Here is a 57064-nt window from a genome sequence, read left to right on the forward strand (position 1 = left end):
AAGTCTCGCTGATCGGGTAACCAACGCTGACGCCGGCACCCAGGCTGTCTACCGCATAGCTCGCCACGTCGACATCGAGGTCGTCGTAGTCGGTGGTGCGATAGAACGCGTTGTAACCCAGGCTCACGCCATCGGCAGTCCAGTAGGGGTCGACATAGCCGAAGTTGTAACGGCTTTGGTATTCGCTGCGGGTCAGGCCGATGCTGACCTTGTTACCGGTACCCAGGAAGTTGTTCTGGGTGATCGAACCACCGAGGATCAGGCCCGCACTCTGGGCGAAACCGACGCTGGCGGTAATCGAACCGGAAGCCTGTTCTTCTACTGCGTAGTTGACGTCTACCTGGTCGTCGACACCTGGCACGGCCGGGGTTTCGACGTTGACTTCCTTGAAGAAGCCCAGGCGCTCCAGACGGGTCTTGGACTGGTCGATCAGATAGGTCGAAGCCCAGCCACCTTCCATCTGACGCATTTCACGGCGCAGCACTTCGTCCTCGGACTTAGTGTTGCCGCGGAAGTTGATGCGGTTCACGTAGGCACGCTTGCCGGGATCGACCACGAAAGTGATATCGACCGTGTGATCTTCGTCGTGCGGCTGCGGAACACCGTTGACGTTGGCGAAGGTATAACCCTCGTTGCCCAGGCGGCGGGTGATCAGCTCGGAAGTGGTGGTCATCAATTTACGCGAGAACACCTGGCCCTTCTCGACCAGCAGCAGCGACTTGACCTGGTCTTCAGGCACTTTCAGGTCACCGCTGAGCTTCACGTCACGAACGCTGTACTTCTCGCCTTCGTTGACGTTCACAGTGATGTAGACGTGTTTCTTGTCCGGAGTGATCGAAACCTGGGTCGAAGCGATATCCATGTTGATATAGCCACGGTCCAGGTAGTAGGAACGCAGGCGTTCCAGGTCACCGGACAGCTTCTCACGGGCATACTTGTCATCGTTCTTGAAGAACGACAGCCAGTTGGTGGTTTTCAGCTCGAACAGATCAACCAGGTCTTCGTCCGGGAATACAGTGTTGCCCACGACGTTGATGTGCTGGATGGCCGCTACGGTGCCTTCGTTGATATTGACCTTCAACGCCACACGGTTGCGCGGCTGCGGGACCACTTCGGTATCGACGGTGGCCGAGTAGCGGCCCTGAGCGACATATTGGCGCTGCAGTTCGTTACGAACACCTTCAAGGGTCGCACGCTGGAAGATTTCGCCTTCCGCGAGACCGGATTGCTTGAGGCCTTTCATCAGGTCTTCAGTGGAAATCGCCTTGTTGCCTTCGATTTCGATACTGGCGACGGATGGACGCTCGACTACCGTGATGACCAGGACATTGCCATCGCGGCCCAGCTGGATATCTTGAAAGAAGCCGGTTTTGAACAGCGCACGAGTGGATTCCACGAGGCGACGATCGTCCGCCTGCTCACCGACGTTCAGCGGCAAGGCCCCAAAGACGCTACCCGCGGAGACCCGCTGGAGGCCATTGACGCGGATATCGGAGATAGTGAAGGACTCGGCGTGAACTTCGGCGATCATCAATACGGAGAGAACCGCAGTTAGCAGCAGACGTTTCATGAAGTCCTTTCTTATTCCAACTGGCAATAAAGAAACTGCCGCAAAATGCGGCAGATTCGCAATTCAGCGAAGCGTTACAGACGACCCAGATCGTTGACCAGGGCAAGCAACATCACCCCGACCACCAAGCTGATACCGATCTGTATCCCCCAACCTTGCACCCGATCCGACAAGGGACGACCACGCGCCCACTCGATCAGATAAAACAACAGATGCCCCCCATCCAGTACAGGAATGGGCAGCAAGTTCAGAACCCCTAGGCTAATACTCAGATAAGCAAGGAAATTCAAGAAATCAGCAACGCCCGACTGGGCAGAAGCGCCCGCCACTTTAGCAATGGTTATCGGTCCACTCAAGTTTTTTACCGAGAGCTCGCCGAACAACATTTTCTTCAGTGAGTCGAGGGTCAGCACGCTCATGGTCCAAGTACGCCGGGCACCTTCCCCAATGGCAGCCAGCGGACCATAACTGACCTCGCGAAGCATTTCCGGCGGCCAATCGACCGCCTTCACCCCAGCCCCCAGATAACCACTGGCGACCTTCTCTTTACCGCGTGCGGCCAGGGTCACCGGGACGTCGATTTGAGCACCATCACGCTCGACGTGCAGCACAATTTTGGTATCAGGACGTACACGCACCCAGTCGACGACCTGCTGCCAATCGGTCAGCGCCTGACCATCCAGCGCCAGCAAGCGATCGCCGGTTTTCAGGCCAGCCGCCTGGGCCGGGCCTTTCGGATCGAGTTCAGCCAGAACGGGGGCGAGCGCCGGACGCCAGGGGCGAATCCCCAGGGAACGAATAGGATCAGGTTCATCGGTACCCTTGAGCCAGTTGTCGAGCACCAGCTCGCGCGGCGAATCGGCGGTCGAACCCTGCTCACGCACCAGCAACTGCAAGGTACCGCTTTCGCCCAGACGTCGGATCAGTTGCAGGTTGACCGCCGACCAGCCCACGGTGGGCTCGCCATCGATGGCAACAATTTCCTGGCCAGGGCTCAGGCCAGCCTTGGCGGCAATGCTTCCAGACTCGACACTGCCGATGACCGGACGCACCTGCTCGGTACCGAGCATCGCCAGCCCCCAGAAGAACACCAGTGCCAGCAGGAAGTTGGCGACAGGACCGGCAGCAACGATGGCGATACGCTGGCGTACCGACTTGCGATTGAACGACTGGTCGAGCTGGTCGACGGGTACTTCGCCTTCGCGCTCGTCAAGCATCTTCACGTAGCCACCCAGCGGAATGGCGGCAATCACGAATTCGGTACCTTGCCGGTCATACCAACGCAGCAACGGCATGCCGAAGCCCACGGAGAAACGCAGAACCTTGACGCCGCAACGACGCGCCACCCAGAAGTGACCGAATTCATGGAAGGTGACCAGCACACCCAAGGCGATCAGGGTGCCGACAATCATATAGAGCGCGCTCATCTACTTTCTCCGCAATCCTATCCAGTACCGATACGCTCGGGCTTGTCGCAACTTACCGGCTGTTGCGACCCAGCCACTGCTCAGCCAGGGCACGGGCTTTGGCGTCCGCCGCGAACACGGCGCTCAGCTCATCGACTGCGACAACCGGTTCAAGGCTTAAAACTTCTTCGATGATACTCGCGATCTCGGGGTAGCGGATGCGCCGTTCGAGAAACGCGGCAACAGCTACCTCGTTGGCGGCATTCAACATGGCCGGAGCACTGTTGCCGGCCTCGGCGGACTGGCGCGCCAGACGCAAGCACGGGAACCGCTCTTCATCAGGCGCCTGGAAATCCAGGCGCGCCACGGCGAACAGATCCAGCGGCGGCACGCCCGAGTCGATTCGCTCCGGCCAGGCCAGGGCATTGGCGATCGGCGTGCGCATATCCGGGTTGCCCAACTGGGCCAGTACCGAACCGTCCACATAGTCGACCAGCGAGTGAATCACGCTTTGCGGATGAATCACCACCTCGACCTGGGCAGGCTTGGCATCGAACAGCCAGCACGCCTCGATCAGCTCAAGGCCTTTATTCATCATGCTGGCCGAATCGACGGAAATCTTGCGCCCCATCGACCAGTTGGGGTGAGCACATGCCTGCTCAGGCGTTACCTGCTCCAGGTCGGCCAGCGGCGTTTGCCGGAACGGGCCACCGGATGCGGTCAGCAAAATGCGCCGCACCCCCACATGGCTCAACCCACGGGAAAAGTCCGCGGGCATGCACTGGAAGATGGCGTTGTGCTCACTGTCGATGGGCAACAATACCGAACCGCTCTTGCCCACCGCCTGCATGAACAATGCGCCGGACATGACCAGCGCTTCTTTATTGGCCAGGAGAATTTTCTTGCCAGCCTCGACGGCAGCCAGGGTCGGACGCAAGCCCGCGGCACCGACGATAGCCGCCATGACCGCGTCGACTTCAGGGTCGGACGCCACTTCACACAAGCCCTCCTCGCCCACCAGTACACGGGTGCGCGAACCGGCATTGCGCAAGTCTTCCTGCAGGCTGCGCGCGGCAGCGATATGCGGGACGACGGCAAAACGGGGAGCATGACGGATACACAGCGCCAGCAGCTCGACCAGACGACTGAAACCGCTCAAGGCGAAGACCTGATAACGCTCGGGATGGCGGGCAATGACATCCAGGGTGCTGAGGCCGATAGAGCCGGTGGCCCCGAGAACCGTAATCTGCTGTGGGCGACTCACAATGCAGCCATCCACAACAACACGGCGAATACCGGAATGGCCGCGGTCAGGCTATCGATACGATCAAGCACGCCACCATGGCCCGGCAGCAGGTTACTGCTGTCCTTGATCCCGGCCTGGCGCTTGAACATGCTTTCGGTCAGGTCGCCGACCACCGAGATGAACACCACGACAGCCGCTCCCAGCAAACCAAGGATGATCTGCCCGAAGGACCAGCCTGCAACCAGACCGACCACTGCAGCGATCACCAGGCTCAGCAGCAGACCGCCGTACACCCCTTCCCAGCTCTTGCCCGGGCTGACCTGCGGCGCCAGCTTGCGCTTGCCGAAGGCCTTGCCGGAGAAATAGGCACCGATATCAGCCCCCCAGACCAGCACCATCACCGCCATGATCAACCAGTTACCCAAAGGCTGCTGTTTGATGAAGACCAGGCCTTGCCAGGCCGGCAGCAGAATCAGCAGACCGATCACCAGCTTGGCCGCGGCACCGGCCCAATGCTCTCTGGTACGCGGATAGGTGAGCACCAGGAAAGTCGCCAGCCCCCACCAGAGTACCGCGGCACCAAGCACCCAAGGCGCGATACCCGGCAACAGCTGCATCAGGAACAACAGCGCAGCGACCACTACTGCATAGGCAATACGGGTCGGTTGAGCGTCGAAACCCGCCAGGCGCGCCCACTCCCAGGCCCCAAGGGTCACCACCAGCCCGATAAACAGGGCGAAGGCGGAACCTTCGAGCAGGAAAAAACCGCACAAGGCGATCGGTAGCAGGATCAGCGCAGTAATGATTCGTTGTTTGAGCATTAAACCCGGGCTCCAGCTTCGACCTGCTCGCTCGTTTTACCGAAGCGGCGCTGGCGAGAAGCGTAATCGGCCAGCGCAGCGCGCATGGCATCGTGTTTGAAGTCCGGCCAGAACAGGTCGGAGAAGTACAGCTCGGCATAAGCCAGCTGCCAGAGCAGGAAATTACTGATGCGGTGTTCGCCGCCCGTACGGATGCACAGGTCCGGCAACGGCAGGTCGCCAGTCGCCAGGCAGGTTTGCAACAACTCGGGGGTAATGTCGTCAGGGCGCAGGTGCCCTGCCTGGACTTCCCGCGCCAGGCGCTGAGCGGCCTGGGCAATATCCCACTGACCGCCATAGTTGGCGGCGATCTGCAGAATGAAGCGATTACTCCCCGCGGTCATCGCTTCCGCCTCGCGCATCGCCGCTTGCAGCTCGGGATGGAAGCGCGAGCGATCGCCGATGATGCGCAGGCTGATGTTGTTTTCGTTGAGACGCTTGGCCTCGCGGCGCAATGCCTTGAAGAACAGATCCATCAAGGCACTGACTTCATCGGCCGGCCGCTGCCAGTTTTCACTGGAGAAGGCGAACAGCGTCAACACCTCGACCTTGGCCTCGGCGCACACTTCAATCACCGCACGAACAGCATCGACACCCGCTTTATGCCCGGCGACACCCGGCATAAAGCGTTTTTTTGCCCAGCGATTGTTCCCATCCATGATGATCGCGACATGGCGCGGCACCGAAGACGGTACAGGCTGCTTGGTCTTGTCCATGAAAACGTCCTGACCCTTATACGGCCATCAGGTCCGCTTCTTTTTGCTTCACAGCGACTTCGATTTCCGCCACGAACTTGTCGGTCAGCTTCTGGATTTCATCGGCGGCGCGACGCTCGTCGTCTTCGCTGATTTCCTTCTCCTTGACCAGGTCCTTGAACTGGCTCAGCGCGTCACGACGCACGTTGCGCACAGCAATACGGGCGTCTTCGGCCGCTTCACGAGCCTGCTTGGTGAAGCCCTTGCGGGTTTCTTCGGTCAGCGCCGGCATGGTGATCAGCAGCAGCTCGCCCAGGTTGGTCGGGTTGAAGCCCAGGCCGGAGCTCTGGATCGCCTTGTCCACCGCCGCCAGCATGTTGCGCTCGAAGGCCACGACCTGCAGGGTGCGAGCATCCTTCACGGTGACGTTGGCCACCTGGTTGATCGGGGTGTCAGCACCGTAGTAAGGCACCATCACGCCTGCCAGGATGCTTGGGTGAGCCTGGCCGGTGCGGATGCGGCTGAATGCATGCGCCAGGGATTCCAGGGACTTCTTCATGCGCTCTTGAGCGTCTTTCTTGATTTCGTTGATCATTGTTCGCCTTCCTCGATCAGGGTTCCTTCAGCGCCGCCATGCACGATATTCAGCAGGGCGCCGGGCTTGTTCATGTTGAAGACACGCAACGGCATCTTATGGTCGCGGCACAGGCAGATCGCCGTCAGATCCATGACACCCAGCTTGCGATCCAGTACTTCATCGTAGGTCAGATGATCGAACTTCTCGGCATGCGGGTCTTTGAATGGGTCTGCGGTGTATACACCGTCAACCTTGGTTGCCTTGAGCACGACGTCGGCATCGATCTCGATCGCCCGCAGGCATGCTGCGGAGTCGGTCGTGAAGAACGGGTTGCCGGTACCGGCAGCGAAGATCACCACTTCCTTGGAGTTCAGATGACGCATCGCCTTGCGACGGTCATAGTGATCGGTCACACCGACCATGGAAATGGCCGACATGACGATCGCCGAGATATTCGCACGTTCCAGCGCGTCGCGCATGGCCAGGCCGTTCATCACAGTGGCCAGCATGCCCATGTGGTCGCCTGTCACCCGATCCATGCCGGCCGCGCTGAGCGCCGCGCCACGGAACAGGTTGCCACCGCCGATGACCAGACCGACCTGAACACCGATGCCAACCAGCTGGCCGACTTCCAGCGCCATGCGATCCAGCACCTTAGGGTCGATCCCGAACTCTTCCGAGCCCATCAGGGCCTCGCCGCTAAGCTTGAGTAGAATGCGTTTATAGCGAGCTTGATAACCACTGCCCTGCTGAGCCATTGCGAATCTCTCCTGCGGCGTATTTTAAAAATTCTCTGCAAGCTGTTTGCAGCCTGCGTTCACTCTAGCTTGACGCTGTCACAGCGCCATCAGAACACGACTTTGTAAACCGGTTCCGAAGGCAACCAACTAAATTGGTTACCCCATTTGAAAAGAGGCTGCGCGCGTGAGCGGGCAGCCTCTTTCGGGCGACAGTTGAAAAACCGTCTTACTGTTGCTTGGCAGCAGCCAGTTGTGCGGCAACTTCTTCAGCGAAGTTGTCTTCTTTCTTCTCGATGCCTTCACCTACCGCGAAGCGGGTGAACGAAACGATTTCAGCGCCGCCTTTCTTGGCCAGGGCACCTACGGTGATTTCTGGATCCTTGACGAAAGCTTGCTCAACCAGGCTGGCTTCGGCCAGGAACTTGCTGATACGGCCACCGATCATTTTTTCAACGATTTCGGCTGGCTTGCCTTTCATCTTGTCTTCGTTCAACTGCAGGAACACGGCTTTCTCGCGTTCGATGGCTTCAGCGGAAACTTGCGATGGCAGCAGGAACTCAGGGTTGCTTGCAGCCACGTGCATGGCGATGTCCTTGGCCAGCTCTACGGAACCGCCTTTCAGGACAACCGCAACACCGATCTTGTTACCGTGCAGGTAAGTACCGACCACGTCACCTTCAACGCGAGCCAGACGACGGATGTTGACGTTCTCGCCAGTTTTACCAACCAGAACCAGACGATCGGCTTCTTGAGCTTCGATCAGCGGAGCGGCGTCGGTCAGCTTGTCAGCGAACGCTTTTTCAACGCTGGCAGCAACGAATGCCTTGAAGTCGTCCTGCAGAGCCAGGAAGTCGGTCTGCGAGTTGACTTCCAGCAGAACGGCGGCTTTACCGTCGTCCTTGATGGCGATGGCGCCTTCAGCAGCGATGTTGCCTGCTTTCTTGGCAGCCTTGATGGCGCCCGAAGCACGCATGTCATCAATGGCTTTCTCGATGTCGCCGCCAGCCTTGGTCAAGGCTTTCTTGCAGTCCATCATGCCTTCGCCGGTACGCTCGCGCAGTTCTTTAACCAACGCTGCAGTAATCTCTGCCATTTTCAAATTCCTCTTGGATAGGTTTTCAACCATTCCACCCGACTCAACGGGCGATCAATTCTTGAGCTGCGCTCTCGAAAACCCTTGATAGCCGCCACACATGACAAGAACTGCAGGGGCGCCATCGGCAAATGATTTTCGAGGTGGCAAAAAGGGGGCCTAGCCCCCTTTTTGCGTACTGAGTAAACGCTAAGCGTCAGTTACTCAGGCTTCAGCTGCCGGCGCTGGAGCGTCTTCAGCGAATACTTCGGTGCCGCCAGCAACGTTGTTGCGGCCACGGATCACGGCGTCAGCCATCGAACCCATGTACAGCTGGATGGCGCGAATGGCGTCATCGTTGCCTGGGATGATGTAGTCAACGCCTTCCGGGCTGCTGTTGGTATCGACAACGCCGATGACCGGGATGCCCAGCTTGTTGGCTTCGGTGATCGCGATGCGCTCGTGGTCAACGTCGATCACGAACAGCGCGTCAGGCAGACCGCCCATGTCCTTGATACCACCCAGGCTACGATCCAGCTTTTCCAGATCGCGAGTGCGCATCAGCGCCTCTTTCTTGGTCAGCTTGGCGAAGGTGCCGTCTTCCGACTGAACTTCCAGGTCACGCAGACGCTTGATGGAAGCACGGATGGTCTTGTAGTTGGTCAGCATGCCGCCCAACCAGCGGTGATCGACGTACGGCGAACCGCAACGTGCTGCTTCTTCAGCAACGATCTTGCCAGCGGAACGCTTGGTGCCGACGAACAGAATCTTGTTTTTGCCCTGGGCCAGACGCTCTACGAAAGTCAGAGCTTCGTTGAACATTGGCAGGGTTTTTTCAAGGTTGATGATGTGAATCTTGTTACGCGCGCCGAAAATGTACTTGCCCATTTTCGGATTCCAGTAACGGGTTTGGTGACCGAAGTGCACACCGGCCTTCAGCATATCGCGCATGTTGACTTGGGACATGATAGTTCCTTAATAAGTCGGGTTAGGCCTCCACGTATCCCAATGACCAACCAACAGCTTGTGCTGAGGGCACCCAGGTCATCGTGTCGACACGTGTGTGGGTTTAGGCTTTTCGGAGCATCCCCGGAAAGCGGCGCATTTTATACCACAAGAAGGGTAAAAACGGAACCCGGATTCTCATTTCCCCCGGGGCGCTTTTTTGCTCCCCCCTTGGAATCGGGCCAGAATGCTCCACTGTTATAGAAAGAAGCGACGCACAGAGCCTCAGATTTGCCCCGGGGCTCTGTTAGAATCGCACCTTTGAGGCTTTTGAAAACGTGGCGACCCCACAGCGGGCTCAGCCTTCGGTACACCGTTTTCAAGCCATTCCGTGTTTATCCGCGCCACTGAGCGTCAAGAGAGCCTGTATGACCGTCACCCTCAAAACTCCCGAGGACATCGCAAAAATGCGTGTCGCCGGCAAACTGGCCGCCGAAGTGCTGGAAATGATTGCCGAGCATGTCAAACCCGGTGTGACCACCGAAGAACTGGACCGCATCTGCCACGACTACATCGTCAATGTGCAGCATGCGATTCCCGCGCCACTGAATTACAAGGGTTTCCCCAAATCCATCTGCACCTCGATCAACCACGTGGTGTGCCACGGCATCCCGAACGAGAAGCCGCTGAAGGATGGCGACACCCTGAACATCGACGTCACTGTCATCAAGGACGGCTACCACGGCGACACCAGCCGCATGTTCCACGTCGGCACCGTGCCGGTCTGGGCCGAGCGCCTGTCGCAGATCACCCAGGAATGCATGTACAAGGCCATCGAACTGGTCAAGCCGGGCTGCCGCCTGGGCGACATCGGCGAAGTCATCCAGAAGCACGCTGAAAAGAACGGCTTCTCGGTGGTCCGCGAGTTCTGCGGCCACGGTATCGGCAAGGTGTTCCACGAAGAGCCGCAGATCCTGCACTACGGCCGCGCCGGCACCGGCATGGAACTGAAAGCCGGCATGACCTTCACCATCGAGCCGATGATCAACCAGGGCAAGGCCGACACCAAGGTGCTGGGCGACGGCTGGACCGCGATCACCAAGGACCGCAAGCTCTCCGCGCAGTGGGAACACACCCTGCTGGTGACCGAGACCGGCTACGAGATCTTCACCCTGCGCAGCGATGACACCATCCCGCGCGTCTCGGCCTGATCCACGCAGTTGCGCCCTTACCTATAGATAGAAAGGAAAGCCAATCGATGCCGCAGGTGGATCCCGAATTGTTCGACCGCGGCCAGTTCCAGGCGGAACTGGCCCTGAAGGCAAGCCCTATCGCCGCCTTCAAGAAAGCCATTCGTCAGGCACGTGAAGTGCTCGACGAGCGCTTTCGCAGCGGACGGGATATCCGCCGGCTCATCGAGGACCGCGCCTGGTTCGTCGATAACATCCTGCAAAAGGCCTGGGACCAGTTCGACTGGAGCGAAGACGCCGACATCGCCCTAGTGGCGGTCGGTGGCTACGGTCGTGGCGAGCTGCACCCCTACTCGGACATCGACCTGCTGATCCTGCTGGACAGCGCCGACCATGAGATTTTCCGCGATTCCATCGAACGCTTCCTGACCCTGCTCTGGGACATCGGCCTGGAAGTCGGGCAAAGCGTGCGCTCGGTGGAGGAATGCGCCGAAGAGGCCCGCGCCGACCTGACGGTGGTTACCAACCTGATGGAAAGCCGCACCATCTGCGGCCCCGAACGCCTGCGCCAGCGCATGCTCGACGTCACCAGCACCGCGCACATGTGGCCGAGCAAGGACTTCTTCCTGGCCAAGCGCGCCGAACAGAAGGCCCGGCACCACAAGTACAACGACACCGAATACAACCTGGAACCCAACGTCAAAGGCTCGCCCGGCGGCCTGCGCGACATCCAGACCATCCTCTGGGTCGCCCGTCGCCAGTACGGCACGCTGAACCTGCGGGCCCTGGCCGGCGAAGGTTTCCTGGTGGAAAGCGAGAACGCGCTGCTGGCTTCGTCCCAGGAGTTCCTGTGGAAGGTCCGCTATGCCCTGCACATGCTCGCCGGGCGCGCCGAAGACCGCCTGCTGTTCGATCACCAGCGCTCGATCGCCAAGTTGCTGGGTTTCGAGGGCAACGATGCCAAGCAGGCCATCGAAAGCTTCATGCAGCAGTACTACCGGGTGGTGATGAGCATCGCCCAGCTCAGCGACCTGATCATCCAGCACTTCGAGGAAGTCATCCTCGCCCCGGAAGACGAAGCGCCGCCGCAGCCGATCAACTCGCGCTTCCAACTGCACGACGGCTACATCGAGGCGATCAACGCCAACGTGTTCCGCCGCACGCCGTTCGCCATGCTGGAAATCTTCGTGCTCATGGCCCAGCACCCGGAGATCAAGGGCGTACGCGCCGACACCATTCGCCTGTTGCGCGAAAATCGCCACCTGATCGACGACGATTTCCGCCATGACATCCGCAATACCAGCCTGTTCATCGAGCTGTTCAAGTGCGAGATCGGCATTCACCGCAACCTGCGACGGATGAATCGCTACGGCATTCTCGGGCGTTACCTGCCGGAGTTCGGCCATATCGTCGGGCAGATGCAGCACGACCTGTTCCACATCTATACGGTCGACGCCCACACCCTGAACCTGATCAAGCACCTGCGCAAACTGCAGTACACCCAGGTTTCGGAGAAATTCCCGCTGGCCAGCAAGCTCATGGCCAAGCTGCCCAAGCCCGAGCTGATCTACCTGGCCGGGCTCTACCACGACATCGGCAAGGGCCGGCACGGCGACCACTCGGAAATCGGCGCCGTGGACGCGGAAGCCTTCTGCATCCGCCACCAGCTGCCGCTGTGGGACACCCGCCTGATCGTCTGGCTGGTGCAGAACCACCTGGTGATGTCGACCACCGCCCAGCGCAAGGACCTGTCCGACCCGCAGGTCATCCATGACTTCGCCCAGGTCGTGGTCGACCAGACCCGCCTGGACTATCTGTACGTGCTGACGGTTTCCGATATCAACGCCACCAACCCGACGCTGTGGAACTCCTGGCGCGCCAGCCTGTTGCGCCAGCTCTACACCGAGACCAAGCGCGCCCTGCGCCGCGGCCTGGAAAACCCGGTGGACCGCGAGGAGCAGATCCGCCAGACGCAAAGCGCGGCGCTGGACATCCTGGTCCGCGCCGGCACCGATCCGGACGACGTCGAGCAGCTCTGGGCGCAACTGGGGGACGACTACTTCCTGCGCCACACTGCCGGCGACGTGGCCTGGCACAGCGACGCGATCCTCCAGCAGCCGGCCGACGGCGGCCCGCTGGTGCTGATCAAGGAAACCACCCAGCGCGAATTCGAGGGTGGCACGCAGATCTTCATCTACGCCCCGGACCAGCACGACTTCTTCGCCGTGACCGTGGCCGCGATGGACCAGTTGAACCTGAACATCCACGACGCCCGGATCATCACCTCGAGCAGCCAATTCACCCTCGACACCTATATCGTGCTCGACAACGACGGCGGCTCGATCGGCAACAACCCGCAACGCGTCAAACAGATCCGCGATGGCCTTACCGAGGCCCTGCGCAACCCTGACGACTACCCGACCATCATCCAGCGTCGGGTACCGCGTCAGCTCAAGCACTTCGCCTTCCCGCCGCAAGTGACTATCCACAACGACGCCCAGCGCCCGGTCACCGTGCTCGAACTGAGCGCCCCCGATCGCCCCGGCCTGCTGGCGCGCATCGGCAAGATCTTCCTGGAGTTCGACCTGTCGCTGCAAAACGCCAAGATCGCCACCCTGGGCGAGCGCGTGGAAGACGTGTTCTTCATTACCGACGCGAACAACCAGCAACTGTCCGATCCCCAGCTATGCAGCCGACTGCAGGACGCCATCGTCGAACAACTGAGCGTCAGCCACGAACCGCCTACCGCCTTGACGCGCCTGAACATCTGATCACGCGCCACGACCCGCTTTGAGTGAGACACCGCACCGATGAACAACGCTCTGAACCAGCTGCAGCCCTATCCGTTCGAGAAACTCCGCGCCCTGCTCGGCGGCGTCCAGCCGAACCCGGCCAAGCGCCCTATCGCGCTGTCCATCGGCGAGCCCAAGCACCGCTCGCCGAGCTTTGTCGCCGAAGCCCTGGCCAACAACCTGGACCAGATGGCGGTGTATCCGACGACCCTGGGCCTCCCTGCCCTGCGCGAAGCCATCGCCGGCTGGTGCGAACGGCGTTTTGGCGTACCCAATGGTTGGATCGATCCGGCGCGCAACGTGCTGCCGGTCAACGGCACCCGCGAGGCGCTGTTCGCCTTCACCCAGACCGTGGTCAACCGTGGCGACGACGCGCTGGTGGTCAGCCCGAACCCCTTCTATCAGATCTACGAAGGCGCGGCCTTCCTCGCCGGGGCCAAGCCGCACTACCTGCCGTGCCTGGATGAAAACGGCTTCAACCCGGACTTCGACGCGGTACCGGCCGAGATCTGGCAGCGCTGCCAGATCCTGTTCCTGTGCTCGCCGGGCAACCCGACCGGCGCGCTGATCCCGATCGAAACCCTGAAGAAACTCATCGCCCTGGCCGACCAGTACGATTTCGTGATCGCCGCCGACGAGTGCTACAGCGAGCTGTACTTCGACGAGCAGACCCCGCCGCCCGGCCTGCTCACTGCCTGCGCCGAACTGGGACGCCAGGACTTCAAGCGTTGCGTGGTGTTCCACAGCTTGTCCAAGCGCTCCAACCTGCCGGGCCTGCGCTCCGGTTTCGTCGCGGGCGACGCGGATATCCTCAAGGGCTTCCTGCTGTACCGCACCTACCATGGTTGCGCCATGCCGGTTCAGACCCAGCTGGCCAGCATCGCCGCCTGGAACGACGAAGTGCATGTGCGCGCCAACCGCGCGCTGTATCGCGAGAAGTTCGATGCGGTGCTGGAGATTCTGGCGCCGGTGCTCGACGTGCAGCGCCCGGACGGCAGCTTCTACCTGTGGCCGAACGTGGCGGGCGACGATACGGCGTTCTGCCGTGACCTGTTCGAGCAGGAGCATGTGACCGTGGTGCCGGGCTCCTATCTGTCGCGCGATGTCGACGGCAGCAACCCGGGAGCCGGTCGGGTACGCATGGCCCTGGTGGCGCCATTGGCCGAATGCGTGGAAGCCGCCGAGCGGATCCGGGATTTCGTTCAGCGCCGTCAATAACTCACGCCCCTGTAGGAGCGAGGCTTGCCCGCGATAGAGACGACGCCGTACATCTGATACACCGCGTTATCATTCATCGCGAGCAAGGACTGGGCGTCCCCCTGCTCCTACAGGAACAGAGGCGTTATTTCACCTGCCCCAGATTGGCCTCGCTGAGGTCCAGCTCACCCAGGACCTCTCGCAATACGTCGTCGCCAATCTGGTGCTGACGGCTCAACCGATACAACTCCAGCCGCTGTGCCCGCAGCGCCTTCAAGCGCAATTTGCGCTCCAGCAAGTCCATCTGAAACGCCAGCGCCTGGGCTTCGGTGGAATCGTTGAACACCTCCAGTTGATGGCGATATTCCGACATCAACCGCCCCTTGAGCTCGGTGGCCAGCGCCGCCTGGGCCGCATCCGGCGAGTTGGCCGCATCGGCCACTTCCTCGGCTTCCAGGGCATGGATCGCCGCCTCGGCGGTTTTGCGCCAGGCGTCACGCACTTCGGCGTGGCGCTTCTCGTCGGGGCTCTTCTGGATGCCCCGCAGCAACAGCGGCAGGGCGATACAGGCGGCAATCAGCGACAACAGGATCACCCCCGCGGCAATGAAGATCAGCAGGTCGCGCTCGGGGAAAGCCTCGCCCGCCCCCAGCAACAGCGGCACCGACATGACGCCCGCCAGGGTCACCGCCCCCCGTACCCCGCCAAGCGTCAGCAACCAGCAGGAACGCGCGGTCGGCACCAGCGTCAGCTCACCCTTGCCACGCCAGCGGCGCAACAGGCCGGACAGGCGCCAGATGCTTTGCACCCAGATAAAACGCAGCACCAGCAGCACCAGGAAGATCGCCCCGACATCCAGGCAGCGATAGAACAGGGTCGGCCACAAGGTGGTTTCATGGCTGACCACGGCCTTGATGATGTCGGGCAGTTGCAGGCCCAACAGCAGGAAGATCAGGCCGTTGAAGGCGAATTCCAGCAGCGACCAGACGCTGCGGTTGAGCAAGCGGGTGCTGGTCTGCCGGGGCAACAGATCGAGCCAGCTCTGCATCATCCCCGCCGCCACCGCCGAGAGGATGCCCGAGGCTCCCAGGCGCTCGGCCAGCACGTAGGCGGCGAACGGCAGCAACAGCATGAACACCACATGGGTCGCCGGGTCATCCCAGCCGCGGGCGATCATCCAGGCACGCAAGCGCCCCACCAGCCAGCTCAGGGCCACGCCGACCGCCAGGCCACCCACCGCCACCAGGACAAAGGTCAGGCTGGCATTGGCCAGGGAAAACACCCCGGTCACGGCCGCCGCCAGGGCGAACTTGAAGGTCACCAGGCCGGAAGCGTCGTTCATCAGCGCCTCGCCCTGGAGCATGTGCATCAAGGGCGTCGGCAGGCGGTTCTGGGAAATCGCCGAGACCGCCACGGCGTCTGTCGGCGACAGTACTGCCGCCAGGGCAAAGGCCACCGGCAAGGGAATGGTCGGCAACAACCAGTGAATGAAGTAACCAGCGCCCACCACGGTGAACAGCACCAGGCCCACGGCCAGGGTCAGGATCGGCCCGCGCAGGCGCCACAGCTCACGCTTGGGCATGCGCCAGCCATCGGAGAACAGCAGCGGCGGCAGGAACAGGAATAGAAACAATTCCGGGTCCAGGGCCACGTGCAGCCCCAGGGTGGGCCAGGCCAGCAAGGCCCCGGCGGCGATCTGCACCAGCGGCAACGGCAACGGAATCACCCGTCCGACCAGCCGCGAGAGACTCACCAGCATCAGCAGGATAAGGACGGTATAAGCGGTTTGCATAAAGCGGTTTTCCCAATCGATCAGCAGCAGACTTCAGGCAACAGGTTACCGTCGAAGTGCCATATTAGCCGCTTAAGCTCGGGCCTCGCCGCTGCACAAAAGTCGCAAGTGGCCCATGCCGCTGTCACACAAAGCTACAAAGCCGGGCCTTCGCCGACGCCGAACCGGCGCGGGCATGGCATAATCCGTGACCTTTAACTCCAGCATCTCAAAAGGGGGCAATTCCTTGACCGCTTCAAGCAAAACGTTGCACCTTTTCGGCATCAAAGCCTGCGACACCATGAAAAAGGCGCGCACCTGGCTCGATGAACACGCTGTCAGCTATGACTTCCATGACTACAAAGCGGTCGGTATCGACCGCGAACACCTGGCCCAGTGGTGCAACGAGCACGGCTGGCAGGTGGTGCTGAACCGTGCGGGCACGACCTTTCGCAAACTCGACGACGAACGCAAAGCCGATCTCGACCAGGCGAAAGCGATCGAACTGATGCTCGCACAACCCTCGATGATCAAGCGCCCGGTGCTCGATCTCGGTGACCGAACCCTGATTGGCTTCAAGCCCGATATCTACGCGGCAGAAATCAAATAACGCCTGCCCGTTCAATTTTGTAAGAGGTAACAGCATGTCCACTACCCTGTTCAGCCTGGCCTTTGGTGTCGGCACTCAAAACCGTCAAGGCGCGTGGCTGGAAGTGTTCTACGCCGCCCCCCTGGTCAAGCCATCCGCGGAAATCGTTGCCGCCATCGCCCCGGTACTGGGCTACAGCGAAGGCAACCAGGCCATCACCTTCACCACCGCCCAGGCCGCGCAACTGGCCGAGGCCCTGAAAAGCATCGACGCCACCCAGGCCGCGCTGCTGACCCGCCTGGCCGAGAGCCACAAGCCGCTGGTTGCCACCCTGCTGGCCGAAGACGCCCAGCTGACCTCCACCCCGGAGGCCTACCTGAAGCTGCACCTGCTGTCCCACCGCCTGGTCAAGCCACACGGCCTGAACCTGGCCGGGATCTTCCCGCTGCTGCCGAACGTGGCCTGGACCAACCAGGGCGCGGTCGACCTCGGCGAACTGGCCGAGCGTCAACTGGAAGCCCGCCTGCGCGGCGAACTGCTGGAAGTGTTCTCGGTGGACAAGTTCCCGAAAATGACCGACTACGTGGTACCGAGCGGCGTGCGTATCGCTGACAGTGCGCGCATTCGCCTGGGCGCCTACATCGGCGAAGGCACCACCGTGATGCACGAAGGTTTCGTCAACTTCAACGCCGGCACCGAAGGCCCGGGCATGATCGAAGGCCGGGTTTCCGCGGGCGTATTCGTCGGCAAGGGGTCCGACCTGGGCGGCGGCTGCTCGACCATGGGCACCCTGTCGGGCGGCGGCAACATCGTGATCAAGGTCGGCGAAGGCTGCCTGATCGGCGCCAACGCCGGCATCGGTATCCCGCTGGGCGACCGCAACACCGTGGAATCGGGCCTGTACGTGACTGCCGGGACCAAGGTGGCGCTGCTGGACGAGAACAACCAGCTGGTCAAGGTGCTCAAGGCCCGCGAACTGGCCGGCCAGCCGGACCTGCTGTTCCGCCGCAATTCGGAGACCGGTGCCGTGGAGTGCAAGACCCACAAGTCGGCCATCGAGCTGAACGAAGCGCTGCACGCTCACAACTAAGCAGCGATTCGGTTCCACTGAAACCGGCCGGGCGCTTATCATCGGCGCCCGGCCTGTTCAAACGAGTTCTGCCACCATGCTTGTACCCTCCCCCTGGCGCGCCGACTTCCCGGCCATCGCCGCCCTGCAACGGCAGGACCAGACCTACCTGGACAACGCCGCCACCACGCAAAAACCCCAAGCCCTGCTGGACGCCCTGGCGCACTACTACGCCAATGGCGCGGCCAACGTGCATCGCGCGCAGCACTTGCCCGGTGCTCACGCCACCCAGGCGTTCGAGAACAGCCGGCACAAAGTGGCGCAGTGGCTGAATGCCGGTGACCGTGGGCAGATCATCTTCACCCACGGCGCGACCTCCGCGCTGAATCTCCTGGCCTATGGCCTGGAACACCAGTTCAACCCGGGCGACGAGATCGTCATCAGCGCCCTGGAACATCACGCCAACCTGCTGCCCTGGCAGCAACTGGCGCACCGTCGCGGCCTCGACCTGGTGGTCCTGCCGCTGGACGACGACGGCCTGATCGATCTCGACGCCGCGGCCCGTCTGATCGGTCCGCGCACCCGGCTACTGGCCGTCAGCCAGCTGTCCAATGTGCTCGGTGCCTGGCAACCCCTGCCGCAGCTGCTGGCCCTGGCCAAGGCGCACCATGCCCTGACCGTGGTTGACGGCGCCCAGGGCGTGGTCCATGGCCGCCACGATGTGCAGGCGCTGGGCTGCGATTTCTATGTGTTCTCCAGCCACAAGCTCTACGGTCCGGACGGCGTCGGCGTGCTCTACGGACGCAACGAGGCGTTGCCAGGCCTGCGTCACTGGCAGTTTGGCGGCGAGATGGTCCAGCAGGCCGACTACCAGCACGCCAGCTTCCGCCCCGCCCCGCTGGGTTTCGAAGCCGGTACGCCGCCGATCGCCAGCGTGATCGGCCTGGGCGCGACCCTGGATTACCTCAGCGGCCTCGACCAGGACGCCGTCAACGCCCATGAAGCCGCGCTGCACGACTACCTGCTGCATGGCCTGCTGGCCCGCAAAGGCCTGCGCCTGCTGGGCAAGCCGCAGCTGGCGCTGGTCAGTTTCGTGGTCGATGGCGTGCACAACGCCGACCTGGCTCACCTGCTGACCGAACAGGGCATCGCCGTGCGTGCCGGGCATCACTGCGCCATGCCGCTGCTGAAAAGCTTCGGCCTGGCCGGGGCGATCCGCGTGTCCCTGGCGCTGTACAACGACTCCGAGGACCTGGAGCGCTTCTTCGAGGCCCTCGATCAGGCCCTGGAGCTGTTGCGATGAGCCTGCCCGCCGAAGCCCTGGCCGCCCTCGACAGTTTCCAGGGCGCCCCCGGCTGGGAACAGCGCGCACGCTTGCTGATGCAATGGGGCGAACGCCTGGCGCCGCTGGCTGAAGCCGACAAGGTCGAGACCAATCGGGTGCATGGCTGTGAAAGCCAAGTCTGGCTGGTGGGGACCTTGCAGGACGGTCACTGGCAGTTCGCCGCCAGCAGCGATGCGCGCCTGATCCGTGGCCTGGTGGCCCTGCTGCTGGCGCGGGTCAACGGTTTGTCCGCCGAGGAGCTGCAACGGGTGGATTTGCCGGACTGGTTCAATCAGCTGGGCCTGTCGCGCCAGCTGTCGCCGTCGCGCAGCAATGGGCTGAATGCGGTACTGCAGCGGATGCGCGAACTCTCAGCCTGACACCCGTCCCTGTAGGAGCGAGGCTTGCCCGCGATAGCGGTCTATCTGACACACCGCATTTCGCGGGCAATCGAGCGTCGACCGGCCGCTCCTACAGAGTCAAACGGCCGCGGGCTTGACCCGGTCCGCCGGGCGCCGCACGCCAGCCACCAGTTTGTCCACCGCCTTGGTCGCCGCGACCATGCCGAAAGTCGCGGTGACCATCATCACCGCGCCAAAACCGCCGGCGCAGTCGAGTTTCACGCCATCGCCGACAAAGCTCTTCTGCAGGCAGATGCTACCGTCCGGTTTCGGGTAGCGCAGTTGCTCGGTGGAAAACACGCAAGGCACGCTGTAGTGACGGGTCACGGTGCGGGAAAAACCGTAGTCGCGACGCAGGGTCGAGCGCACTTTCGAGGCCAGCGGGTCGTTGAAGGTGCGGTTCAGGTCACAGACCTGGATCAGCGTCGGGTCGATCTGCCCGCCCGCACCGCCGGTGGTGATGATCTGGATCTTGCGCCGCTTGCACCAGGCGATCAGCGCCGCCTTGGCGTTGACGCTGTCGATGCAGTCGATCACGCAGTCGATGTCCGGCGTGATGTACTCGGCCATGGTCTCGCGGGTGACGAAGTCCGCTACCGCATGCACGGTGCAAGCCGGATTGATCCCGCGTAGGCGCTCGGCCATGACCTCGACCTTGGCCTTGCCCACCGTGCTGTCGAGGGCGTGCAACTGCCGATTGCTGTTGCTGACGCAGACGTCGTCCAGGTCGAACAGCGAGATCTCGCCCACGCCGCAACGGGCAATGGCTTCCGCCGCCCAGGAACCGACACCGCCGACCCCGACGATCGCCACATGGGCGGCGCGCAAGCGCTCCAGCCCCTCGATGCCATACAAACGGGCGACGCCAGCAAACCGCGGATCTTCTGTACTCATGACCATTACCCCAAAAACCGGCACGCATTATAGGGCCGATGTCCGCCAAGAGCATCTTTGCCCTATGAATGGCAGTCAGGGCTGCTTTAATGAGGGAACAATCTGAAAATTTCGTCGCCGAGAACTTAAATCGAGTTGGATTGCCCAACCTGCGGCCTTCTCCTGTGCGCTGTACGCTCAGTCGAAGGCCAGTGTAGGATGCGCGCCGCTTGGCGCATGCCGACCGTTCCCCCGTTCCACACCCTTTGGAACCCGAAATAGCTATGTCATCGCGTAAATTTGGACTCAACCTGGTGGTGGTTCTGGCAATCGCCGCCCTGTTCACCGGCTTCTGGGCACTGGTCAACCGCCCGGTTTCCGCCCCCAATTGGCCTGCACAAATCTCCGGCTTTTCCTACTCGCCTTTCCAGCTGGGCCAGTTCCCGCAGAAAGACCAGTTCCCGACCGACGATGAAATGCGTCGCGACCTGGAGATCATGAGCAAGCTGACCGACAACATTCGCACCTACTCGGTCGACGGCACGCTGGAGAACATCCCCAAGCTGGCGGAAGAGTTCGGCCTGCGCGTGACCCTGGGGATCTGGATCAGCCCGGACCTGGAACGCAACGAGCGTGAAATCACCCGCGCCATCGACATCGCCAACAACTCGCGCAGTGTGGTGCGCGTGGTGGTCGGTAACGAAGCGATCTTCCGCAAGGAAATCACCGCCGACCAGTTGAGCGTCCTGCTCGATCGCGTGCGCGCTGCCGTCAAGGTGCCAGTCACCACCTCCGAGCAGTGGCACGTCTGGGAAGAACACCCGGAACTGGCCCAGCACGTCGACCTGATCGCCGCCCACGTCCTGCCCTACTGGGAATTCATCCCGATGGACAAGGCCGGGCAGTTCGTCCTCGACCGCGCCCGTGACCTGAAAAAGATGTTCCCGAAAAAACCGCTGCTGCTGTCCGAGGTGGGCTGGCCGAGCAACGGCCGCATGCGTGGCGGCGCCGACGCCAGCCCGGCGGATCAGGCGATCTACCTGCGTAACCTGGTCAACAAGCTCAACCGCCAGGGCTACAACTACTTCGTGATCGAAGCCTTCGACCAGCCGTGGAAGGCCAGCGACGAAGGTTCGGTGGGCGCCTACTGGGGCGTGTTCAACGCCGCGCGCCAGCAGAAGTTCAACTTCGAAGGCCCGGTGGTGGCGATCCCGCAGTGGCGCGTGCTGGCCATCGGCTCGGTGGTCCTGGCGCTGCTGTCCCTGACCCTGCTGATGATCGACGGCTCGGCCCTGCGCCAGCGCGGCCGGACCTTCCTGACCTTTATCGCCTTCCTCTGCGGTTCGGTGCTGGTGTGGATCGGCTACGACTACAGCCAGCAATACAGCACCTGGTTCAGCCTGACGGTGGGCTTCCTGCTCGCCCTGGGTGCGCTCGGGGTGTTCATCGTGTTGCTCACCGAGGCCCATGAACTGGCCGAGGCGGTCTGGGTGCACAAGCGCCGGCGCGAGTTCCTGCCGGTCGAAGGCGACTCCAGTTACCGGCCGAAAGTCTCGATCCATGTGCCGTGCTACAACGAGCCGCCGGAGATGGTCAAACAGACCCTCAATGCCCTGGCCAACCTCGACTATCCGGATTTCGAAGTCCTGATCATCGACAACAACACCAAGGACCCGGCGGTCTGGGAGCCGGTGCAGGCCTATTGCGAGACCCTCGGCCCGCGCTTCAAGTTCTTCCACGTCGCGCCCCTGGCCGGCTTCAAGGGCGGCGCGCTGAACTACCTGATCCCGCACACCGCCAAGGACGCCGAAGTGATCGCGGTGATCGACTCGGACTACTGCGTCGACCGTAACTGGCTCAAGCACATGGTGCCGCACTTCGCCGACCCGAAAATCGCCGTGGTGCAATCGCCACAGGACTACCGCGACCAGAACGAAAGCACCTTCAAGAAGCTCTGCTACGCGGAATACAAGGGCTTTTTCCATATCGGCATGGTTACCCGCAACGACCGTGACGCAATCATCCAGCACGGCACCATGACCATGACCCGCCGTTCGGTCCTGGAAGAACTGGGCTGGGCCGACTGGTGCATCTGCGAAGACGCCGAGCTGGGCCTGCGGGTGTTCGAGAAAGGCCTGTCGGCGGCGTACTACCACGAAAGCTACGGCAAGGGCCTGATGCCGGATACCTTCATCGACTTCAAGAAACAGCGTTTCCGCTGGGCCTATGGGGCGATCCAGATCATCAAGCGCCACACTGCCAGCCTGCTGCGCGGCAAGGACACCGAGCTGACCCGTGGCCAGCGCTATCACTTCCTCGCGGGCTGGCTGCCGTGGGTGGCGGACGGCATGAACATCTTCTTCACCCTCGGCGCCCTGTTGTGGTCGGCGGCGATGATCATCGTGCCGCAGCGCGTCGATCCGCCGTTGCTGATCTTCGCGATCCCGCCCCTGGCGCTGTTCGTGTTCAAGGTCGGCAAGATCATCTTCCTCTACCGCCGGGCGGTCGGGGTCAACCTCAAGGACGCGTTCTGCGCGGCCATTGCCGGCCTGGCGTTGTCCCACACCATCGCCAAGGCGGTGCTGTACGGTTTCTTCACCAGCAGCATTCCGTTCTTCCGCACGCCGAAGAATGCCGACAACCACGGTTTCTGGGTGGCGATCTCGGAAGCCCGTGAGGAGCTGTTCATCATGCTGCTGTTGTGGGGCGCGGCGCTGGGTATCTACCTGGTGCAGGGTGGCCTGCCGAGCAACGACATGCGCTTCTGGGTGACCATGCTGCTGGTGCAGTCGCTGCCGTATGTGGCGGCGCTGGTCATGGCCTTCCTGTCGTCGCTGCCAAAACCCGTTGCCGAAAGCGCGCCGGTGGCGGCGGCATAAATCGCGGCAAAGCACTAAACGGCGGCCTCTGGCCGCCGTTTTGCTTTAAGATATCCGCCATTTTGCGCGCCTTGCCCGCCGCCGCCTCTGTAGGAGCGAGCTTGCTCGCGATGGATATCAAGAATAACGCGCAGCCCCTGATGCACTGCGCCGCTCTTGCGTCCATCGCGAGCAAGCTCGCTCCTACGGAGAAAGAGCAGCGCCTGACCTTGCCCCTGCTTCGGAGTTTCCCCATGACGGCCCACGCCGACCTTTCGCCGACCCTGCAACTCGCCTGTGACCTGATCCGCCGCCCGTCGGTGACGCCGGTCGACGCCGACTGCCAGAAGCTGATGATGCAGCGCCTGGGCGATGCCGGCTTCAAGCTGGAGCCGATGCGCATCGAGGATGTGGATAACTTCTGGGCCACCCACGGCAAGCACGAAGGCCCGGTGCTGTGTTTCGCCGGCCACACCGACGTGGTGCCCACCGGCCCGGTCCAGGCCTGGCAGAACGACCCGTTCGACGCGTTGATCGACGAGCACGGCATGCTCTGCGGGCGCGGCGCGGCGGACATGAAAGGCAGCCTGGCGGCGATGCTGGTGGCGACCGAGCGTTTCGTCGCCGACTACCCGGACCACAAAGGCTCGGTGGCTTTCCTGATCACCAGCGACGAAGAAGGCCCGGCGCACCACGGCACCAAGGCCGTGGTCGAGCGCCTGGCGGCGCGCAAGGAGCGCCTGGACTGGTGCATCGTCGGCGAGCCGTCGAGCACCAGCCTGGTCGGTGACGTGGTCAAGAACGGCCGTCGCGGCTCCCTCGGCGCCAAGCTCACGGTGCGCGGCGTGCAGGGCCACGTGGCCTACCCGCACCTGGCCAAGAACCCGATCCACCTGGCCGCCCCGGCCCTGGCCGAACTGGCTGCGGAGCATTGGGACGACGGCAATGCCTTCTTCCCGCCGACCAGCTTCCAGATTTCCAACCTGAATTCCGGCACCGGCGCGACCAACGTGATCCCCGGCGAGCTGGTGGCAGTGTTCAACTTCCGCTTCTCCACCGAATCCACGGTTGAAGGCCTGCAACAGCGCGTGGCCACCATCCTCGACAAGCACGGCCTGGACTGGCATGTGGAGTGGGCGTTGTCGGGCCTGCCGTTCCTCACCGAGCCGGGCGCCCTGCTCGACGCGGTGTCGGCCAGCATCAAGGACGTCACCGGCCGCGAGACCAAAGCCTCCACCAGCGGCGGCACCTCCGACGGGCGCTTCATCGCCACCCTCGGCACCCAGGTGGTCGAGCTGGGCCCGGTCAACGCCACCATCCACCAGGTCAACGAGCGGGTGCTGGCCAGCGATCTCGACGTGCTGACCGAAATCTACTACCAGACCCTGATCAAGTTGCTCGCCTGATGCTTGCCTGCCCTATCTGCGCGGCGCCCCTGAGCGCCGTCGACAACGGTGTCGTGTGCCCGGCCGGGCACCGCTTCGACCGCGCCCGCCAGGGTTACCTGAACCTGCTGCCGGTGCAGCACAAGAACAGCCGCGACCCGGGCGACAACCAGGCCATGGTCGAAGCCCGCCGCGACTTTCTCAATGCCGGCCATTACGCCCCGGTGGCCAGGCGCCTGGCCGAACTGGCCGCCGAGCGCGCCCCGCAGCACTGGGTCGATATCGGTTGCGGCGAGGGTTACTACACCGCACAGATCGCCCAAGCGCTGCCCCAGGCGGACGGTTATGCCCTAGACATCTCCCGGGAAGCGGTCAAGCGCGCCTGTCGCCGTGCCCCGCAGCTGACCTGGTTGATCGCCAGCATGGCCCGGGTGCCCCTGGCCGATGCCAGCTGCCAGTTCCTCGCCAGTGTCTTCAGCCCGCTGGACTGGCAGGAAGCCAAGCGCCTGCTCAGCCCTGGCGGCGGCCTGATGAAGGTCGGGCCGACCAGCGGTCACCTGATGGAATTGCGCGAGCGCCTGTACGACGAGGTCCGCGAATACACCGACGACAAACACCTGGCGCTGGTGCCCGCGGGCATGGCGCTGCAACACAGTGAAACCCTGGACTTCAAGCTGACGTTGAGCAATCCGCAGGATCGCGCCAACCTGCTGGCCATGACGCCCCACGGCTGGCGCGCCAGTGCCGAACGCCGAGCCAGCGTGATCGAGCAGGCCGAGCCCTTCGAGGTCAGCGTGTCGATGCGCTACGATTACTTCGTTCTGCAATAACCCATCAATCCACGGCCTCGAGCAGCGACTCGAGGCCGAATAAATCCGCGAATGGATTTTTCAGACCCGCAGTGAGGACATCCATGCGCCAACCGGATATCGAGATTTACCTGAAAGACGCCGACGTCGACCACAAGGCTATCGCCGCCTGGCTCGGCGCAGCCCTGGGCCCGTGCAGCGACTGGGTGCAGAAAGGCCAGACCTACAAATGCAAGGCCGGCAGCGTGCCGGTGACCTGGCTGCCGAAAGCCGTGGGCAAGTGGAACAGCCTGTACCTGGAAAGCGACCAGACGCCGTGGGACGACGACATCGCCTGTGCCCGCGCCGCCTTCGCCGCGCTGAACGTCGAAGTGCGCTGCGCACCGGGCAGTTGGGTCGAGGAAGAAGGTGAAGAATCGGCCGACCGCTGGATTCGCATCAGTGCCGACGGGGAAGAAGAGATTACCTGGCGTACCGCCTGATTCCGATTACTGTAGGAGCGAGGCTTGCCCGCGATAGCGTTTTACCTGACACAACGCTATCGCGAGCAAGCTTCGCTCCTACAAGGCACAACGCTTACAAGCCCACTACATCCTCAGCCTGCAACCCCTTCTGCCCCTCTACCACGGCGTATTCAACCTGCTGCCCTTCGGTCAGCGAGCGGTGGCCTTCACCACGAATAGCACGGTAGTGGACAAATACATCGGCACCACCTTCACGCTGAATGAAGCCGTAGCCCTTGGCGTCGTTGAACCACTTCACGCTGCCGGTCTCGCGAGTTGCCATCAATCCATCCTCCGTCTTTTTATTATCAGTCGGCTTACTGAAACGAAGCCGTGAGAACTTTCGCCTGGACCTGGGTTTCTATTGATGGGGCCCACATGCCCAGGCGTCAGTCGGGCGAGTATATGACAGGCACAAAAACTCTCAACTCAATCTTGTTTGCCGCTTTTTTGCCGATTTTCGGTGAATCCGGCACACTAGCCGCCCCGAGCAACTGCTCGGTTTTTTCCACTAAAGCAGAAGCAGTATGACCCGCTCCCCGTTCCGCCGTCTTGTGTTTGGCACCTTGCGCCGACTGTTGTACCTCTGGGTTCGCTCGGAGACGATCAACCAGTCGTCCTTCACCCTCAACCTCGACCGCAGTCGCCCGGTGTTCTACGTCCTGCAAAACCCTTCGCTCACCGACCTCGCCGTGGTCGATACCGAGTGCACCAAGGCCGGGTTGCCGCGCCCGGTGCTGCCGGTCTCGGTGGGCAACCTGCTGGAACCCGCCGCATTCTTCTACCTGACCCCGGCCCCGGACTGGCTCGGCCGCCAGGACAAGCGCGGCGCGCCACCGACCCTGACCCGCCTGGTCAGCGCCCTGAGCCAGAATGCCGCCGAAGACGCGCAGATCATTCCGGTCAGCGTGTTCTGGGGCCAGTCGCCAGACAGCGAGTCGAGCCCGTGGAAACTGTTGTTCGCCGACAGCTGGGCGGTCACCGGGCGCCTGCGCCGGCTGCTGAGCATCATGATTTTGGGCCGCAAGACCCGGGTGCAATTCTCCGCGCCGATCCACCTGCGCGAGCTGATCGAGCACAACAAGGGCCACGAGCGCACCGTGCGCATGGCCCAGCGCATCCTGCGGGTGCATTTCCGCAACCTGAAGGCCGCGGTGATCGGCCCGGACATTTCCCACCGCCGCAACCTGGTCAAGGGCCTGCTGAACCAGCCGCTGGTCAGGCAGGCGATCCTCGACGAAGCCGAACGGGAAAAGATCTCCCCGGAAAAAGCCAAGGCCGTGGCCCTGCGCTATGGCAACGAGATCGCCTCGGACTACACCTTCACCGCGATCCGCTTCCTCGAAGTGGTGCTGAGCTGGTTCTGGAACAAGATCTACGACGGGATCAAGGTCAACCACATCGAAAGCGTGCAGAAAGTCGCCCCCGGTCACGAAGTGATCTATGTGCCCTGCCACCGCAGCCATATCGACTACCTGCTGCTGTCCTACCTGCTGTTCCGCAACGGCCTGACCCCGCCGCACATCGCCGCCGGGATCAACCTGAACATGCCGGTGATCGGCAGCCTGCTGCGCAGGGGTGGCGCGTTCTTCATGCGCCGCACCTTCAAGGGCAACCCGCTCTACACCTCAGTGTTCAACGAATACCTGCACACCCTGTTCACCAAGGGTTTCCCGGTGGAGTACTTCGTCGAAGGCGGACGCTCGCGCACCGGGCGCATGCTGCAACCGAAAACCGGGATGCTGGCCATCACCCTGCGCAGCTTCCTGCGCTCCTCGCGCATGCCGATCGTCTTCGTGCCGGTGTACATCGGCTACGAGCGCGTGCTGGAAGGCCGCACCTACCTGGGCGAACTGCGCGGCGCGAGCAAGAAGAAAGAGTCGATCTTCGACATCTTCAAGGTCATCGGCGCCCTCAAGCAGCGCTTCGGCCAGGTGGCGGTGAACTTCGGCGAGCCGATCAAGCTGGCCGAGTTCCTCGATCAGGAACAGCCGGGCTGGCGCGCCCAGGAGCTGGGCCCACAGTTCAAGCCGGCCTGGCTCAACGAAACCACCAACCGCCTGGGGGAAAAAGTCGCCCAGCACCTGAACGAAGCGGCGGCGATCAACCCGGTCAACCTGGTGGCCCTGGCGCTGCTCTCCACCAGCCGCCTGGCCCTCGACGACCGTGCCATGGCCCGGGTCCTGGACCTGTACCTGGCGCTGCTGCGCAAAGTCCCCTACTCGCCCCACACCACCCTGCCGGAAGGCGATGGCCGGGCCTTGATCGAACATGTGAAGGACATGGACCTGCTGTCCGAGCAGAGCGATGCCCTGGGCAAGATCCTCTACCTGGACGAGCAGAACGCCGTCCTGATGACCTACTACCGCAACAACGTGCTGCACATCTTCGCCCTGCCGGCGTTGCTGGCGAGCTTCTTCCAGAGTTCGTCGCGCATGAGCCGCGAACAGATCCTGCGCTACACCCGCGCGCTGTATCCCTACCTGCAGTCGGAGCTGTTCATCCGCTGGTCCCTGGACGAGCTGGACGGGGTGATCGACCAGTGGCTGGAAGCCTTCGTCGAGCAAGGCCTGCTGCGCTTCGAGAAGGACCTGTACCTGCGTCCGGCGCCGAGTTCACGGCACTTCGTGCTGCTGACCCTGCTGTCCAAGAGCATCGCCCAGACCCTGCAGCGCTTCTACATGGCCATCTCGCTGCTGCTCAACAGCGGCCAGCGCAGCATCAGCGCCGAAGAACTGGAAGACCTGTGCACGGTCATGGCCCAGCGCCTGTCGATCCTGCATGGCCTGAATGCCCCGGAGTTCTTCGACAAGAGCCTGTTCCGCCACTTCATCCAGACCTTGCTGGAGCAGGACGTGCTGCGCCGCGACGAAGCCGGCAAGCTGAGCTACCACGAATTGCTCGGCGAACTGGCCGAAGGCGCCGCCAAGCGCGTGCTGCCGGCGGAGATTCGCCTGTCGATCCGCCAGGTGGCCCTGCACCGCAGCGAAGATGCCGCCGAGCAGGTCGCCGCCCCGCAACAAAGCGACTAGATTCTTATCGGCGCCAGGCGGTTTCTGGCGCCTCCCGATACGGAGATCCATCATGAAAAAGCTCACCCTGCTCGCCCTTACCACCCTGCTCGGGGCCTGTAACAGCATGCAACCTGCCAGCAACGCCAGCCTCGACGGCGAAGTCTTCTACCTGCAACGCATCGCCCTGCCGCCAGCCGCCACCCTCAGCGTCAGCCTGCAGGACGTGTCGCTGGCCGACGCCCCCGCGGTGGTGCTGGCCGAACAGAAAGGCCCGGTCAAAGGCCAGGTGCCGCTGCCCTTCCACCTCAGCTACGACCCGGCCCAGGTCAAACCCGGGCACCGTTATTCGGTCAGCGCGCGGATCGAGCTGGCCGGCAAACTGCTGTTCGTCACCACCGAGCACAACGGGGTGAAACTCGACGGCAGCGACCCGCAACCGCTGAAAATCCGCGTCGACGCGGCTCGTTAATCCCTTTTCTTGAACAAGGAAGCTGCCATGCTCCGTTCTTCCCTTCGCTTCACCAGCCTGTGCGCCGGCCTGTTGATCTCCGCCAGTGCCCTGGCGCTGTCCCTCGGCGACCTGTCGCAGCAAGATGCCACCGGCGGCCTCAAGGACGCCCTGACCCAGGGAGCCCAGGTCGCGGTCAAACAGCTGGGCACCGCCGGCGGTTTCAGCAATAACCCGGACGTGCGCATCGAGTTGCCGGGCAACCTCGGCAAAGTGGCGAAGAAAATGAAGCAGTTCGGCATGGGCGCCCAGGTCGAAGAACTCGAGAGCAGCATGAACAAGGCCGCCGAGGCCGCTGTGCCGCAGGCCCAGGCGCTGCTGGTGGATGCGGTGAAGAAGATGAGCGTGGAGGACGCCAAGGGCATTCTCAGCGGTGGCAAGGATTCCGCCACCCAGTACCTGAGCAAGACCAGCCGCGAGCAGATCCGCGTGAAGTTCCTGCCGATCGTCAAGCAGGCCACCGACCAGGTGGGCCTGGCCAAGCAGTACAACGCCTTCGCCGGCCAGGCCGCCACCCTCGGCGTGCTGGATGCGAAGAACGCGAATATCGAAGGCTACGTGACCGAACAGGCGCTCAACGGCCTGTTCGAGATGATCGGCAAGCAGGAGGCGACCATTCGCGAGAACCCGGCGGCAGCGGCCACCAGCCTGGCGAAGAAGGTGTTTGGTACTCTGTAACCCCTACCTGTAGGAGCGGCCGGTCGACGCTCGATTGCCCGCGATGGCCTCACCGCGGTGTGTCTGGCACACCGTGGCGTCTAGATCGCGGGCAAGCCTCGCTCCTACAGGCGAATCAGGTTTTCTTGACCCTGAACCACGCCGCATACAGCGCCGGCAAGAACAGCAGGGTCAGCGCCGTCGCCACAATCAGCCCACCCATGATCGCCACCGCCATCGGCCCGAAGAACACGCTGCGTGACAGCGGGATCATCGCCAGCACCGCCGCCAGCGCGGTCAGCACGATCGGCCGGAAGCGCCTTACCGTCGCTTCGATGATTGCCTGCCACGGCTTGAGCCCGGCGGCGATGTCCTGCTCGATCTGATCCACCAGGATCACCGAGTTGCGCATGATCATCCCCGACAGCGCGATGGTCCCGAGCATGGCCACGAAGCCGAACGGCTGGCGGAACACCATCAGGAACAGGGTCACGCCGATCAGCCCCAGCGGCGCGGTGAGGAACACCATCGCCGTGCGCGAGAAGCTGCGCAGTTGCAGCATCAGCAGGGTCAGCACCACCACGATGAACAGCGGCACGCCGGCCTTCACCGAGTTCTGCCCACGGGCCGAGTCTTCCACGGTGCCGCCGACGTCCAGCAGGTAACCGTCCGGCAGTTCGGCGCGGATCGGCTCGAGGGTCGGCAGGATCTGCTGCACCAGGGTCGCCGGTTGTTCCTTGCCATAGATGTCGGCACGCACGGTGACGTTCGGCAGGCGGTTGCGGTGCCAGATGATGCCTTCCTCGAAGCCGTACTCCAGGGTCGCGACCTGCGACAGCGCCACGCTCTTGCCGTTGTCGGTGGGCACCGCCAGGCTCGACAGCAGCGACAGCTCGGTACGTTCATGCAAGGTCCCGCGCAGCAGGATCTCGATCAACTCGTTGTCTTCGCGGTACTGGCTGACGCTGGAGCCGGTGAGCGAGCTTTGCAGGAACTTCGCCAGGTTGGCCGTGCTCACGCCCAGGGCCCGCGCACGGTCCTGATCGATATTGAGGTAGACCACCTTGCTCGGTTCTTCCCAGTCCAGGTGCACGTTGGTCACATGGGGGTTCTCGCGCACCTTGGCTGCCACCTTGCGCGCCAGGGCCCGCACTTCTTCGATGTGCTCGCCGGTGACGCGGAACTGCACCGGGTAACCCACGGGCGGGCCGTTCTCCAGGCGGGTGACCCGCGAACGCAGGGTCGGGAACTGTTCGTCGAGGGTTTCGATCAGCCAGCTGCGCAGGCTTTCCCGCTCCTCGATGGTCTTGGCCAGCACCACGAACTGGGCAAAACTCGCCGCCGGCAGTTGCTGGTCCAGGGGCAGGTAGAAACGCGGCGAACCGGTGCCGACGTAAGCCACGTAGTTATCGATGCCGGCGTGCTCCTTGAGCATCGCCTCCAGGCGCTTGACCTGATCGGCGGTGTTGCTCAGGGACGCGCCCTCGGCCAGCTTCAGGTCGACCATCAGCTCCAGCCGCCCGGAAGCCGGGAAGAACTGCTGCGGCACGAAGCGGAACAGCATCACCGAGGCAATGAACAGCAGCACGGTCAGGGCGATCACGGTCTTGCGCCGGCGCACGCACCATTCCACCATCCGCCGCACCCGCTGATAGAACGGCGTGCCGTACGGATCGGGCTGGCCGTCACCGTTGCCGTGCTTGGCCGCATGCAGCTTGGCCAGGTCCGGCAGCAACTTCTCGCCCAGATAGGGCACGAACACCACCGCGGCGATCCACGAAGCCAGCAGGGCGATGGTCACCACCTGGAAGATCGAACGGGTGTATTCGCCGGTGCCGGACTGCGCCGTGGCAATCGGCAGGAAACCCGCGGCGGTGATCAGGGTACCGGTGAGCATCGGGAACGCGGTGCTGGTCCAGGCGTAGCTGGCGGCCTTGAGCCGGTCGTAGCCCTGCTCCATCTTGATCGCCATCATCTCCACCGCAATGATTGCGTCGTCCACCAGCAGGCCCAGGGCCAATACCAGCGCGCCGAGGGAGATCTTGTGCAGGCCGATCCCCAGGTAATACATGGTGGCGAAGGTCATCGCCAGCACCAGCGGAATCGCCAGGGCCACCACCATGCCGGTGCGCACACCGAGGGAAAAGAAACTCACCAGCAGCACGATCGCCAGGGCTTCCACCAGCACCTGGACGAACTCGCCGACGCCGGTCTTCACCGCGGCCGGCTGGTCGGAGACCTTGCGCAGCTCCATGCCGGCGGGGAGGTTTTTCTGGATCCGGGCGAACTCCAGTTCCAGCGCCTTGCCCAGCACCAGGATGTCGCCGCCGTCCTTCATCGCCACCGCCAGGCCGATCGCGTCCTGGCCCATGAAGCGCATGCGCGGCGCCGGCGGATCATTGAAGCCGCGGCGCACGTCCGCCACATCGCCGATCCGGAAGGTGCGGTCGGCCACCCGGATCGGGAAATTGCTGATCTGCTCGACGCTCTGGAAATTACCGGACACACGCAATTGCAGGCGCTCGCTGCTGGTCTCGAAGAAACCGGCGGTAGACACCGCGTTCTGCTCCTCCAGGGCCTGCTGCACCGCTGCCAGCGGTAGACCGAGGGTCGCCAGCTTGACGTTCGACAGTTCGATCCAGACTTTCTCGTCCTGCAGGCCCAGCAGCTCGACCTTGCCCACGTCCTTGACCCGCTGCAGCTGGATCTGGATGCGGTCGGCGTAATCCTTGAGCACCGCGTAGTCGAAACCGTCGCCGGTCAGCGCGTAGATATTGCCGAAGGTGGTGCCGAACTCGTCGTTGAAGAACGGGCCCTGGATACCCGGCGGCAAGGTATGGCGGATATCGCTGATCTTCTTGCGCACCTGATACCAGAGCTCGGGGATCTGGTTCGAGTGCATCGAGTCGCGCGCCATGAAGGTCACCTGGGACTCGCCCGGGCGGGAAAACGAGACGATGCGCTCGTACTCGCCGGTTTCCATCAGCTTCTTTTCAATACGCTCGGTGACCTGCCGGGAAACCTCCTGGGCCGTGGCGCCCGGCCAGTTGGTGCGGATCACCATGGCCTTGAAGGTGAAGGGTGGGTCTTCGCTCTGGCCCAGCTTGGTGTAGGACAACGCCCCGACAATGGCCAGCAACAGCATCAGGAACAGCACGATCTGGCGGTTGCGCAACGCCCATTCGGAAAGATTGAAACCCATCGGGGATTACTCCTTGGCCGCCAGATTGACCACGCGGTTGGAGCGATCCACCGGGCGCACCTGCTGCCCCTCATGGAGCACATGCACGCCAGCCGCCACTACCCAGTCACTGACCCCAAGGCCCTCGAGCACCGGCACGCTCTTCTCACCGAAGGCACCGAGACGCACCGGGGTCTTTTTCAGGGTGTTGTTGGCGTCGACCCGCCAGACATAGGCGGCGCCGTTTTCCGCGGTCACCGCCGACAGCGGCACCGACAACGGCACACTGGCCGCGGCCTGGATGAACACCCGGGCGCTCTGCCCCAGTTCGGCCGGAACCTTGCCGGCGGTAAAGGCGATGCGGGCGGCGAAGGTACGGGAGCGTGGGTCGGCGGCCGGCGACAGCTCGCGGATCTGCCCGGCGAAACGCTGGTCGGGCTGGCTCCACAGTTCCACCGACACTGGCTGGCCGATGTGGAAACGACCGAAACCCTGCTCCGGCAGGCTGATCAGCACTTCCCGCTCGCCGTCGGTGGCCAGGGTAAAGACGGTCTGGCCGGCGGCAACCACCTGGCCGACCTCCACCGTACGCCGGGCCACGACGCCATCCTGGGGCGCGCGCAGCACGGCGTAGCCGGCCTGGTTGCTGGCCACGTCGAACTCGGCCTTGATCTGCTTGAGCCGGGCCAGGCCCGAGCGATACAGGTTCTCGGCGTTGTCGTACTGGGAACGGCTGACCAGTTGCCGATCCATCAGGGTCTTATAGCGGTCGCGCTCGGAACGCACCAGGTTCAGGTTGGCTTCGGCCGCTGCCACCTGGGCCCGGGTGGCTTCCAGTTGCAGCCGCACGTCCTGCGGATCGAGCTCGGCCAATGGCTGGTCGGCTTTCACCCGCTGCCCCTCATCGACCAGTCGTCGGCTGACCTTGCCCCCAATCCGGAACGCCAGGTCCGGTTCGTAACGCGCGCGGACCTCGCCAGGGTAGCTGTCCATGGCCTGTGCCGCGGGCTCTGGCTGCACCACCATGGCTGGGCGAATGGTGGTTTGCGCCGTTTCTTCATGTCCGCACGCGGACAGCAGAACGGCCAGGCTGACAGGCAACGCGAGGGGTAAGGCATAGCGGAACATGGTGAGGGACCTTTCGCTAAGGGTGCTTCGAATAATTATACTGGCGGGTATGTTATTAATAGCAAACTCACCAGTCCAGTATTAAAGCGAAGAATGTCCGACAATCTTTCCACCTCAAACGGCCCCGGCCGCCCCAAGGATCTGGCAAAACGCCAGGCCATTCTCGAAGCCGCGAAAACGCTGTTCCTGAGCAATGGCTACGCCAGCACCAGCATGGACGCGGTGGCTGCCGAAGCCGGTGTTTCCAAGCTGACGGTGTACAGCCATTTCAACGACAAGGAGACACTGTTCTCCTCCGCGGTAATGGCCAAGTGCGAGGAGCAGCTGCCGACGCTGATCTTCGAGCTGCCTGCCGGCATGCCGATCGAAAGCGTGTTGCTGAACATAGCCCGGGGCTTTCACCTGCTGATCAACAGCGAAGAATCCTTGAACCTGCATCGCCTGATGCTGGCCCTGGGCAGCCAGGACCCGAAGCTCTCGCAGATCTTCTTCGAGGCCGGCCCCCTGCGTATGCTGCAAGGCATGGAGCGGCTGTTGGCCCGGATCGACCAGAGCGGTGCCCTGAGCATCGACAAACCGCGTAATGCCGCCGAGCATTTCTTCTGCCTGCTCAAGGGCACGGCGAACTTTCGCCTGCTCTACGGCTGCGGCGAGCCGCTGAGCGATGAAGACGCCGAGGAGCATGTGCGGGAAGTGGTGGGATTGTTCATGCGCGCGTATCGGCCGGAGCCGGCCTGACAGCCATTGCGAGCAAGCTCGCTCCTACAGGGATGGTACAAGCCTCTGTAGGAGCGAGCTTGCTCGCGATTGAAGGCCCAGAGGGCCTTCCCGTTATCAGGCCTTGAGCGCCTTCTTCGGATAGATATCGTAGCGGCTGGATTTGCCATCCAGCGCATGGCTCGGCTTGGGGCCGGCGATGCACGGCGCCTTGCGCGGGCGCTTGACCACCACCCGGTGGCTGGCCAGGGCCAGGGCGGCCTCCAGCAGCGCCGGGGCATCCGGATCGTCTCCGACCAGGGGGCGGAACAGGCGCATTTCCTTTTTCACCAGCGCGGTCTTTTCCCGATGCGGGAACATCGGGTCCAGGTAGATCACCTGGGGCGGCTCGCCCTCCCAGTTGCGCATCACCTCGATCGAGTTGCCTTTGAGCAAGTGCATGCGCGCCACGATCGGCGCCACCTCGAAATCCTCTCCCGCCCGGGCCAGGCCGTCTTCCAATAAGGCGCCGATCAATGGCTGGCGCTCGATCAGGCTCATCTCGCAGCCCAGGCTGGCCAGGACGAACGCATCCTTGCCCAGCCCCGCCGTGGCATCCAGGATCCGCGGACGCACGCCCTGGGCGATCCCCACCGCCTTGGCGATCATCTGCCCGCTACCGCCACCGTACAGCCGCCGATGCGCCGCGCCGCCTTCGACAAAGTCCACGCGCACCGGCCCTGGCGCGTCGGCGCCGAGCTGCTGCAGTTGCAAGCCCTGCTCGCCGACCTGCAGGGCGAACTCCGCCTCGTCGATCTGCAATGGCAGCCCCAGTCGCTCGGCCCAGTGCGCCGCCTGCGGCTGGAATGCATCGGCCAAGGCCTCGACTTTGATGCGGCAGGCCGCTGGTTGCTCACTCATCTGAAAACACGCTCAAAAAATTAATGATCGGCAAAAACTGCCGATAAAAGAACTATCCGGCATTTTGCCAGAGCTGAGCGTCGACCCGAGAGAAATGTCAGACATTCGAAGCCTATCCATTGGCGTCATATCGCCCCACGGCGATTACGGCCTCAAAAATTCCCAGGCACTGAGCGGCGTCAGCCATCTGTGGCAGGATTTTTTTGCCCAGGCGCTGGCCGAGCAACGCGGCGATGGCACGAAGGTCACTGACGACAATTCTCTGGTGGCAGTGGACGGCCCGACCGAACCCCATGGCGGCAGCGACCTGCTGACGCAAATCGTTACCCAGCGCCATTGCGACGTCCAGGACACCGAGATCCGCCCGCCGGAGCCGCTGTTCCTGCCGATCGCCGAGTTCGAAATGGACCTGCTGGACAAACCCTTTCCGCCCTTCCCGCCTGAAGAAATCGTCGCCCAGCAACGCCAGCAAGACTTCGAAAGCGGCTGGGTACGCCCCATTGTCCTCAATGCCGGCCAGCCCCTGCCCGAGCCGAGCCCGGCGCCGCAACCACGGCCGTTGCACCTGCCGATCGCCGAATTCGAAATGGACCTGCTGGACAAACCCTTTCCGCCCTTCCCGCCGGAAGAGCTTATCGAGCAGCAGAAACAGTTCGATTTCGATACCGGCTGGGCGCGTCCGCTGATCCTGCAGAACCTGCGGATCGCCGCCTAAACCTCAAGCCGGTTTCATCGACAGATCCACCAGGGCCCCACATCCAGGTGGAAGTGGTTGCGATGGGCGGCGTTGTAATCCGGACTCAGCACCACTTGGAACGCATCGCAGGCCCCGTCGCGGGCCAGGCGCAGAAAACGCGCGTCCGCCCCCTCCCCCGGCCAGTCTTTTAGCACGCTGATATGGCGACCGTCGGCCAGGCGAAAACCCGAGATATCCAGGGCATCGGCCGTCGCATGCTGGCTGCGGAAACCGTTTTCGCGGCTGTACATGTTGCGGCAGGCAAAGCTGCCCAGATGCTCGATGCGGCTTATTCTCTGCCCGTAAACGGCCTGGGCCGCGGGTTGCAAAGCATGGTACTGGTACAGGGCAAAGGCCAGCGGGCAACTGGCGAGGAAGCTGCTGCTCAGGGCGATATCCCCGCCCTGCACGCGCAGGACATTGCGCAGTGGGCAGTCGGCGTCCGGGCGGCTGTCCTGCTGCCGGGCCACCCGCAAGCCGGAGTCGCGCAATACCTGATCGCACAACTGCGGGTCAGCGCGCAGGCGCATCAGTTTGAAGCGGGTCAACAGATTGGGCGGCTCCCTGACCTGCAAGGGCGCCCAGGGATTCCAGGCCGCGGGCAGTGGCAGCCAGCCACGCCAGACACTCACCAGCCCGGCCGCGACCAGCAACGAAAACAGCAACAACAGCCTGCCCGCTCGCACACTGGCTCCCGGCCGCTCAGCCCTTGAACAAGCCGTTGATCTGCGCGAACGGCAAGGCCTGGTCGGCAAAGTGGAAGCTGCCGTGGTCACGAATTTCCTGCGCCGCCTGATAGAAGGCGCCATAGGCGGCCCGCGCCAGGGCCGAACCGACGCTGATCCGCTTCACCCCCAGCTCGCTCAGTTGCGCCACGGTCAATTTCAGGCCGCCCGACATCAGCACGTTGACCGGCTTCGGCGCCACCGCCCGGACCACCGCGATGATTTCCTCGGCCGAGCGCAGCCCGGGCGCATACAACACATCGGCGCCGGCCTCGGCATAGGCTTGCAGGCGGCGAATGGTGTCCGGCAGATCCTGGCGGCCATGCAGCAGGTTCTCCGCCCGCGCGGTAAGCACAAAGGGAAAAGGCAATTGCCGCACCGCGGCGACCGAGGCCTCGATACGCTCGACCGCCAGCTTGAAGTCGTAGATCGGAGCATCGGCCCGGCCCGTGGCGTCTTCGATGGAGCCGCCCACCGCTCCGCGGGCGGCCGCTTGGCGCAGGGTCCGGGCACAGCCTTCGGGGCTGTCGGAAAAACCGTTTTCCAGGTCCACCGCCACCGGCAGATCGCTGGCCCCGACTATGGCGCGAACGTTGCCCAGGGTGTCCTCCAGGGACAAGGCGCCTTCAGCGTCGGGGCGGCCCAGGGAGAACGCGAAACCGGCGCTGGTGGTCGCCAGGGCCTCGAAGCCGAGGCTGGCCAGCATCTTGGCGGAGCCTGCATCCCAGGGGTTGGGAATCACGAAGGCCCGATCACGCTCATGCAGGGCCTTGAAGGTTTGGGCTCGAAGGGTTTGCGCATCCATTGGCGGCCTCCTGGGCAGGGAAATGATCCCGCCTCAGAGCAAGCCGAGTTGCTCCGCGGCGGGCTCTCTGTATAGCTCAGGCAAGGCCGGCAATCCAGGCAGGCGCTGCATCAGGCGCGCGTGGAAACGCCGCGCCAGCTCGGCGGCCAGGCGGTTATCGGCGGTGTGCAGGAAGATGTAGGGGGTTCGCCCTTCCTCGATCCAGCCGGCGACCTTGTCGATCCAGGGCACCAGGAACGGGTCGTTGGCCTCGAGCTGCGGATGGCCGATAAAGCGCACCTGGGGAAACTGGGTGAAGGCGGCCGGGCGCGGCGGCACCTTGGGTTTCTTCGATTGCGCATGGAGCACCGACGGCTCGCTGGAAGTGCAACTGAACAAGGCGCGCGGGTCGAGGCAGATGCGCTCCACGCCACGATCCAGCAGCAGGCGATTGAGCATGCGCTCGGCATCGCCCTTGGCGAAGAAGTCCCGATGCCGAACTTCCACCGCCAACGGCCGCTCCAGGCCGTCGATAAAGCCCGCCAGCTCGGCCAGGCGTTGTGGCGTGAAGCTCGCAGGCAGTTGCAGCCACAACGGCGAAACCCGTTCGCCCAGCGGGCTGAGCAATTGCAGGAAGCTCTCGGCCGCGCCCAGTTGCTCGCGCAAGTCGCCGCCATGGCTGATATCGCCGGGAAACTTGGCGGTGAAGCGGAAATGTTCCGGCATGGTCTGCGCCCAGCGCTGCACCGTGGCCTCGGCGGGGCGCGCGTAGAAGGTGGTGTTGCCTTCCACGGCATTGAAGACCTGGCAATACAGGCCGAGAAAATCCGTCGGCCGCGCGCTTTCCGGGTACAGGTACTCACGCCAGGCGTTTTCGCTCCAGGAAGGACAACCGAGGTAATAAGGCAGCAACATCAGATGTGCAGGTCGAGACCCACCACTTCCATATCCCAATCGACGAAACCGGCGGTGGTCAGGTAGCTGGCCAGGGCGTTGGCGACGCTTCTTTTCATGGCGCGCTGGAAGATCATGTCCTGTGGACGGGCGGGAAGATTGCTGGTGCGCCCGGCAGAAGCCTGGGAGCGCGCCTGGGCAGGAGTCTCGGGTTGGACTTCGACGGCATCTGCGTCCTCGAGGGAGTCGTCCAGCAGCACGCTGCCTTTGCGAGGCTTGCGCTTGATGGGGTAGGACTGAGAGGAAATGCCGTCTATGCGCATAAATACATGCCCGATATCAATGATGGCAATTTAGCGGCACCTAGCCGACTACGCAAATGCCCGAGTGATAACTAGAACACAGAAAATGCAAAAGGTTTAAAAGCCGCCGGAAACTGCCGCGAAAACCTGACGATTGGCACGCTCATCGCACGGACTCATGCTGGCAGACGGCCCTGGAGCGCGGTCAGCGCGCCTTGGGCGTCGCCACCTTGTCCCGCAGGTACACCGGTTGCGCCTCATCCGCCGGGATCGCCTCGCCGCGTTCCCAGGCAAAGCGCGCCAGGGTCAGCAAATCTTCGGCATGGGGCAGCATACCCGCATCCTGGCCGCTGAGTTCGACGCCGATACGCTCGGCATAGCCCCAGCCGGTGCCCGCGCCGAACCAGGCGCCGCTGGCGTCCGCCGGCAATGCGGCGGCTTCCGGCGGCAACACCGCTTCGGCCCCGGCCAGGCGCATCTCGCCAGCCACTTCGCGGTAGCAGCCCCAGTAGACCTCATCCATCCGCGCATCGATGGCGGCGGCCACCTGGGTCGCACCGTGTTCGCGCAAGGCCCGCTGCGCCAGCACCGCCAGGTTCGACACCGGCAGCACCGGGCGCTCGAGGGCGAAGGCCAGGCCCTGCACCACGCCAATGGCGATCCGCACCCCGGTAAAGGCCCCCGGCCCACGACCGAAGGCAATGGCATCGACGGCCAGCAGGCTGATGCCGGCATCGGCCAGCAGCGTCTGGATCATCGGCAGCAGCTTCTGCGCATGCAGGCGCGGGATCACCTCGTAATGGCTCGTCACCTTGCCGTCGTGCAGCAAGGCAACCGAGCAGGCTTCAGTCGCGGTGTCCAGGGCCAGCAAGGTGCTCATCGATGTTTCCATAAGGCAGAGGGAGTTGAAAAAAGTGACGCATTATAAACAGCAACGGCCCGCAAGCGGGCCGTTGAAGATGAAGCCGGTACGACTGGTCAGCTCAGCGCTTCGAGCACCTTGCTGGTGATCGACTCGACCGAACCGACGCCCGCGATGTGGCTGTACTTCGGCTTGCCCTGATTGGCGGCCAGGCCTTGGTAGAACTCCACCAGCGGCTTGGTCTGGGAGTGGTAGACCGACAGGCGATGACGCACGGTTTCTTCGGTGTCGTCTTTACGCTGGACCAGGTCTTCACCGGTGATGTCGTCTTTACCGGCGATTTTCGGCGGATTGTAGACAGTGTGGTAAACGCGGCCCGAGGCTTCGTGTACGCGGCGACCGGCGATACGCTGGACGATCTCTTCGTCGTCGACGGCGATTTCGACCACGTTATCCAGCTCGACGCCGGCCTTGACCAGCGCTTCGGCCTGAGGAATGGTGCGCGGGAAGCCGTCGAACAGGAAACCCTTGGCGCAATCGGCCTGGCTGATGCGTTCCTTGACCAGGTTGATGATCAGGTCATCGGAGACCAGGCCACCGGCGTCCATCACACTCTTGGCTTTCAGGCCCAGCTCGGTGCCGGCCTTGACCGCTGCGCGCAGCATGTCGCCGGTGGAGATTTGCGGAATGCCGAATTTTTCGGTGATGAACTTTGCCTGAGTACCTTTACCGGCCCCGGGAGCTCCCAGCAGAATTACGCGCATCGATGTGCTCCTCAATTTTTTATTTAGAAACGCTCGGATTCGCCTCGTGGGGCCAATCTCGGAAATGGGATAGTGGCCGCCCAAACGGCCAAAGGCTGATCAAGATACACAGCCGACACAGCGCACACAAGCAGCCGAAAGTCGGAGCAACCCGCCGACTTTATGCCCTGGCGACAGGGTGTTGCTGGTCGCAACCCCATAACAAAGTGTCGCCTGGCGACGGTCGCCAGCCCTTTCGGGAGAGTGCTCGAAGTACCGCGCCAAGCCACTGAAAACCCCGGCAATTACCTTAGCCGGTATTGCGCAAACCGGCGGCAATCCCCGCCACAGACACCAGCAGCGCCTGTTCCACCGGGCTGTCCTGCGCGCCGTCCTGGCGCCGCGAACGGGCCAGCAGTTCGGCTTGCAATAGATGCAGCGGGTCCAGGTAGGTATTGCGCAGGCGAATGAACTCCAGGGTGTCAGGGCTATGTGCCAGTAACTGCGACTGGCCGGTCAGCCCCAAGACCACCGAACACGCCTGCGACAATAAGTCGCGTAAATGCGCACCCAATGGCAGCAGCGCCGGTTCGACCAATCGCTCGTCGTAGGAACGGGCGATATCCGCGTCGGCCTTGGCCAGCACCATCTCCAGCATGTCGATGCGCGTGCGGAAAAATGGCCACTGTTCGCGCATCTGCCCCAGCAACTCACCCTCCCCGCGCTCCAGGGCCTTGCTCAAGGCGGTTTCCCAGCCCAGCCAGGCCGGCAGCATCAGGCGCGTCTGGGTCCAGCCGAAAATCCACGGAATGGCCCGCAAGCTTTCGATGCCGCCGGCGCGGCGCTTGGCCGGCCGGCTGCCCAATGGCAGGCGCCCCAGTTCCTGCTCCGGCGTGGACTGGCGGAAATACTCGACGAACTGTGGGTTCTCCCGTACCACCGCGCGATAGGCCTTCACCCCGTCGTCGGCCAACTCGTCCATCAGGTCGCGCCAGGCCGGCTGCGGCAGCGGCGGTGGCAACAAGGTCGCTTCCAGCACCGCCGCCAGGTAGAGATTGAGGTTCTGCTCGGCGATGTCCGGCAGGCCGAATTTGAAACGAATCATTTCCCCTTGCTCGGTGGTGCGGAAGCGCCCCGCCACCGATCCCGGCGGCTGCGACAGGATCGCCGCGTGGGCCGGGCCGCCGCCACGCCCCACGGTGCCACCGCGACCGTGGAACAGCAACAGCTCGACCTGCTGCTCGCGGCAGATATCCACCAGTTTTTCCTGGGCCCGGTACTGCGCCCAGGCAGCAGCCGTGGTGCCAGCATCCTTGGCCGAGTCGGAATAACCAATCATCACTTCCTGCGGGCCCTGCAAGCGCGAGCGATAGCCCGGCAAAAGCAGCAACTGCTCGATCACCGGGCCGGCGTTGTCCAGGTCGGCCAGGGTTTCGAACAGCGGCACCACGCGCATCGGCCGCAGCACACCGGCTTCCTTGAGCAGCAGTTGCACGGCGAGCACATCGGAAGCGGCGCCGGCCATGGAGATGACATAGGAACCCAGCGAAGCCGCCGGGGCCGCGGCGACTTCCCGGCAGGTCGCCAGCACTTCGGCGGTATCGGCCGATGGCTTGAAGTAACCGGGCAGCAGCGGACGGCGGCTGCCCAGTTCGCGCATCAGGAAATCGATGCGCTCTTTCTCGCTCCAGTCGCCGTAGCGGCCCAGCCCCAGGTAATCGGTGATTTCGGTCATGGCCGCGGTGTGCCGCGAGGAATCCTGACGCACGTCCAGGCGCACCAGGAACAGGCCGAAGGTCACCGCGCGGCGCAGGCAGTCGAGCAACGGTCCATCAGCGATCACGCCCATGCCGCATTCGTGCAGGGACGCGTAGCAGAGCTCCAGCGGGTCCAGCAGCTCGCGGTTGTTCTGCAAGACCTGGGCTGTCGCCGGCACGCTACCGCTCAACGAGGCCTGGGCCCAGTTGCGGGTGGCCCGCAGGCGCTCGCGCAACTGCTTGAGCACCGCGCGATAGGGTTCGGCGCTGTCGCCGGCCAGGGTCCGCAACGCTGCGTTGGCCTGCTGCATGGACAGGTCGGCAGCCAGTTGATCGACATCGCGCAGGTACAGGTCGGCGGCCATCCAGCGCGCCAGCAACAGCACCTCGCGGGTCACCGCCGCGGTGACATTGGGGTTGCCGTCACGGTCGCCGCCCATCCACGAAGCGAAGCGGATCGGCGCCGCCTCCAGCGGCAAGTGCATGCCGGTGGCCGCATGCAGGGCCTGGTCGGCCTTGCGCAAATAGTTGGGGATGGCCTGCCACAGCGAATGCTCGATCACCGCGAAGCCCCACTTGGCTTCGTCCACCGGGGTCGGCCGGGTACGGCGGATTTCTTCGGTGTGCCAGGCTTCGGCGATCAGGCGCTGCAAGCGGGTCTGGATCTGCGCGCGTTCGGCCGAGGTCAGGTCGCGATGGTCCTGGGCGGCCAGTTGCGCGGCGATGGCATCGTATTTCTGGATCAGCGTGCGGCGCGCGACTTCGGTAGGGTGCGCGGTCAGCACCAGTTCGATCTCCAACCGCCCCAACTGCCGGGCCAGCGCCTCGGCGCCATGGCCTTCGGCCCGCAGGCGCGCCAGCAGTTCCGGCAGCACCCGCGACTCGAACGGCGCCGGCTGCGACTCCTCGCGACGGTGAATCAACTGGTACTGCTCGGCAATGTTGGCCAGGTTGAGAAACTGGTTGAACGCCCGCGCCACCGGCAGCAGTTCGTCCTCGCTGAGCTGGTTGAGGCTGGCGCTGAGTTCGGCATCCAGCGAACCGCGCCGGTCGGCCTTGGCGCCCTTGCGAATCTGTTCGATCTTGTCGAGGAAACCCTCGCCATACTGTTCACGAATGGTGTTGCCCAACAGCTCACCCAGCAGGTGAACATCTTCGCGCAAGCGCGCATCAATATCGGTCATCTACCTGTTCTCCAGCGGACTCGGGGCTCCTGCTAAGCCCCAAGAGTGCCGCCAGCACATGGCTATTAGCAAGGGCGGTCTTGGCGCGAACGGCTCCGGGCAAGGCCGGCGCACGACGAAGCGCCTTTAAACCTTGCGCGATGGAGCTAGTCTCAAGAGTAAGCCGCACAACGGCTTAGCGCCGGCACAGGCCGGTCACTCACCAGGCCCTGCCACAAGCAGGTGTTCATTGAGGTTGCCATGAAAATCCGTGAGCTCGCGCAACACTGGGAAGAAAACGCCAAGGGTCGCCTGACCAAGACCGGCTACACGATCTACCTGGATGTCGAAGCCGCCGCACGCCTGGCGGCGATTTCCGAGATGTACCCCAAGCGCCGGACCGAGGAACTGCTCGGCGAACTGATCGGGGCTGCCCTGGAGGAACTCGAAACCAGCTTCCCTTATGTCCAGGGCCAGCATGTGGTCGCCACCGACGAGGAAGGCGATCCGCTCTACGAAGACATCGGCCCTACCCCGCGTTTTCTCGCCCTGTCGCGGCGTTATCTGCACGATATGTCGGCCCAGGCAGACGAGCAGAAACACTGATCCATCCCCGCATTTTTTCCCCGATAAAAGCGTTATTCCTGACCCCGGATCGGGTCAGGAGTACCCCTGCGCACGGCAAAAGTTCCTTATTTAGAGCCTTGTCCGCGCAGTCAGAAAATTTCCGGGCGATTGGCCATCTTCTCTGAACTATTCAAAAAAGCCTCGGGTCACAGCCAATAACCATCACTGGAACGGCCGTTTCATTTTCAACGCCCTCAGCATGTCGTCACTCAGCGTTACGGCGTCGGAACCGGGATGGATTTTGATGTTTTTCAGGAGTTATCCAATGGAGTTGAAGACCATGAAGATCAGCACTGCCAAATCCTCGTCCACCCCTCTGCGCGGGCTGAAACTGGCCGCGCTGGCTCTCGGTAGCAGCCTGGTCCTGGCCGGTTGCGCCGGTAATCCGCCGAGCGAGCAATACGCGGTGACGCAATCTGCGGTCAACAGCGCAGTCAGCGCAGGCGGTACCGAATTTGCCGCCGTGGAAATGAAATCGGCTCAGGACAAGCTCAAGCAAGCCGAGCTCGCCATGCACGACAAGAACTACGACGAAGCCCGGCGCCTGGCCGAGCAGGCCGAATGGGACGCCCGCGTCGCCGAGCGCAAGGCCCAGGCAGCCAAGGCCGAACAGGCATTGAAGGACTCTCAGAAAGGTGTTCAGGAACTACGTCAGGAAGGCATGCGCAGCGTGCAATGAGCCGCGGGCGCCGATTCCCACGTATTCGCAATCGATAAAAGGACGAAACCATTATGCGTAAACAACTGATGATCCCTGCCCTGTTGGCCCTGAGCGTGGCGCTGGCGGCATGCTCTACCCCACCTAACGCCAACCTGGAAAACGCCCGGACCAACTACTCCGCCCTGCAGGCCAATCCGCAGGCCACCAAGGTGGCGGCCCTGGAAACCAAGGACGCCAGCGAATGGCTGGACAAGGCCGACAAGGCCTACCTGAACAAGGAGGACGAAAAGAAGGTCGACCAACTGGCCTACCTGACCAACCAGCGGATTGAAGTGGCCAAGCAGACCATCGCCCTGCGCACCGCGGAAACCCAGCTCAAGGACGCCGGCGACCAGCGCGCCAAGGCGCTTCTCGATGCCCGCGACGCGCAGATCAAGCAACTGCAATCGAGCCTCAACGCCAAGCAGACCGACCGCGGTACCCTGGTGACCTTCGGTGACGTGCTGTTCGCCACCAACAAGGCCGACCTGAAGTCCAGCGGCCTGGTCAACATCAACAAGCTGGCGCAGTTCCTGCGCGACAACCCTGACCGCAAAGTGATTGTCGAAGGCTACACCGACAGCACCGGCAGCGCGGCTTACAACCAGTCGCTGTCCGAGCGTCGCGCCACTTCGGTACAGGTCGCCCTGATCAAGATGGGTGTCGATCCGGCACGCATCGTCGCCCAGGGTTATGGCAAGCAATACCCGGTTGCCGACAACGGCAGCGTTTCCGGGCGCGCCATGAACCGTCGCGTGGAAGTCACCATTTCCAACGACAACCAGCCGGTCGCGCCACGTTCGGCCGTCAGCGTCAACTAAGCCCGGCCCTGCGCACTCAACCGCGCAGCCAATAAAAAGCCCCGCCTTGATCGGCGGGGCTTTTTTATTGCGGCAAACGGATCGCGGCTTGCGCTGGCAAACCTTTCGGTCACTGCTCCAGCTTCGGGGTTTCCTGGCCCATGCAGCGCACGGCGCGCTTCTTGTTGTTGACCAGCACGCCGGTCAGGCCTTTCTGCTCGGTGTCGAACAGCACCAGCACGCCATCGATGCACTGCGCCACCTCGGCCGCCGGCTCCAGGGACACCTTGTAGTCCTCGCCGGGCACGGTCTTGAGCATGGTGAAATCGTTGAGCAGCAACGCATCCTCCGGCTTGGCAAAATGCAGGTAGCCGTAGTACCACAGGCACGCCACGGTGCCGAGGATGCTGCAGATACCGGTGATGATCAGGGGGATGGCGTTACGTTCTTCGCTCATTGCGGACTCTCTGGAGGTTCTACGACTGGATTCAAAGGTGCAGGGTAATTCGGGATTTCGCCCAGGCGGCGCAGGCCGTTGAAGTGCTGCGGGTCCTCAAGGTAACGCAACATCACCTGGCGCCAGACCGGGTCGGCGAAGGTCTGCACATGCCCGCCACGGGTCAGCTGCAGCACCCTGGGCGGGGGCGCAGCTTGATACAGACGGATGCCGTTGGAAAGCGGTACGAGGGGATCGTCGATGCTGTGGTAGATCAGCTTGGGCACGCCATCCAGGCGCGCGATGGCCTTGATCGCACTGTCGCCATCCGGCACCAGCCAGGACAGCGGCACCTGGAACGGCCAGGTCATCCAGGACGTGCTCAGGGCAAAACGACCCACCTCGCGGTAACTGGCCGGCACCCCGTCGAAGACAATGGCCTTGAGCTGGCGCTGGCGTTCCGGGTGCTGTTCCACCAGATAGTGGATGGCCAGGGCGCCGCCCAGGCTCTGGCCCAGGACAATCAGCGGCTTGCCCTGGACCTCGGGCGCCCGGTCCAGCCACTGGAAGGCCGCGTCGACGTCCTGGTAGATCGCCGGCAGGCTCGGTTTGCCTTGCGACACCCCGTAGCCACGGTAGTCCACCAGCAGCACCTGGTAGCCCTGCTCCGGCAACCACCAGCTGCCGCCGAGGTGCCCGGACAGGTTGCCGCCATTGCCGTGCAGGTGCAGCACCGTGCCCTTGACCGGCACCCCGGCCTTGGCCGGCAGCCACCAGCCGTGCAGGCGCGTGCCGTCGGCGGCGCTCAGGGTGACGTCGCGGTAGTCGAGCCGGGCCTTGTCCGGGGTGAACGGCAAACCGCGCTCGGGATAGAACAGCAGCGAGCTGCAACCGCTCAAGGCCAGTAGCAGGCAGACAATGCTGAGGACTCGCATCCGTTTGAAGCCTCACGACAGGGGGTGGAAAGGGATACTTCTGGAGGAGCGAGGCTTGCCCGCGATAACCGATGGCGCGGTGACTCAGAAAAACCGCGGCGCCTTTATCGCGGGCAATCGAACGTCGACCGGCCGCTCCTACATGGGTATGCGTCAAAGGATGTTGGAGTAGTCCGCCTCGATCCGGTCCAGGCTCAGGTGGTTGAGGAAGTTGGAGAAACACATCCAGGCTGACAGCGCGTTCATGTCGCGGAACTGGTCCGGCAGGTACTTGGGCGGCACCACCAGGCCTTCGTCGACCAACTGGCGCAGGGTACGCATGTCCTCCAGGGTGGTCTTGCCGCAGAACATCAGCGGGATCTGCTCGAGCTTGCCCTTGCGCACGGCCAACTGAATGTAGTTGTAAACCATGATGAAGCCCTTGAGATAGGACAAGTCTTTGGTGAATGGCAGGCCCGTCGGCACCGAACCACGGAACACCCGGCTGGCGTTGCCATAACTTTCGGCCATTTCGAAACCCTGCTCGCGGAAGAACGCGAACACCTGCATGAAGTCCGCGCCCTCCTCCACCATGTGAATGGCGCGGGTGCGGTTGGTCAGCTTGCGCAGACGGCTCGGGTAGGAGGCAAAGGTGATGATCTCCATCAGGATCGCCAGGCCTTCCTGGGTCACGGTCGACGAGGGTGGGCCCTTGGACAGGAAGGTGCAGATCGGCTGGTTCAGGCCATTGAGGGTGGTGCCCACGTGCACCAAGCCTTCGTGGACTTCCAGGGCCCGCACATCGCGCTCGTTGAACATGGCGTCGGCGCGGATCTTGATGTAGTCGGCGCCGGCCGCCGCGTCGGCGACAATGCCGTCGGACTCGAAGACCCGGATGGTTTCCTCTGCCTCGCCGAACACCTTGTTCAGCCGGCTTTGCAGCAGGCTCACGGCTTCCTTGGCGCTCAGGGTCTTGGGTTCGTCCTTGAGGTCGCCACGGCCGTCGATGTTGTTCAGGTAATCCGAGAGCATCAGGCCCAGGTCGGCCAGGGTCGGGTCGCCGGCATGAAAAGCGTCGGAGGCCGCGCCGTAGAGCTCCTGGGATATCAGCCCGAAATCCTCGGTGCCACGGGCCTCGAGCATCCGCACCACCATGCGGTACTCCTTGCACATGCGCCGCATGATCTGCCCCACCGGGTTGAACTGGCCCAGTTGCCGGGTGATGTCACGCTCGATGTTCTGGAACTCCAGCTTCACCGCGCTGGAGTCGAAAGACAGCGGCCGGCCTTCGTAATAGGCGCGGTCCACCGCCGGCATTTCCTTACCGTTGGCCTTGAGGAAACCTTTGCGGATGTTGTCGTCCCACTTCACCGCATCCAGTACGCGGATCGGCGTCTGTGCCAGCACAATGCGATCGGACAAGGTGCGTATCGTCTGCTGGTAATCGTCCACCCCAAAACTCCCGTTAAAACGTCTGTACTGCGTTTACTTGCCCGCCCGCTGGAAGCGCGCCGCCTCGACGAACACGTCGGAGTTGGCGGGGTCGTCCAGATAGGCGAAAACCTGTGGTAGCGCGCTGTCGATCAGCACGCCCTCGCCGTCCTTGGTGTCGAACGGTTCGCCTCGCAGGGCATTCTGCCCGCGGGCCTGATTGATCTGCTCGAGATCGAGCTGGTAGAGCACCAGTTCGTGGTCGTCGGTCAACTCGAAACCGGCGATGGTGAAGTGCCCACCCAGCGCCTGGGGCACCGCCGCCGAGAGATACCAGCGGCTGCCATGGCGGGAAACGGTAAATTCGTAGGTGTCGTGCTGTTGCGGCCTGGCCTTGACGGAAGTGACGGCCTTGTAGCGGTTGTTGCCGATGCGGCTCAGCTGCAGGGTGAGCGGTTCGCCCCAGGCATTCTTGCTGGTCCATTTGCCCAGCAACGCCGCAGGCGCTGCCTGATCGGCCGGCAAGGGTTCCTTGAAGGACACCAGGCAGCCACTGAGCAGCAGGAACGACAAGGCGATCACAACGCGCCAGGCTTTCATTCAACACTCCCTATCGGCAGTCGACTCAAACACGCGTGGCAGCTGATGAAGCCCGCGTTCGCTCCAGCGCCCATGGAATCCGCAGGAAGGCCCTTCGGACCTTATCGCAGCCTGCGGCAGCAGCTACAGGGAACACATCACACCGAGGCCAGAACCAGATGCATGTACCGGGTAAGAATGCCCAGCATGTCTTCGTCGGCCAACGGCTCTGCCCCGTTGAGCAGGCCCTGATATTCCATCCGTCCGATTATAGACGTCAACACTTTGGCATCCTGTTGCGGCTCGCGGGAACCCAATACCTGGAAAAACTGGCAGGTGCCGTGCAGCAGGATCTGCTGGTGGGAGCGCACCAGCACCGCCAGGCGCGGGTTGAGCAGCGCCTCCTGGCGAAACGCCTGCTCGGCCATCAGATGCTCGCGGCGGTTATGCAGTTGCCGCTGCACGTAGTCGGCGGTCAGGCGGGCAATGTCATCGGCCAGTTGCGCGCGGGACTCCGGGCTGCCGTCGCCATAGGCGACCATCTCCCGCAGCAAGCCTTCGTTGTTGGCCCAGAGCTTGGCCATGAAGGCGGCGCTGCGCTCGACGTATTGGGCGAAGGTATCGGTGAGCAGGTCATCGATATCCTTGAAGTAATAGGTGGTGGCCGACAGCGGCACACCGGCTTCGGCGGCGACCGCGCGATGACGCACGGCGCGCACGCCATCGCGCACGACGATGCGCATGGCCGCGTCGAGAATATCCTGGCGACGTTGCTCACTGCCCTGTCGGCTGGCCTTGCGGCCCTGGTACTGAACACTTTCAGCGACCGCAGTGGCGATGCCAGCTGCACCTTCTTGAGCAATTGCACGGTTCACGACAGGTATTCCTCTCACATAAAAAATGAAAAAAGCAGTACGTCAGTGCCACACAGACAATAAAAAGCCGCCTGTTAGCGGCGGCTTTTTATTCAACATATTTACGCTTGCGGCCGCATGTGCGGGAACAGGATCACGTCGCGGATCGACGGGGAGTTGGTCAGCAGCATCACCAGGCGATCGATGCCGATACCTTCACCGGCGGTCGGCGGCATGCCGTACTCCAGGGCGCGAACGAAGTCGGCATCGTAGTGCATGGCTTCGTCGTCACCGGCGTCCTTGTCGGCCACCTGGGCCATGAAACGCTCGGCCTGGTCTTCCGCGTCGTTCAACTCGGAGTAGGCGTTGGCGATTTCGCGACCACCGATGAACAGCTCGAAACGATCGGTCACGTTCGGGTTCTCGTCGTTGCGACGGGCCAGCGGCGAGACTTCGAACGGGTACTGGGTAATGAAGTGCGGCTGTTCCAGCTTGTGCTCGACCAGCTCTTCGAAAATCATCACCTGCAGCTTGCCCAGGCCTTCGAAGCCGAGCACCTTGGCACCGGCCTTCTTGGCGATGGCACGGGCCTTGTCGATGTCGTTCAGATCATCGGCGGTCAGCTCAGGGTTGTACTTGAGGATCGAGTCGAACACCGACAGGCGGGCGAACGGCTCGCCGAAGTGGAACACCTTGTCGCCGTACGGCACGTCGGTGCTGCCCAGGACCAACTGCGCCAGCTCGCGGAACAGTTCTTCGGTCAGGTCCATGTTGTCTTCGTAGTCGGCGTAGGCCTGGTAGAACTCCAACATGGTGAATTCAGGGTTGTGCCGAGTCGAAACGCCTTCGTTACGGAAGTTGCGGTTGATCTCGAACACTTTCTCGAAGCCACCGACCACCAGACGCTTCAGATACAGCTCCGGCGCGATACGCAGGAACATTTCCATGTCCAGGGCGTTGTGGTGGGTCTCGAACGGCTTGGCCGCCGCGCCGCCAGGAATGGTCTGCAGCATCGGCGTTTCCACTTCCAGGAAGTCACGCTTCATCAGGAAGCTGCGGATGTGGGCGATGACCTGGGAACGCACGCGGAAGGTTTCGCGCACGTCTTCGTTGACGATCAGGTCGACGTAGCGCTGGCGATAACGCTGCTCGGTGTCGGTCAGGCCGTGATGCTTGTCCGGCAGCGGGCGCAGCGACTTGGTCAGCAGGCGCACGTTGGTCATCTCGACGTACAGGTCGCCCTTGCCGGAACGGGCCAGGGTGCCTTCGGCGGCGATGATGTCGCCCAGGTCCCAGGTCTTGACCGCATTAAGGGTGTCTTCCGGCAAGGTCTTGCGGTTGACGTAGACCTGGATACGCCCGGTCATGTCCTGGATCACCATGAACGAGCCACGGTTGAGCATGATGCGACCGGCAACCTTGACCGGAATCGCCGCCTCGGCCAGCTCTTCCTTGGTCTTGTCCGCGTACTGTTTCTGCAGGTCGTTGCAGTAGTTGTCGCGGCGGAAGTCGTTGGGGAAGGCCTGACCCTTGGCGCGCTCGGCAGCAAGCTTTTCCTTGCGCAGGGCGATCAGGGTGTTTTCTTCCTGTTGCAGGGCCTGGTCGAGTTGTAGGTCGCTCATGTCTTTAAAATTTCCATCACAGGTTCGTTGCCCCTTGCCTGTGGCAAGGGATCGCGGGCCGGCCGCGCTCCTACAGAAGCGCGCCGTGCCCGCGGCATGGGTATCGCGGCTTACAGCCCCGACTTCAGGCTGGCCACCAGGTATTCGTCGATGTCGCCGTCGAGCACCTTGTCGCAGTCACTGCGTTCGATGTTGGTACGCAGATCCTTGATCCGCGAAGCATCGAGCACGTAGGAACGGATCTGGTGGCCCCAGCCGATGTCGGACTTGCTGTCTTCCAGCGCCTGGGAAGCGGCGTTGCGCTTCTGGATCTCCTGCTCGTACAACCGGGCCCGCAGCATTTTCATGGCGGTGTCCTTGTTGGCGTGCTGGGACCGTTCGTTCTGGCAACTGACCACGGTGTTGGTCGGTACGTGGGTGATACGTACGGCCGAGTCGGTGGTGTTTACGTGCTGACCACCGGCACCGGAGGAACGGTAGGTGTCGATCCGCAGGTCCGCCGGGTTGATCTCGATTTCCACCTTGTCGTCGATCTCGGGCGATACGAACACGGCCGAGAACGAGGTGTGGCGGCGGGCGCCGGAGTCGAACGGGCTCTTGCGCACCAGGCGGTGCACGCCGATCTCGGTGCGCAGCCAGCCAAAGGCGTACTCGCCCTTGATGTGCACGGTGGCGCCCTTGATGCCGGCGACTTCGCCTTCGGACAGTTCCATGATGGTGGCGTCGAAGCCACGCTTGGAGGCCCAGCGCAGGTACATGCGCAGCAGGATGTTGGCCCAGTCCTGGGCTTCGGTGCCGCCGGAGCCGGCCTGGATGTCCAGGTAGGCGTTGTTCATGTCCATCTCGCCGCTGAACATGCGACGGAATTCCAGCTTGGCCAGGGCTTCGTCGAGACGGGTCAGTTCGGCGACCACGTCGCCCACTGTGCCTTCATCGTTCTCTTCGACGGCCATGTCCAGCAGATCGCGGCAATCGGCCAGGCCACCGGACAACTCGTCCAGGGTCTCGACGATCTGCGCCAGCGCAGCGCGTTCGCGGCCCAGTTCCTGGGCATATTCAGGCTTGTTCCAGACGTTCGGATCTTCAAGCTCGCGATTGACTTCGGTCAGACGCTCATGCTTTTGATCGTAGTCAAAGATACCCCCGAATAGTTTCGGAGCGCTCGGACAGGTCCTTGATAGTGTTAAGGATCGGGTTGATTTCCATGGCAGGCAGCACTCGTTGGCGAACTTTTGAAAGCCGGCGAGTATAACGTAATCAAGCTGGCACGGCAGCCCGCCTGGCGGCTTTAGGCCCCCGCGGTGGCGGTTTTTTTCACTCGATCCCTACCTGGTTGCGACCATTGTGCTTGGCCAGATACAGGCCTTTGTCGGCGGCCGAGATCAATTGCCGGCAACTGGTGCTCGGCTGCGGCGTCATGGTCGACAGACCGATGCTGATGGTCAGGCTGGCCCCTTCGGTTGGCGCGATATGCGGAATCTTCAGCGCGGCCACGGTCTGGCGCAGCTTCTCGGCCACCAGCCGCGCCCCGCCGGGCGAGGTGTTCGGCAGCACCAGGGCAAACTCCTCCCCGCCATAACGCGCCGGTAAATCCGACGGTCGGCTGCTGGCCTCGCGGATCGCCGTCGCCACCTTGCGCAGGGCTTCATCGCCCTCCAGGTGGCCGAAGTTGTCGTTGTAGGACTTGAAGTAGTCGACATCGATCATCAGCAGCGACAACTGGGTCTGGTCGCGCATTGCCCGGCGCCATTCCAGCTCCAGGTACTCGTCGAAATGCCGGCGGTTGGACAGGCCGGTCAGGCCATCGGAGTTCATCAGGCGCTGCAGCACCAGGTTGGTATCGAGCAACTGCTGCTGGCTGACCCGCAGTGCGCGATAGGCCGCGTCCCGCTGCAACAGGGTCATGTAGGAGCGCGAGTGGTAACGGATGCGCGCCACCAGCTCGATATTATCCGGCAGCTTGACCAGGTAATCGTTGGCCCCGGCCGCGAAGGCCGCACTCTTGATCAGCGGGTCTTCCTTGGTCGAAAGCACGATGATCGGAATATTCTGGGTCGCCGGGTGGTTGCGGTACTCGCGCACCAGCGTCAACCCGTCCAGGCCCGGCATCACCAGGTCCTGCAGGATCACCGTCGGCTTGATGCGGATCGCCTGGGCAATGGCCTGGTGCGGGTCGGCACAAAAATGGAAGTCGATGTTTTCTTCATTCGCCAACCCACGCCGCACAGCCTCACCGATCATTGCCTGGTCGTCGACCAGCAGCACCATCGCAGCATTTTCATCGGTTTTAAAATCGTCGAGCTGTAAATCATTCATGGGTTGTCACCTGAGTTGCTACCTGGCCAGGACAGCTGCGTTTGTCGGTCATTTGGCAAATATCTCCAGCAATCGTGGAGCGATCTTGTCCAGTGGGCGAATCTCTGTGGCAGCGTCGATGGCAGCCGCCGCCTTGGGCATGCCATACACCGCGCTACTATTCTGGTCCTGGGCGATGGTCAGGTAACCCTGATCGCGCATCAGCTTCAGGCCCTGGGCGCCGTCGCGGCCCATGCCGGTCAGCAGTACGCCGACCGCGTCGCCATTCCAGTAACTGGCGACACTTTCAAAAAACACATCGATCGATGGCCGATAGATCTCGTTTACCGGCTCGGCGGTGTAGGCCAGGGTGCCGTTCTTCAACAGCCGGATATGGTGGTTGGTCCCGGCCAGCAGCACCGTGCCGCTCTGCGGTGGCTCGCCTTCGCGGGCCAGGCGCACCTTCAGCCCGGAAGCGCTGCTGAGCCATTCGGCCATGCCCGCGGCGAATACCTGGTCGACGTGCTGCACCAGCACGATGGCGGCCGGAAAATGGGCGGGCAGCCCCTTGAGCAGCACTTCCAGCGCCGCCGGGCCACCGGCGGACGAGCCGATCGCCACCAGGCCCTGGCGTTGCGCCATGGTGCGCATCGGCGCCGGTGCCGAACGCACGTGGTTGCCGCGCTGCTGGCCGATCAGCCAGCCGATATTGAGGATCTTGCGCAGTAAAGGCGCCGCCGCTTCCTGCGCATTGCCAGCCCCCAGGGCCGGTGTATCGACCACGTCCAGCGCGCCATGGCCCATGGCCTCGAACACCCGATGCACGTTCTGCTGGCGATCCACCGTGACGATCACGATGGCGCAAGGGGTTTCGGCCATGATCCGGCGGGTCGCCTCCACGCCGTCCATCACCGGCATGATCAGGTCCATCAGGATCAGGTCGGGCGTCAGCTGCGCGCAGTACTCGACCGCTTCGGCGCCATTGGTCGCGACCCACACCACTTCATGCGCGGGTTCGAAGGCCAGGGCCCGGCGCAGGGCCTCCACGGCCATGGGCATGTCATTGACGATCGCGATTTTCATGCCCGCGCTCCTCCAATCAGCTCCACCACCGCATCCAGCAGGGCGTCGTCATGGAAACTGGCTTTGGCTAGATAATAGTCGGCTCCGGCATCCAGTCCACGGCGCCGGTCCTCTTCGCGATCCTTGTAGGAAACCACCATCACCGGCAACGACTGCAGGCGATTGTCACGGCGCAGGAGTGTGACCAATTCAATCCCATCCATTCGGGGCATATCGATGTCAGTGATCAGCAGGTCGAAGTCTTCCGAACGCAGGGCGTTCCAGCCATCCATGCCGTCGACGGCGACCGCTACGTCATAACCACGGTTGAGCAAAAGCTTGCGTTGCAGCTCACGCACAGTGAGCGAATCGTCGACCACCAGGATGCGCTTGCGCGCCGTCTCGGCCTGATGGCGGTTGTGACGGGCGATGCGCTCCAGCCGGCCGGTATTGAGCAGCTTGTCCACCGACCGCAGCATGTCCTCGACGTCGACGATCAGCACCACGGAGCCGTCATCGAGCAAGGCCCCGGCGGAAATGTCCTGGACCTTGCCCAGGCGGTCGTCCAGCGGCAGCACCACCAGGGTCCGTTCGCCGATGAAACGCTCGACCGCCACGCCATAGACCGCGTCGCGCTCGCGAATCACCACCACCTTGAGTGTGGAGTCGTTGCTCTGCCCCGCCGGGCGTTGCAACAGCTGGCTGGCCGCGACCAGGCCGACATGGCGGCCTTCGTGCCAGAAATGCTGGCGCCCTTCCAGCTGGACAATGTCATCGGGCTCCAGGTCGCACATGCGTTCGATATGCGCCAGCGGGAAGGCGTAGGCCTCTTCGCCGACCTCCACCACCAGGCTGCGCACCACCGACAGGGTCAGCGGCACTTCGAGGTGGAAACGACTGCCCTGCCCCGCCACCTGCTCCATCTGCACCGCGCCGCGCAGCTGGCGCACCATGTGCTGCACCGCGTCCAGGCCGACACCGCGCCCGGAGACCTCGGTGACCTTGTCCCGCAGGCTGAAGCCCGGCAGGAACAGGAAGGTCAGCAGTTCTTCCTCGCTCAGTTGGGCAGCGGTCTCGGCCGGGGACAGCTGGCGCTCGACGATGCTCTGGCGCACCCGTTCCAGGTCGACGCCATTGCCGTCGTCGCTGAGTTCCAGCACCAGCAATCCGGCCTGGTGGGAAGCGCGCAGGCGAATCAGGCCCTCGGCCGGCTTGCCCGCCAGCAGTCGCTGCTCGGGCATTTCGATGCCGTGATCGACCGCGTTGCGCAGCAGGTGGGTCAATGGCGCTTCAAGTTTTTCCAGCACGTCGCGATCGACCTGGGTCTTCTCGCCTTCGACTTCCAGGCGCACCTGCTTGCCCAGGCTGCGCCCCAGGTCGCGGACCATCCGGACCTGGCCCATCAGCACATCGGCGAACGGCCGCATGCGACAGGCCAGCGCGGTGTCGTAGAGCACCTGGGCACGCTGGCTGGCCTGCCAGCCGAACTCATCCAGCTCGGCGGTTTTCTCGGTCAGCAGCTGCTGGGACTCCGCCAGCAGGCGCCGCGCATCCTCCAGGGCTTCGAGGGCCTCCAGGCCCAACACCTGCTCCTTGAGATGCCCATTGAGGTTTTCCAGGGCGCGCAGCCCGTTGCTCTGCATGCGCTTGAGGCGCTGCAGGGCCGCCAGGTACGGCTTCAGGCGCTGGGTTTCCACCAGCGACTTGCTCGACAGATCGAGCAGGCTGTTCAAGCGTTCGGCCGTGACCCGCAGCACCCGCTCGCCACCCTCGGCGAGCTTCTTGCCCTTCTGCGCAAGCG

General features: G+C 63.0%; 51 protein-coding genes (2 of these 51 cut by a window edge). 19 read left to right on the forward strand and 32 right to left on the reverse strand.

The annotated features are described in order from the left end of the window. From bamA to rpsB, 9 genes are all read right to left on the reverse strand, one after another. Positions 1-1570, reverse strand: the 5' portion of a protein-coding gene (gene bamA / locus NRG23_RS13270; protein ID WP_009047217.1) for an outer membrane protein assembly factor BamA. It extends 818 nt beyond the left edge of the window; only the first 1570 of its 2388 coding nucleotides appear in the window; its start codon is at positions 1568-1570; its stop codon lies beyond the left edge, outside the window. 74 nt (positions 1571-1644) lie between these two features. Beyond that, positions 1645-2997, reverse strand: coding sequence for a sigma E protease regulator RseP (gene rseP, locus NRG23_RS13275; RefSeq protein WP_009047216.1), 1353 nt, complete (start codon positions 2995-2997; stop codon positions 1645-1647). Between the two features lie 52 nt (positions 2998-3049). Next, positions 3050-4240, reverse strand: a complete 1191-nt coding sequence (gene ispC / locus NRG23_RS13280) for a 1-deoxy-D-xylulose-5-phosphate reductoisomerase (RefSeq protein WP_257374719.1) — start codon at positions 4238-4240, stop codon at positions 3050-3052. After that, positions 4237-5043, reverse strand: coding sequence for a phosphatidate cytidylyltransferase (locus NRG23_RS13285; RefSeq protein WP_016705308.1), 807 nt, complete (start codon positions 5041-5043; stop codon positions 4237-4239). Before NRG23_RS13285 ends, ispC begins: the two co-directional genes overlap by 4 nt. Beyond that, positions 5043-5798 (reverse strand): polyprenyl diphosphate synthase, encoded by a 756-nt coding sequence (uppS, locus tag NRG23_RS13290; RefSeq protein ID WP_009047213.1) that lies wholly within the window; start codon positions 5796-5798, stop codon positions 5043-5045. Before uppS ends, NRG23_RS13285 begins: the two co-directional genes overlap by 1 nt. Before the next feature lie 16 nt (positions 5799-5814). Further along, the gene (frr, locus tag NRG23_RS13295; protein WP_009047212.1) at positions 5815-6372 is read right to left on the reverse strand and encodes a ribosome recycling factor; all 558 of its coding nucleotides are present in this window, start codon (positions 6370-6372) and stop codon (positions 5815-5817) included. Further along, the gene (gene pyrH / locus NRG23_RS13300) at positions 6369-7112 is read right to left on the reverse strand and encodes a UMP kinase (protein ID WP_007924076.1); all 744 of its coding nucleotides are present in this window, start codon (positions 7110-7112) and stop codon (positions 6369-6371) included. The genes frr and pyrH overlap by 4 nt, the downstream gene beginning before the upstream one ends. A gap of 208 nt (positions 7113-7320) precedes the next feature. Next, entirely contained in the window at positions 7321-8187 is an 867-nt protein-coding gene (gene tsf / locus NRG23_RS13305) for a translation elongation factor Ts (protein ID WP_009042383.1), read from the reverse strand. 204 nt (positions 8188-8391) lie between these two features. Continuing rightward, a complete protein-coding gene (gene rpsB / locus NRG23_RS13310; RefSeq protein ID WP_007924078.1) occupies positions 8392-9132 on the reverse strand; it encodes a 30S ribosomal protein S2 in 741 nt (246 codons plus the stop codon). A gap of 407 nt (positions 9133-9539) precedes the next feature. Here rpsB and map point away from each other — a divergent pair, with 407 nt between their 5' ends. The 3 genes from map to dapC are packed head-to-tail and all read left to right on the forward strand — an operon-like array spanning position 9540 to position 14311. Beyond that, on the forward strand, positions 9540-10322 hold the full coding sequence (map, locus tag NRG23_RS13315; protein ID WP_009047211.1) for a type I methionyl aminopeptidase: 783 nt from the start codon (positions 9540-9542) through the stop codon (positions 10320-10322). 47 nt (positions 10323-10369) lie between these two features. Then, positions 10370-13072, forward strand: coding sequence for a [protein-PII] uridylyltransferase (locus NRG23_RS13320; protein WP_009047210.1), 2703 nt, complete (start codon positions 10370-10372; stop codon positions 13070-13072). A 39-nt stretch (positions 13073-13111) separates the two neighbouring features. Next, positions 13112-14311: a succinyldiaminopimelate transaminase gene (gene dapC, locus NRG23_RS13325; protein ID WP_009047209.1), complete on the forward strand. Its 1200-nt coding sequence runs from the start codon at positions 13112-13114 to the stop codon at positions 14309-14311. 124 nt (positions 14312-14435) lie between these two features. Here the strand turns inward: dapC and NRG23_RS13330 are convergent, their stop codons facing one another. Beyond that, positions 14436-16082 carry a Na+/H+ antiporter gene (locus NRG23_RS13330; RefSeq protein ID WP_023969785.1) on the reverse strand — a complete coding sequence of 549 codons (1647 nt, stop codon included), beginning with the start codon at positions 16080-16082 and terminating at the stop codon, positions 14436-14438. A gap of 280 nt (positions 16083-16362) precedes the next feature. Between NRG23_RS13330 and NRG23_RS13335 the strand changes: the two genes are divergently transcribed. The 4 genes from NRG23_RS13335 (at position 16363) to NRG23_RS13350 (ending at position 19423) form a co-directional block, all read left to right on the forward strand. Further along, complete coding sequence (locus tag NRG23_RS13335; RefSeq protein WP_231999350.1) at positions 16363-16671, forward strand: arsenate reductase; 309 nt, start codon at positions 16363-16365, stop codon at positions 16669-16671. Between the two features lie 34 nt (positions 16672-16705). Beyond that, positions 16706-17740, forward strand: coding sequence for a 2,3,4,5-tetrahydropyridine-2,6-dicarboxylate N-succinyltransferase (dapD, locus tag NRG23_RS13340; protein ID WP_009047206.1), 1035 nt, complete (start codon positions 16706-16708; stop codon positions 17738-17740). 76 nt (positions 17741-17816) lie between these two features. Continuing rightward, a complete protein-coding gene (locus NRG23_RS13345) occupies positions 17817-19022 on the forward strand; it encodes an aminotransferase class V-fold PLP-dependent enzyme (RefSeq protein WP_257374730.1) in 1206 nt (401 codons plus the stop codon). Beyond that, positions 19019-19423 (forward strand): SufE family protein, encoded by a 405-nt coding sequence (locus NRG23_RS13350; protein ID WP_124339647.1) that lies wholly within the window; start codon positions 19019-19021, stop codon positions 19421-19423. The genes NRG23_RS13345 and NRG23_RS13350 overlap by 4 nt, the downstream gene beginning before the upstream one ends. A gap of 99 nt (positions 19424-19522) precedes the next feature. On the opposite strand, the gene tcdA is transcribed toward NRG23_RS13350, so the two are convergent. Continuing rightward, positions 19523-20338 (reverse strand): tRNA cyclic N6-threonylcarbamoyladenosine(37) synthase TcdA, encoded by an 816-nt coding sequence (tcdA, locus tag NRG23_RS13355; protein ID WP_009047203.1) that lies wholly within the window; start codon positions 20336-20338, stop codon positions 19523-19525. Positions 20339-20601: 263 nt separating this feature from the next. Here tcdA and NRG23_RS13360 point away from each other — a divergent pair, with 263 nt between their 5' ends. From NRG23_RS13360 to NRG23_RS13375, 4 genes are all read left to right on the forward strand, one after another. Then, entirely contained in the window at positions 20602-23196 is a 2595-nt protein-coding gene (locus NRG23_RS13360) for a glycosyltransferase (RefSeq protein ID WP_038630710.1), read from the forward strand. Between the two features lie 233 nt (positions 23197-23429). Continuing rightward, positions 23430-24581, forward strand: a complete 1152-nt coding sequence (gene dapE, locus NRG23_RS13365) for a succinyl-diaminopimelate desuccinylase (protein ID WP_053268449.1) — start codon at positions 23430-23432, stop codon at positions 24579-24581. Next, positions 24581-25390: a putative RNA methyltransferase gene (locus tag NRG23_RS13370; protein WP_038630709.1), complete on the forward strand. Its 810-nt coding sequence runs from the start codon at positions 24581-24583 to the stop codon at positions 25388-25390. Before dapE ends, NRG23_RS13370 begins: the two co-directional genes overlap by 1 nt. Before the next feature lie 83 nt (positions 25391-25473). Further along, positions 25474-25851 (forward strand): hypothetical protein, encoded by a 378-nt coding sequence (locus tag NRG23_RS13375; protein WP_007927921.1) that lies wholly within the window; start codon positions 25474-25476, stop codon positions 25849-25851. Between the two features lie 94 nt (positions 25852-25945). Here NRG23_RS13375 and NRG23_RS13380 read toward each other — a convergent pair whose 3' ends face one another. After that, positions 25946-26155 (reverse strand): cold-shock protein, encoded by a 210-nt coding sequence (locus NRG23_RS13380; RefSeq protein ID WP_007927922.1) that lies wholly within the window; start codon positions 26153-26155, stop codon positions 25946-25948. A gap of 244 nt (positions 26156-26399) precedes the next feature. Here NRG23_RS13380 and plsB point away from each other — a divergent pair, with 244 nt between their 5' ends. The 3 genes from plsB to NRG23_RS13395 are packed head-to-tail and all read left to right on the forward strand — an operon-like array spanning position 26400 to position 30072. Beyond that, positions 26400-28904 (forward strand): glycerol-3-phosphate 1-O-acyltransferase PlsB, encoded by a 2505-nt coding sequence (gene plsB / locus NRG23_RS13385; protein WP_009047198.1) that lies wholly within the window; start codon positions 26400-26402, stop codon positions 28902-28904. A 52-nt stretch (positions 28905-28956) separates the two neighbouring features. Next, entirely contained in the window at positions 28957-29355 is a 399-nt protein-coding gene (locus tag NRG23_RS13390) for a YbaY family lipoprotein (protein ID WP_041985752.1), read from the forward strand. A 27-nt stretch (positions 29356-29382) separates the two neighbouring features. Then, positions 29383-30072 carry a DUF4197 domain-containing protein gene (locus NRG23_RS13395; protein ID WP_009047196.1) on the forward strand — a complete coding sequence of 230 codons (690 nt, stop codon included), beginning with the start codon at positions 29383-29385 and terminating at the stop codon, positions 30070-30072. 115 nt (positions 30073-30187) lie between these two features. On the opposite strand, the gene NRG23_RS13400 is transcribed toward NRG23_RS13395, so the two are convergent. Beyond that, positions 30188-33253, reverse strand: a complete 3066-nt coding sequence (locus NRG23_RS13400; protein WP_009047195.1) for an efflux RND transporter permease subunit — start codon at positions 33251-33253, stop codon at positions 30188-30190. A 6-nt stretch (positions 33254-33259) separates the two neighbouring features. Then, positions 33260-34360, reverse strand: coding sequence for an efflux RND transporter periplasmic adaptor subunit (locus NRG23_RS13405; protein WP_028681754.1), 1101 nt, complete (start codon positions 34358-34360; stop codon positions 33260-33262). Positions 34361-34453: 93 nt separating this feature from the next. Here NRG23_RS13405 and NRG23_RS13410 point away from each other — a divergent pair, with 93 nt between their 5' ends. After that, positions 34454-35098 (forward strand): TetR/AcrR family transcriptional regulator, encoded by a 645-nt coding sequence (locus NRG23_RS13410; protein ID WP_028681753.1) that lies wholly within the window; start codon positions 34454-34456, stop codon positions 35096-35098. A 96-nt stretch (positions 35099-35194) separates the two neighbouring features. On the opposite strand, the gene NRG23_RS13415 is transcribed toward NRG23_RS13410, so the two are convergent. Further along, positions 35195-35977, reverse strand: a complete 783-nt coding sequence (locus NRG23_RS13415) for a class I SAM-dependent methyltransferase (RefSeq protein ID WP_028681752.1) — start codon at positions 35975-35977, stop codon at positions 35195-35197. 94 nt (positions 35978-36071) lie between these two features. Between NRG23_RS13415 and NRG23_RS13420 the strand changes: the two genes are divergently transcribed. Next, positions 36072-36692 (forward strand): energy transducer TonB, encoded by a 621-nt coding sequence (locus NRG23_RS13420; protein WP_257374743.1) that lies wholly within the window; start codon positions 36072-36074, stop codon positions 36690-36692. Positions 36693-36706: 14 nt separating this feature from the next. Here the strand turns inward: NRG23_RS13420 and NRG23_RS13425 are convergent, their stop codons facing one another. The 7 genes from NRG23_RS13425 to ppc all read right to left on the reverse strand — a co-directional run bounded on the left by NRG23_RS13425 (position 36707) and on the right by ppc (position 43964). Beyond that, positions 36707-37399, reverse strand: a complete 693-nt coding sequence (locus NRG23_RS13425; RefSeq protein ID WP_257374746.1) for an extensin family protein — start codon at positions 37397-37399, stop codon at positions 36707-36709. Between the two features lie 16 nt (positions 37400-37415). Beyond that, a complete protein-coding gene (locus NRG23_RS13430; protein ID WP_257374747.1) occupies positions 37416-38243 on the reverse strand; it encodes an oxaloacetate decarboxylase in 828 nt (275 codons plus the stop codon). Between the two features lie 33 nt (positions 38244-38276). Beyond that, a complete protein-coding gene (locus NRG23_RS13435) occupies positions 38277-39137 on the reverse strand; it encodes a DUF72 domain-containing protein (protein WP_038630694.1) in 861 nt (286 codons plus the stop codon). After that, positions 39137-39439, reverse strand: coding sequence for a hypothetical protein (locus NRG23_RS13440; RefSeq protein ID WP_009047187.1), 303 nt, complete (start codon positions 39437-39439; stop codon positions 39137-39139). The genes NRG23_RS13435 and NRG23_RS13440 overlap by 1 nt, the downstream gene beginning before the upstream one ends. Before the next feature lie 184 nt (positions 39440-39623). After that, a complete protein-coding gene (gene tsaB / locus NRG23_RS13445) occupies positions 39624-40298 on the reverse strand; it encodes a tRNA (adenosine(37)-N6)-threonylcarbamoyltransferase complex dimerization subunit type 1 TsaB (RefSeq protein ID WP_257374748.1) in 675 nt (224 codons plus the stop codon). Positions 40299-40396: 98 nt separating this feature from the next. Further along, the gene (adk, locus tag NRG23_RS13450; protein ID WP_009047185.1) at positions 40397-41044 is read right to left on the reverse strand and encodes an adenylate kinase; all 648 of its coding nucleotides are present in this window, start codon (positions 41042-41044) and stop codon (positions 40397-40399) included. 289 nt (positions 41045-41333) lie between these two features. Then, positions 41334-43964, reverse strand: a complete 2631-nt coding sequence (ppc, locus tag NRG23_RS13455) for a phosphoenolpyruvate carboxylase (protein WP_028681746.1) — start codon at positions 43962-43964, stop codon at positions 41334-41336. Between the two features lie 240 nt (positions 43965-44204). On the opposite strand from ppc, the gene NRG23_RS13460 reads away from it, so the two are divergent. The 3 genes from NRG23_RS13460 to NRG23_RS13470 all read left to right on the forward strand — a co-directional run bounded on the left by NRG23_RS13460 (position 44205) and on the right by NRG23_RS13470 (position 46091). Continuing rightward, positions 44205-44549, forward strand: coding sequence for a hypothetical protein (locus NRG23_RS13460; RefSeq protein ID WP_009047183.1), 345 nt, complete (start codon positions 44205-44207; stop codon positions 44547-44549). A gap of 286 nt (positions 44550-44835) precedes the next feature. Next, complete coding sequence (locus tag NRG23_RS13465; RefSeq protein WP_009047182.1) at positions 44836-45249, forward strand: DUF4398 domain-containing protein; 414 nt, start codon at positions 44836-44838, stop codon at positions 45247-45249. Between the two features lie 53 nt (positions 45250-45302). After that, complete coding sequence (locus NRG23_RS13470; RefSeq protein WP_009047181.1) at positions 45303-46091, forward strand: OmpA family protein; 789 nt, start codon at positions 45303-45305, stop codon at positions 46089-46091. 109 nt (positions 46092-46200) lie between these two features. On the opposite strand, the gene NRG23_RS13475 is transcribed toward NRG23_RS13470, so the two are convergent. The 10 genes from NRG23_RS13475 to NRG23_RS13520 form a co-directional block, all read right to left on the reverse strand. Next, on the reverse strand, positions 46201-46527 hold the full coding sequence (locus tag NRG23_RS13475; protein ID WP_023969761.1) for a hypothetical protein: 327 nt from the start codon (positions 46525-46527) through the stop codon (positions 46201-46203). Continuing rightward, positions 46524-47441 carry an alpha/beta hydrolase gene (locus NRG23_RS13480; RefSeq protein WP_101281874.1) on the reverse strand — a complete coding sequence of 306 codons (918 nt, stop codon included), beginning with the start codon at positions 47439-47441 and terminating at the stop codon, positions 46524-46526. Before NRG23_RS13480 ends, NRG23_RS13475 begins: the two co-directional genes overlap by 4 nt. Positions 47442-47594: 153 nt before the next feature. Beyond that, positions 47595-48872, reverse strand: coding sequence for a flavohemoglobin expression-modulating QEGLA motif protein (locus NRG23_RS13485; protein ID WP_009047178.1), 1278 nt, complete (start codon positions 48870-48872; stop codon positions 47595-47597). A gap of 33 nt (positions 48873-48905) precedes the next feature. Then, entirely contained in the window at positions 48906-49451 is a 546-nt protein-coding gene (locus NRG23_RS13490) for a hypothetical protein (RefSeq protein ID WP_009047177.1), read from the reverse strand. A gap of 137 nt (positions 49452-49588) precedes the next feature. Next, positions 49589-50305, reverse strand: coding sequence for a TetR/AcrR family transcriptional regulator (locus NRG23_RS13495; protein ID WP_009047176.1), 717 nt, complete (start codon positions 50303-50305; stop codon positions 49589-49591). Between the two features lie 101 nt (positions 50306-50406). After that, positions 50407-51906: a lysine--tRNA ligase gene (gene lysS, locus NRG23_RS13500; protein WP_016705285.1), complete on the reverse strand. Its 1500-nt coding sequence runs from the start codon at positions 51904-51906 to the stop codon at positions 50407-50409. A 110-nt stretch (positions 51907-52016) separates the two neighbouring features. Then, positions 52017-53112 (reverse strand): peptide chain release factor 2 gene (gene prfB / locus NRG23_RS13505; protein WP_097305473.1). Its coding sequence is split into 2 segments (ribosomal slippage): positions 52017-53039 and positions 53041-53112, totalling 1095 coding nucleotides; the frame shifts between segments, so codons are not numbered across the junction. Positions 53113-53220: 108 nt separating this feature from the next. Next, entirely contained in the window at positions 53221-54222 is a 1002-nt protein-coding gene (locus tag NRG23_RS13510; RefSeq protein ID WP_007927977.1) for a PleD family two-component system response regulator, read from the reverse strand. 48 nt (positions 54223-54270) lie between these two features. Continuing rightward, the gene (locus NRG23_RS13515) at positions 54271-55284 is read right to left on the reverse strand and encodes a chemotaxis response regulator protein-glutamate methylesterase (RefSeq protein WP_009047174.1); all 1014 of its coding nucleotides are present in this window, start codon (positions 55282-55284) and stop codon (positions 54271-54273) included. Continuing rightward, positions 55281-57064, reverse strand: the 3' portion of a protein-coding gene (locus tag NRG23_RS13520) for a hybrid sensor histidine kinase/response regulator (RefSeq protein ID WP_257374757.1). It continues 553 nt past the right edge of the window; only the last 1784 of its 2337 coding nucleotides appear in the window; its start codon lies off the right edge, out of view; it ends in the stop codon at positions 55281-55283. The genes NRG23_RS13515 and NRG23_RS13520 overlap by 4 nt, the downstream gene beginning before the upstream one ends.

The organism is Pseudomonas sp. T8, from assembly GCF_024610635.1.
In the GTDB taxonomy this organism is placed as follows: Bacteria; Pseudomonadota; Gammaproteobacteria; order Pseudomonadales; family Pseudomonadaceae; genus Aquipseudomonas; species Aquipseudomonas chlororaphis_I.

Excerpts from the sequence above, each read along its gene's own strand:
- adk (WP_009047185.1), bottom strand. The coding sequence starts at position 41,044 with ATGCGCGTAATTCTGCTGGGAGCTCCCGGGGCCGGTAAAGGTACTCAG.
- tsf (WP_009042383.1), bottom strand. The coding sequence starts at position 8,187 with ATGGCAGAGATTACTGCAGCGTTGGTTAAAGAACTGCGCGAGCGTACC.
- NRG23_RS13370 (WP_038630709.1), top strand. The coding sequence starts at position 24,581 with ATGCTTGCCTGCCCTATCTGCGCGGCGCCCCTGAGCGCCGTCGACAAC.
- NRG23_RS13335 (WP_231999350.1), top strand. The coding sequence starts at position 16,363 with ATGAAAAAGGCGCGCACCTGGCTCGATGAACACGCTGTCAGCTATGAC.
- NRG23_RS13350 (WP_124339647.1), top strand. The coding sequence starts at position 19,019 with ATGAGCCTGCCCGCCGAAGCCCTGGCCGCCCTCGACAGTTTCCAGGGC.
- map (WP_009047211.1), top strand. The coding sequence starts at position 9,540 with ATGACCGTCACCCTCAAAACTCCCGAGGACATCGCAAAAATGCGTGTC.
- NRG23_RS13430 (WP_257374747.1), bottom strand. The coding sequence starts at position 38,243 with ATGGATGCGCAAACCCTTCGAGCCCAAACCTTCAAGGCCCTGCATGAG.
- NRG23_RS13465 (WP_009047182.1), top strand. The coding sequence starts at position 44,836 with ATGGAGTTGAAGACCATGAAGATCAGCACTGCCAAATCCTCGTCCACC.
- NRG23_RS13440 (WP_009047187.1), bottom strand. The coding sequence starts at position 39,439 with ATGCGCATAGACGGCATTTCCTCTCAGTCCTACCCCATCAAGCGCAAG.
- NRG23_RS13470 (WP_009047181.1), top strand. The coding sequence starts at position 45,303 with ATGCGTAAACAACTGATGATCCCTGCCCTGTTGGCCCTGAGCGTGGCG.
- lysS (WP_016705285.1), bottom strand. The coding sequence starts at position 51,906 with ATGAGCGACCTACAACTCGACCAGGCCCTGCAACAGGAAGAAAACACC.
- pyrH (WP_007924076.1), bottom strand. The coding sequence starts at position 7,112 with ATGGCTCAGCAGGGCAGTGGTTATCAAGCTCGCTATAAACGCATTCTA.
- NRG23_RS13320 (WP_009047210.1), top strand. The coding sequence starts at position 10,370 with ATGCCGCAGGTGGATCCCGAATTGTTCGACCGCGGCCAGTTCCAGGCG.
- NRG23_RS13390 (WP_041985752.1), top strand. The coding sequence starts at position 28,957 with ATGAAAAAGCTCACCCTGCTCGCCCTTACCACCCTGCTCGGGGCCTGT.
- tcdA (WP_009047203.1), bottom strand. The coding sequence starts at position 20,338 with ATGAGTACAGAAGATCCGCGGTTTGCTGGCGTCGCCCGTTTGTATGGC.
- NRG23_RS13330 (WP_023969785.1), bottom strand. The coding sequence starts at position 16,082 with ATGCAAACCGCTTATACCGTCCTTATCCTGCTGATGCTGGTGAGTCTC.
- tsaB (WP_257374748.1), bottom strand. The coding sequence starts at position 40,298 with ATGAGCACCTTGCTGGCCCTGGACACCGCGACTGAAGCCTGCTCGGTT.
- NRG23_RS13285 (WP_016705308.1), bottom strand. The coding sequence starts at position 5,043 with ATGCTCAAACAACGAATCATTACTGCGCTGATCCTGCTACCGATCGCC.
- NRG23_RS13460 (WP_009047183.1), top strand. The coding sequence starts at position 44,205 with ATGAAAATCCGTGAGCTCGCGCAACACTGGGAAGAAAACGCCAAGGGT.
- NRG23_RS13480 (WP_101281874.1), bottom strand. The coding sequence starts at position 47,441 with ATGCGAGTCCTCAGCATTGTCTGCCTGCTACTGGCCTTGAGCGGTTGC.
- frr (WP_009047212.1), bottom strand. The coding sequence starts at position 6,372 with ATGATCAACGAAATCAAGAAAGACGCTCAAGAGCGCATGAAGAAGTCC.
- rseP (WP_009047216.1), bottom strand. The coding sequence starts at position 2,997 with ATGAGCGCGCTCTATATGATTGTCGGCACCCTGATCGCCTTGGGTGTG.
- ppc (WP_028681746.1), bottom strand. The coding sequence starts at position 43,964 with ATGACCGATATTGATGCGCGCTTGCGCGAAGATGTTCACCTGCTGGGT.
- NRG23_RS13410 (WP_028681753.1), top strand. The coding sequence starts at position 34,454 with ATGTCCGACAATCTTTCCACCTCAAACGGCCCCGGCCGCCCCAAGGAT.
- NRG23_RS13515 (WP_009047174.1), bottom strand. The coding sequence starts at position 55,284 with ATGAAAATCGCGATCGTCAATGACATGCCCATGGCCGTGGAGGCCCTG.
- dapC (WP_009047209.1), top strand. The coding sequence starts at position 13,112 with ATGAACAACGCTCTGAACCAGCTGCAGCCCTATCCGTTCGAGAAACTC.
- NRG23_RS13375 (WP_007927921.1), top strand. The coding sequence starts at position 25,474 with ATGCGCCAACCGGATATCGAGATTTACCTGAAAGACGCCGACGTCGAC.
- NRG23_RS13360 (WP_038630710.1), top strand. The coding sequence starts at position 20,602 with ATGTCATCGCGTAAATTTGGACTCAACCTGGTGGTGGTTCTGGCAATC.
- NRG23_RS13510 (WP_007927977.1), bottom strand. The coding sequence starts at position 54,222 with ATGAATGATTTACAGCTCGACGATTTTAAAACCGATGAAAATGCTGCG.
- NRG23_RS13420 (WP_257374743.1), top strand. The coding sequence starts at position 36,072 with ATGTCAGACATTCGAAGCCTATCCATTGGCGTCATATCGCCCCACGGC.
- dapE (WP_053268449.1), top strand. The coding sequence starts at position 23,430 with ATGACGGCCCACGCCGACCTTTCGCCGACCCTGCAACTCGCCTGTGAC.
- NRG23_RS13490 (WP_009047177.1), bottom strand. The coding sequence starts at position 49,451 with ATGAAAGCCTGGCGCGTTGTGATCGCCTTGTCGTTCCTGCTGCTCAGT.
- NRG23_RS13405 (WP_028681754.1), bottom strand. The coding sequence starts at position 34,360 with ATGTTCCGCTATGCCTTACCCCTCGCGTTGCCTGTCAGCCTGGCCGTT.
- plsB (WP_009047198.1), top strand. The coding sequence starts at position 26,400 with ATGACCCGCTCCCCGTTCCGCCGTCTTGTGTTTGGCACCTTGCGCCGA.
- dapD (WP_009047206.1), top strand. The coding sequence starts at position 16,706 with ATGTCCACTACCCTGTTCAGCCTGGCCTTTGGTGTCGGCACTCAAAAC.
- NRG23_RS13435 (WP_038630694.1), bottom strand. The coding sequence starts at position 39,137 with ATGTTGCTGCCTTATTACCTCGGTTGTCCTTCCTGGAGCGAAAACGCC.
- NRG23_RS13345 (WP_257374730.1), top strand. The coding sequence starts at position 17,817 with ATGCTTGTACCCTCCCCCTGGCGCGCCGACTTCCCGGCCATCGCCGCC.
- NRG23_RS13475 (WP_023969761.1), bottom strand. The coding sequence starts at position 46,527 with ATGAGCGAAGAACGTAACGCCATCCCCCTGATCATCACCGGTATCTGC.
- NRG23_RS13400 (WP_009047195.1), bottom strand. The coding sequence starts at position 33,253 with ATGGGTTTCAATCTTTCCGAATGGGCGTTGCGCAACCGCCAGATCGTG.
- NRG23_RS13380 (WP_007927922.1), bottom strand. The coding sequence starts at position 26,155 with ATGGCAACTCGCGAGACCGGCAGCGTGAAGTGGTTCAACGACGCCAAG.
- rpsB (WP_007924078.1), bottom strand. The coding sequence starts at position 9,132 with ATGTCCCAAGTCAACATGCGCGATATGCTGAAGGCCGGTGTGCACTTC.
- uppS (WP_009047213.1), bottom strand. The coding sequence starts at position 5,798 with ATGGACAAGACCAAGCAGCCTGTACCGTCTTCGGTGCCGCGCCATGTC.
- NRG23_RS13415 (WP_028681752.1), bottom strand. The coding sequence starts at position 35,977 with ATGAGTGAGCAACCAGCGGCCTGCCGCATCAAAGTCGAGGCCTTGGCC.
- NRG23_RS13395 (WP_009047196.1), top strand. The coding sequence starts at position 29,383 with ATGCTCCGTTCTTCCCTTCGCTTCACCAGCCTGTGCGCCGGCCTGTTG.